Raw genomic sequence first — 56297 nt, forward strand, 5'->3', positions numbered from 1 at the left:
CATCTCCGGCAGTTTGTCGGTGTAGGTGCTGCGCAGCTTCGCGAGGCCGCGATAGTCGAGGATGATCCGCGGCAGTTCGTGCTGGTCGGCGATCGCCTCCAGCGCTTCCTCGTTCGTCGACGGCTGGCCGGTCGGTGTTTTCACCAGCGCCGGCAGCTTCAGTTCGTCGAACAGCAGCGCCTGCAGCTGCTTCGGCGAATCGAGATTGAAGGTGCGTCCGGCAAGTTCAGTCGCCTTCTGCTGCGCGGCGAGCATGCGCCGCGACAGGTCGGCGCTTTGCCGGCGCAGTTCGTCGGCATCGATCAGGATGCCGTTGGCTTCCATCCGCGCCAGCACCGGCACCAGAGGAATTTCGATCTCGCGATAGACTTGCTCCAGGGCGGGAATCGTCGCCAGCTTCGCCGACAGCACGCGATGCAGACGCAGGGTGATGTCGGCGTCCTCGGCGGCATAGCCGGTGGCGTCGTCGATCGCGACTTCCGAGAACGGAATCTGCTTCGCTCCCTTGCCGGCCACATCCTCGAACTTGATGGTGTCGTAGCCGAGATAGCGCTTGGCCAACGAATCCATGTCGTGACGGGTGGCGCTGGAATTCCAGATGAAACTTTCCAGCATGGTGTCGTCGGCGTAGCCGTCGACGTTCACGCCATGGCGGCGCAGCACGTGGATATCGTATTTGCCGTGCTGGCCGAGCTTGCGGTGTTTGTCGCTCTCCAGCAACGGCCGCAGCGCTTCGATCGTTTCGCGCAGATCCAACTGCGCGGGTGCGCCCGGATACGTGTGGCCCACCGGGATGTAGCAGCCGCTCCCCGGTTCGGTGCAGAAACTCAGGCCCACCAGATTCGCCTGCATCGCATCGAGCGCATCGGTCTCGGTGTCGAACGCGAATTCTTCGGCGGCCGTGAGCGTCGCGATCCACGCATCCAGCTGTTCGCGGGTCTGTACGGTGTCGTAGCTGCCTTTCGCGGCCAGCGCGGGATCCGGCGCCTCCTCTTCGGCCGTCGCGGTGCGCGCATAGCCAGCGGCGGTGTTGCGCATGCCCGCGCGTTCGGCGGATGCGGTCGCGGCGGCATCTCCGCCGCCGAGTTCCTTCAGCGCCTGATTGAAGCCGTAGCGCGCGTACAGCACGCGCAGGTCGTCGACATGCGGTTCGCGCAGCGCCAGCGTGGTCGGGCCGCCGTCCAGCGCGACATCGAGCTTGATCGTCGCCAACTGCCGGTTCAGCGGCAGTCGCGGCAAGGCGGTGCGCAGGTTCTCGCCGATCTTGCCCTTGATCGCATCGGCATGGGCGATGACGTTCTCCAGCGTGCCGTATTCGGCCAGCCATTTCGCGGCGGTCTTCGGCCCGCATTTGTCGACGCCGGGGATGTTGTCGACGCTGTCGCCCATCAGCGACAGCAGATCGACGATCTGGTCCGCGCGCACGCCGAACTTCGCCATCACCGCGTCGTCGCTGTCGAGCCGACTGCCGCTCATTGTGTTGACCAGCGCAAGACCCGGCCGGACCAGCTGCGCGAAATCCTTGTCGCCGGTGGAGATGGTTACCGCAAGCCCATCGGCAGCGCCCTGCACCGCCAGCGTGCCGATCACATCGTCGGCTTCCACGCCGGGCACGCGCAGGATCGGGAGGCCCAGGGCTTCGACGATCTTCATCATCGGTTCGATCTGCGCGCGCAGATCGTCGGGCATCGGCGGACGGTTGGCCTTGTACTGCGGATCCAGATCGTCGCGGAAGGTCGGCCCTGAGGCGTCGACCACGAAGGCGATGTAGTCGGGCCTTTCCTTGATATGTCCGCGCAGCATGTTGACGATGCCGAACAGCGCGCCGGTGGGCTCGCCCTGCGCGTTGCTCAGCGGCGGCAGCGCATGGAACGCGCGATACAGATAGGAGGAACCGTCGATCAGTACGAGTCGTGTCATGGACGGATTCTACTCCGCGCCTGCAGGCGCTCGAACCGCCACCGCCGGCACGCCGGGTTCACGCCCGGCGGCGCATACTCGATGCTCCCCCACCGCTGGAGAGCGCCATGCGCCAGATGAGTTCGTTCGCGCTGCCCCTGATGCTGGTGCTCGGTGGCTGCGCCACCGCCGGGGGTTCCCGGGCCACCGCCGAGATTCCGCCCGACGCGGTCGCCGCGACCAGCGTCCAGCCCAACGGCGACGAGGTCACCGAGTACCGCGTGGCCGGCCAGCTGCGGGTGGTGAAGGTGCAGCCCAAACGCGGCCCGGCGTTCTATCTCTACGACCGCAACGGCGATGGCCGCCCGGATCAGGACCAGAACATCTCGCCGGTGTATTTCAAATTGTTCGAGTGGTAATCGCCGCCGCTCGACTTGTCGGCCCCACGTCCCGGATGCCAGACTCGGAGCCCCGCGGGGAGCGGGTCTACGACAACAGGGGACATCATGAAATCGATCGGCGGATGGTTGTTCATTTTCGGGGCGGGCTCGTTCCTGCTCAACATGTTCGGCATGGAGTTCATGCTGCTGTCGTGGATCGACAACTGGGGCCCGACCGCGGGACTGGGGATTCGGGTCGGCCTGATCGTGGTCGGTGCGGCGCTGTGGCTGATCGGTCGCAAGCAGGAAGCGGCGTCGGCACCTGCCGGCGGCTGACGCGCCTGATCGTGAGATCGATTCCGGATCGACGGAATCCAACCGCGTAGTGACATGCGAGCGGGTCGTCATGATGTCACGCCACCCGCGCGCACACCCAGGCATCCACCCGCGTCACGCCCGCGCGCAACAAGGCATCGGCGGCGGCGTGCAGGGTCGCGCCGGTGGTCATCACGTCGTCGACCAGCGCGACATGCGCCGGCAGGGCGACCCGTTCGCGCACCGCGAACGCCCGCCGCAGGTTCCGCCGACGCGCTGCGGCGTCGAGTCGCGACTGCGGGGCGGTTTCGCGCATCCGGATCAGGATGTCGTCCATCAATGGCAGGCGCAGCGCGCGGGCCAGCGGCGTCGCCAGTTCAAGCGTCTGGTCGAATCCACGGCTGCGCAGGCGCCTGCGGTGCAGCGGCAGCGGGATCAGGGCGTCCGGACGTTCGGCCCCGGCCAGCGCTTCGGCCATCAGCCCGCCGAGAAGATGGCCGGCGGCGAGATCGTCGTGGAACTTCAGTCGCGGCAGCAGCCGGTCCAGCGGGATTTCGTAGCGGAATGCGGCATGGACGGCCGCCAGCGGCGGCGGCCTGCGCAGGCAGTGCCCGCAGGCGGCCACGGCAACCGGCAATGGCAGGGCGCAACGCTGGCAGGCGCTGCGGTTCCAGGGCAGGGCCCGGCGGCAGGCGGGACACAGGCCCTCGATCGGGCAGGCCTCGCCGCAGACCAGGCAATGCCTCGGCCACAGCCCGCCGAGCAGCCTGCCGAGGCGCTGGCGGACGCCGCCCGTAGGGATAAGGTTGACAGGGCTGAACATGCTTTCCAGACTGCCTGTCCCGCTGCGCCCTGTCTGTCAGGAAACCCCGATGCCCGCTGTCAGTTCTTCCGGCCCCCTGCGACACGACTGGAGCCGCGCCGAGATCGAAACGCTGCTTGCGCTGCCCTTGCCGGAATTGCTGCATCGGGCGGGCGACGCGCACCGGGCGAATTTCGACCCCAGCGAAGTCCAGGTCAGCACGCTGCTGTCGGTGAAGACCGGCGGCTGCCCGGAAGATTGCGCCTACTGCCCGCAGGCCCAGCGCTACCACACCGGGGTCGAGGCGACGAAGCTGATGGACACCGATGCGGTGGTCGAAAAGGCCAGGCAGGCCAAGGCCGCCGGTGCTTCGCGCTTCTGCATGGGCGCCGCGTGGCGTTCGCCGAAGGATCGCGATATTCCGAAAGTCGCCGAGATGATCCGCGAAGTGAAGGCGCTGGGGCTGGAAACCTGCGCCACGCTCGGCATGCTCAGCGGCGAACAGGCCACGGCGCTGAAGGACGCCGGCCTCGATTACTACAACCACAATCTGGACACCGCGCCGGAGTTCTACGGCGAGATCATCCAGACCCGCGAATTCCAGGATCGCCTCGACACCCTCGGCCATGTGCGCGACGCCGGCATGAAGACCTGCTGCGGCGGCATCGTCGGCATGGGCGAGTCGCGCTCGCAACGCGCAGGCCTGCTGCAGATGCTGGCCAACCTGCCGGCGCATCCGGATTCGGTGCCGATCAACCGGCTGGTGCAGGTCGAAGGCACGCCGCTGCACGGCACGACCGAGCTGGATCCGTTCGAGTTCGTACGCACCATTGCCGCAGCGCGGATCATGATGCCGAAGTCGATGGTGCGGCTGTCGGCCGGCCGCGAGAGCATGAGCGACGAACTGCAGGCGCTGTGTTTCCTCGCCGGCGCCAACTCGATCTTCTACGGCGAAAAACTGCTGACCACCGGCAACCCGGACACCGAGCGCGACCTCGCATTGTTCGCGCGTCTCGGCCTCAAACCGATGCCCGTGGTCGAAACCGCCAACACTGTACACGCCGATATCGTCGACACCTCTCCGCCCTGCTTTGAAGCAGCCTGACCGCGCTGCCTGACCGAGCCGCATCATGACCCGTCCGCGCCTGACCGAACGCATCCTCGCCGCCCGCCTGCAACGCACCATGCAGGGCCGCGTTCGCCAGCGACGCATCGTCACCCGGCGCGATGGCGTGCGTTACGAAGTCGATGGCCGCTGGCTGACCAATTTCGGCGGCAACGATTATCTCGGGCTCTCGCAGCATTTCGCGGTGGTCGATGCGCTGCAGGCCAGCGCCGCGCGCGATGGTGCCGGCAGCGGCGCCTCGCATCTGGTCTGCGGCCATCACGCCAACCACGACGCGCTGGAACGCGAACTCGCCGATTGGCTCGGCGCGCCGCGAGCGCTGCTGTTCGGCAGCGGCTTCCTCGCCAATCTCGCGGTGCTGCAGTCGTTGCTCACCGAAGACGATGTCTGCGTGCAGGATCGCCTCAACCACGCCAGCCTGATCGACGCCGCGCGGCTCGCTGGCTGCAAACTGCGCCGCTATCCGCACGCCGATCCCGAAGGCGCGCTGCGCCAGCTGCGCACCGTGCCCGACGGCGTGGCGATGCTCGCCACCGACGGCGTGTTCAGCATGGACGGCGATGTCGCGCCGCTGCGCGAACTGTCGCTGGTCGCACGCGTGCAGCAGGCGATGATGTATGTCGACGACGCGCACGGCGTCGGCGTGGTCGGCCCGGACGGACGCGGCTGCGTCGCCGAAGCGGGCCTGGATGCCTCGGGTCTGCTGCAACTCGCGACGCTGGGCAAGGCGCTCGGCGGCTACGGTGCGGTCGTGCTCGGCAGCGAAGAGATGATCGGCCACCTCGCCGAAACCGCGCGTCCCTACATCTTCACCACCGCGATTCCGCCGGCGCAGGCCGCGTCGACGCTGGCCGCAGTGAAACTGGCGCGACGCGATCACTGGCGCCGCGAGAAATTGCAGAGTCTGATCGCGCACTTCCGCCACACCGCGCTGTTCCGCGATCTGCCGCTGCTGCCGTCGACCACGCCGATCCAACCGCTGATGTGCGGCGACGACAAACGCGCCACCGCGCTGGCCACCGCCCTCGAAGCGCAGGGGTTCTGGGTGCCGGCGATCCGTCCGCCGACCGTGCCCGACGGCCGCTCGCGGCTGCGCATCACGCTGTCGTCGCTGCACACCCAGGCCGAAGTGGATGCGCTGGTCGATGCCCTGAGCTGGGCGCGGGATGCGGTGGAGATGGGTTACGGCAACGCTGGGGCTGCGGTGGCGTGAGGCCGATGCCGGCCGCATCCGACGCCATCGACGCGCGCATTCCGGTCTGGGTGGCGCTGTCGGACCTGTATCTCGATACCGATGTCGCGCTGTTGCACGGGCACATCGCAGACACGCTCGCCGCGTCGCCGTACCCGATCGATGCGCTGCACGACATGCTGATGTACGACGTGCATCCGGCGCTGTACATGAATCTGATGTCGGTGGCCGGCGAATGGGCCGGCTTCGACGAAGCTTGGCTGGTCGAACGCATCGCCGCAGTCCACCGGCAGCCGCGCTGGCGTCGCCGCATCAGCCACTGGTTCGTGCGCGATATCGGCGTGCAGTGGCGCGCGCTCGTACCGATGATCGTCGCCGCACGGAGCGCCGCCGCACAGCCATGAGCGCATCGCTGCACATGACCGTCAGCGGCGAGGGCCCGCCGCTGGTGTTGATCCACGGCTGGGCGATGCACGGCGGCGTGTTCGCGACGCTGGTCGAACGCCTGCGCGATCAGCGCACTCTGTACCTCGTCGATCTGCCGGGCCACGGCCTGAGCCGCGACGACGCCACGCCGCTCGAGTTCGACGCGGTCTGCGATGCGATCCTCTCGCAGGTGCCGGCGGCGCCATGGCTCGGCTGGTCGCTGGGCGGCATGTTCGCGCTGCACGCGGCGGTGCGCGACCCCGCGCGGGTGCCGGCGCTGATCGCACTGTGCAGCAGCCCGTGCTTCGTGCGCGGCCCCGACTGGCGCTACGGCGTGTCGGCGGAGATCTTCCGCGAATTCGCCAAAGGTCTGGGCGACGATTATCGCGCCACGCTCGACCGCTTCGTCGCGCTGGAAGCCTTCGGCTCCGATCATGCCAAAGAAGAGATGCGCGAACTGCGCGCCGAACTGTTCGCGCGCGGCGAACCTGCGGCGCGCGTACTCGTCGATGGCCTGCGCATCCTCGAAATCGCCGATCAGCGTCCGATGCTCAGCGAACTGCGCGTGCCGAGCCTGTGGATCGCCGGCCGTCGCGATCGGCTGGTCGATCCGCGCGCGATGCGCGATGCCGTCGCGCTGATCGAACAAGCCGGCCAGGCCCATGCAGGCTTCGCGCAGATCGAGCATGCAGGCCATGCGCCGTTCCTGACCCATGTCGATGAAGTCGTCGGACATCTCATGGCATTCCTGACCGGAGCGGTCGATGGCGGCCGTGACGCGAAATGAAAATGGACGAAATGAAGAACCACCAGGAATCGTCGTTCCCGCGTGCGCGGGAATGACGAAAAAAAGCAGCGTTGTCGGGCGATCCGATGAACACGCTCTTCGACCCGCGCCAGGTCCGCCGCGCGTTCTCGCGCGCATCCGCCAGCTACGCCTCCGCCGCAAAGTTGCAGGTCGAGGTCGAAGCACGTCTGCTTGAATCGCTCGACTACTATGCCGAAGGCCGCGAAGGCGATGCACAGACGCCTGCGCTCGTCGTCGACCTCGGCTGCGGCCCCGGGCATGCCTCGCGCGCGATCCAGCAACGCTGGCCGAAAGCGCAGGTGCTCGCGCTGGATCTCGCCATGCCGATGCTGCGCCAGCACGACGCCGAAACGTCGGCTTTCGCGCGCGCGCTCCCGGACGTGCTCGCGCGGCTGCTTGCGCGCGCACCCGAACGCGTCTGCGCCGACGCGCGCGCGCTGCCGCTGGCCGACCACAGCGTGGATCTGCTGTTCTCGAACCTCTGCCTGCAGTGGATCGAAGATCTTCCGGCGGTGTTCGCCGGCTTCCGCCGTGTGCTCAAACCCGGCGGCATGCTGGTGGTCTCCACGTTCGGCCCCGATACGCTGTACGAACTGCGCAGCGCCTTCGCCGAAGCCGATGCGGTCCCGCACGTCAGCCCGTTCGCCTCGATCGCGCAGTTCGGCGACGCCCTGATCGCCAGCGGCTTCCGCAATCCCGTGCTCGACCGCGACGATCTCGTCACCCGCTACGATGACCTGCCCGCACTGATGCGCGAACTGCGCGCCATCGGCGCCACCAATGCGCTGCACGCGCGCCGCCACACGCTCACCGGCAAAACCCGCTTCGCTACCGCCGCGAATGCTTATGAAGATTTTCGCGATGCCGGCCGCCTGCCCGCGACCTGGGAAATCATCTCCGCGCTGGCGTGGGCACCGGAACACGGTGCGCCGATCCGAGAAGGCGGCGAAGATGTGGCGCGGTTTCCGGCGAGCGGGATTCCGGTGCGGCGGCGCTGAGGCGTCACGGTAGAGCGGGCGAGCAGTACTCCAACCGTTGAAAGTCCGCCCCGCGACACTACTCACTGCACGGCTACGGAATTGGATCGTACGGTAGCGGTGGAATAGACCTTGCCGGACGAATGCGGAAAATGTGCATGGAACAGGAGTCTGCGATGTAGTCTGATTCTGTCTGTTTCGTGGATCAGCATGATTCGGACGCTTGGTTTCATGGACAAGGTGAACACAATGCGATATGTCGTAATGTTTCGCTCGCCGATCGCGTTTCTCTGTGGTGTGGGCTCGGTCTTCCTGACGCTGACACTTGGGGCGTTGTTTCAAGAACCCCCAGATACCACAAAACTCTCTGTCATCATCGTACGCTGGTTGACCGTGCTCGCAATCTATCCTCTGGCCGGAGTGGTCGGTTGCCTGCTGTTCCCACGACACCCTTTGCGGGCTGCGTGCAGGCTGACATTTGGTGTGTTTGTGGGAATCATCCTTCACATCGTGCTGTTTCCAAGTATTGGCGGCTACGAGCGCAATCTGTTTCCATTCGAGATCGCGATACATACGATATGGGCCGGCGTTCTCTGCTTTCTGATTGCAGTCTTCTGGAAGGTCAAATGAGGCAGCAGGCAGGCTCAGTCATTGACCTGAGGTCATCCCCCATTTTTTTCTGAACGCTTCAAGAGGCTCCGTCATCTCCGCGAAAGCGGGGATCCAGTGACTTTTTGAAGCTGTCCGTAAAATGCAAAGACACTGGGTTCCCGCTTTCGCGGGAATGACGGGCAAAAGAGCAATTTCTGCCGAGCAGTCGAACTGTGTGGATTTCTACACTAAAAAGTACGGTGAACGCAGGTCATCGACATCCACGGAATGCTGCTTCAACCCACCTGCGCAATCCAATCCTCGAGATTGTAGTAATTCGTTACCCGCGCGATTTTTCCGTCGCGGATATCGAAGAACGCGCCGCCCGGCAACACGTAACGCTGCCCATGCGCAGGCGGCAGGCCTTCATCGGCAATCAGGTATTCGCCGTGCACCACGTATTCGGCGGCGGCGCGCGCGCCGTCGGGAGACGCCATGACCACGATGTCGCGCAGCTGTTCGCGATAGCTGCGATCCATGCGCGCGAGGAACGCGGCGAAGGCGTCGCGGCCGGTTTCGCGCGCGCCCTGGTTGAGATCGTGGGCGACGTCGTCGGTGAGCAACACCAGCATCGCGGCCCAGTCGCTGCGATTGAAGGCGGCGTAGTAGTCGAGGATGAGGGTGGTGGCGCGGTCGTGGGCGCGGGTGCCGTCGATGATCATGCAAAGCTCCTTCGGGTGCGCGTCAGGTTTGGCGTACGAACAGGTCGCGATGGAAGAAATAGACTTCGTTGAGCAGGAAGCGCCAACGCGTGTCGAAGCTGCGGAAGCGGCTGGTCGGCGTGGGCGAGCCGAGGCAGACGATGCCGACTTCGCGGCAGATCCGCAGCGCGCGCGACATGTGCAGCGGGTCGCTGACCACGATCGCGCGGCGGAGTTTGCGCTTGCCCATGAGCCGCGCGGCTTCGCTGAGATTCTCGCGGGTATTGCGCGAGATGGTTTCGATCAGGATCGCGCGCTCGGCCACGCCATCGCGCAATGCGTAACGACGCCCGACCTGCGATTCCGAAAAACGCGCGCCGTTGCCGCCGAAGCCACCGGTGAAGATCAGGACCGGCGCGCGTTCGCGCTTGTAGAGATCGACGCCGTGGCGGATGCGCTCCTCGAACACCGGCGAGGGCCGCGCGTCGTAGGCGGCGGCGCCGAGGACGATGATCGCGTCGGCGCGCACCTTGTCGCTGGCGGCGTCGTCGCGCGTACCGACATGCACGATGTACGCCGCAACGCCGCACAGCCACAGCACCGCGAGCAGCAGCAGGCGTCGCAGCCAGCGGAACACGCCGCGACGCTTGCGACGCTTTCCGGTCGCGCGTTGGATCAGCGGCGGCGGCGCATGGCGGGTCATGATCCGCGCGCCTGCCAGGGCAGGGTGTCGAGATCGACATTGCCGCCGGAAATCACGACGCCGACGCGCCGCCCCGCGAAGCGTTCGCGATTGCGCAGCACCGCCGCGAAACCGATCGCCCCGGAGGGCTCGACCACCAGTTTCAACCGTTCCCACAGCAGCCGCATCGCTTCGATCACCGCGTTGTCGTCGACGATGAGAATGCCATCGATGTGGCGCTGCAACAGCGCCAGCGTACGCGGCGCGAGTTGCCCGCGCAGACCGTCGCAGATCGTGTTCGCGATCATGTCGGTGATGCAGCGGCCTTCGCGCAGCGAAGCATGCGCATCCGCCGCGCCTGCGGGTTCCGCGCCGAGGATTTCCAGTTCTGGTCGCAGCGTGCGCGCGGCCAGCGCGCAGCCCGAGAGCAGGCCGCCGCCGCCGACCGGCGTCAGCAATGCATCGAGTCCGGGTTCGCTGCGCAGGAACTCCAACGCGACCGTCCCCTGGCCGGCGATGACGTGCGGATCGTCGAAGGGATGCACCAGGTGCGCGCCGGTTTCTTCGGCCAGCGCGGCAGCGGCGGCGTTGCGCGCCGCCATCGTTGGCGCACAGCGCACGATGCGGGCGCCGTAGTCGGCGATCGCCGCCAACTTCACCGCCGGTGCGCCTTCCGGTACGACGACGGTGGCGGACGTGCCGCGCAGGCGGCTGGCCAACGCGACTGCGGCGCCATGGTTGCCGGAGCTTTGGGTGAGAACGCCACGCGATGCGGTGGAGTCGTCCAGCGCGAAGATCGCGTTGCAGGCGCCGCGGAATTTGAACGCGCCGACGCGCTGCAGGTTCTCGCATTTGAAGTGCAGCCTGCAGCCGGCGATCCCGTCGAGCGACTGCGAACGCAGGACCGGCGTCCGCTGCGCGTGCGGCGCGATCCGGGCGGCGGCGGAAAGCACGTCGGCGAAAGCGGGCAACGTCGGCACAGCGGCGGTCATGCCGGTATCGTATCAGGCGGGGTACGCGCGTCAGGGTGTCGTTCGTATCGCCGCTTGCGATGCGCGCCAAGCAGGCGGAGCGTCGCCGTGGCGAAGGCAACATGCGCTGCGTCCGTACGGCCTGCGACGGGAATCCGTTCCGCAACCGGCAACCTCGGTGGCTGCATCCAAATTACCGTCTGCGGTGCGGTCGGTCGGGGACACGGTCGTGACTGCGCGTGCTGCAGAGACGGTGTCGCAGCAGCAGGAATCGCCTGCAGGTCCGCATCGCCCCGAAACCACCGATGATGAGGCGCGGCCATGCGTTCGCTGCCACGGCGAAAGTCATCGGCGGCCACCAGATACGATTTGTCCCGGTCCCGCCGCTCGGGCAGGGCGGTGAAATGCCATGATGCTGAATCGGGCCGGTCTTCTTAAGGACGGGTTCAACGCGGCGGCCGGATGCTGCAACGGTAGGACGGGCCTATCCCGTCATCAGAATTCGACAGGGGGTTCCCGATGTTCCGTCTTGGTCTGCTTGCGACACTCTTCGCAACGATTCTGACCGGCTGCGTCAGTACTTACGGTTACCGCACCGATCAGGGCGGCGATTACTACTACGCCGAGCCCTCCGTCGATTACTACGACGCCTATGGCGGGCCCTACAGTTCAATAGGTTATGGCTATCCGGGCGGCTGGTACGGCAGCTTCGGCTATGGTTTCGGTTTCGGCTATACCCCGTATTCGCGGTATGGATTTCCGTATGGCTACGACGGCTACCGTTATGGCTATCCCTATTCCTACTCCCCCTATCCGTACCGTCGACCGCATCGCCATCGCCCGCCGAACACGGTGCCGCCGGGTACGCCACCACCGGGAGTGATCACGGAACCGCCCGGCGGCAGCGGGCCGCGTCTGGGCGACCGCAACCGTGACGGCGGACCGTGGCGTCACCTCGATCGGCGGCGCCCGCCTGTCGCGACTCCGCAGCCGGCGGTTCCCGGCGTCGCCATCCGCGTAGGCGAGCCCACCCGTCGCCGGATCATGGTGCAACAGCCCGGTTTGTCGGGCGGCGGCGCACAGCCTGGCATGAGGGTGCATTCCCGGCCTGCGCCGGTCTCGACGCCGCAGAGCTCGGGCCAGCCGCGCCCGCGCCACGAAACGCAGCGGGCAGCACCTGCCCCTCAGCGTCGCATCGAACGTTCAGAACGAGAATCCCGTCGCGATCCAACGCCCTGAAAAGGCTTGCCAACGACCAGATTTGGCCGCAAGCTAAACAAGCTTGACCGGTTACGTCGTATTCCGACGTAACTCGGTACTGAATCGCCGACCCCGGCGGGGAAATCCGGATCCCCCCTGTTCCGCTCCCCGTCGGGCGTCGGCACCTTCTTACGGCGTATCGCCGAACTCCCCGAATCGCAGACAAAAAAAGGGGCCGAATGTCCCCCGACATTCGGCCCCTGGCTTCCTCAGCGCGCACGTGGCCAGCCCTGTTCCACCCCGGCCTGCGCTTTCGCGCTTGCCGCGCTGAGTGCCACCAGAGATAAGCAGAATGCGTGCCAACTTTGGCGCCAGCGCCTCCGGGTAACGGCCTCCCCGAAACCGCATTCGCTAGAATGCGGAGCAGCAACGTCGGAATTCACGCCCACGCCGCGAAGCACGTCTCGAAACCAGAGTCAGGTCGATGAACAATCATTTCTATCGCTTCGATGTCATCGTCATCGGCGGCGGCCACGCCGGCACCGAAGCCGCGCTCGCGTCCGCACGCAGCGGTGCGCGCACCCTGCTGTTGACGCACAACATCGAGACCGTTGGTGCGATGAGCTGCAACCCGGCCATCGGCGGCATCGGCAAGGGCCATCTGGTACGCGAGATCGACGCGCTTGGCGGCATCATGGCGCGCGCCGCCGACGCCGCCGGCATCCAGTGGCGTCGCTTGAATGCATCGAAGGGCCCCGCAGTACGCGCCACGCGCTGCCAGGCCGATCGCGCGCTGTACCGCAGCTTCATCCGCCGTGCGGTGGAATCGCAGCCCAACCTCAGCGTATTCCAGTCGGCGGTCGACGACCTGATCATCGACGCCGATGTCGTACGCGGCGCGATCACCCAGACCGGCCTGCACTTCACGGCGCCGGCGGTCGTCCTCACCGCCGGCACCTTCCTCGCCGGCAAGGTGCACATCGGCGAAACCCAGTTCGCTGCCGGCCGCGCCGGCGATCCGCCCGCGACCACGCTCGCCGCGAAGCTGCGCGAGCGGCCGTTCGTCGTCGATCGCCTGAAGACCGGCACGCCGCCGCGCATCGATGGCCGCAGTCTCGATTACAGCGTCATGGAAGAGCAGCCCGGCGACGATCCTCGCCCGGTGTTCTCGTTCATGGGCAGCACCGCCGACCATCCTCCGCAGATATCGTGCTGGATCACCCATACCTCCGAGCGCACCCACGAGATCATCCGCAGCGCGCTGCACCGTTCGCCGCTGTACAGCGGCCAGATCGAAGGCATCGGCCCGCGTTATTGCCCGTCGATCGAAGACAAGGTCGTGCGTTTCGCCGAGAAGGCCTCGCACCAGATCTTCGTCGAACCCGAAGGCCTCGGCGTGACCGAAATCTATCCGAACGGCATTTCCACGTCGCTGCCGTTCGATGTGCAGTTGGATCTGGTGCGGAGCATCCGTGGCTTCGAGCAGGCGCACATCACCCGTGCCGGTTACGCCATCGAATACGATTTCTTCGATCCGCGCGGGCTGAAGAATTCGCTGGAAACCAAAATCGTTTCCGGCCTGTTCTTCGCAGGCCAGATCAACGGCACCACCGGCTACGAAGAAGCGGCGGCGCAGGGCCTGATCGCCGGGCTCAACGCCGCGCGTTTCGTGCGCGCGCTCGATGCATGGTCGCCGCGTCGCGACGAGGCCTATGTCGGCGTCATGATCGACGACCTGATCACCCACGGTACCAACGAGCCCTACCGCATGTTCACCAGCCGCGCCGAATACCGGCTGCAGTTGCGCGAGGACAATGCCGATCTGCGCCTCACCGAAACCGGCCGCGCCCTGGGTCTCGTCGACGATGCGCGCTGGGAGCGTTTCACGCGCAAGCGCGACGCCGTCGTGGCCGAGACCGCGCGTCTGGGCGCGCTGTGGGCTTCGCCCAACAATGCACTCGGACGCGAAGCGGTGGCGACGCTGGGCATCGATCTCAGTCGCGAAACCCATGCGCTGGATCTGCTGCGCCGACCGGAACTGGATTACACCAGGCTTGCCAGCGTGCCGATGCTCGGCCCGGCGGTCGCCGACCCGGCGGTCGCCGAACAGGTCGAGATCGAAGCGAAATATTCCGGCTATCTCGCGCGTCAGCGCGAGGAGATCGCGCGCCAGCAGCGTCATGAGCACACCGAGATTCCGCAGGCGTTCGACTACGCCACCGTACGCGGGCTGTCGATCGAAGTGCAGCAGAAACTCGAACGCGTGCGTCCGCACACCGTCGGTCAGGCGCAGCGCATCCCGGGCATGACCCCGGCGGCGATCTCGCTGCTGCTGGTGCATCTGACGAAACGGCGCGGCGCGGCGTGACGCAGATGCTGCCGTCGTCCGGCGTTCGCGGCCTCGCTGTTCCCGAGCCATCGATGACGTACCCTAATCGCATGCGTACACCATTTCGCCCCCTCGTTTTCGTCGCCCTCGCACTGCTCGCCGCCTGCAGCGGGGAATCCGAGGTTCCGCAACCGGTCGTCACCGGCGATCTCACGATCGAAGCCTGGCCGTTGCCGGCGATGCCCGGTTCGGCGCAGCCGGACCTGGCGATGGCGCCCGATGGCCGCGTGCTGCTCAGCTGGATCAACAGCGGGGGCGGTCGTCGGCCGGCGCTGCAGATCGCCGAGTTCTATCCCGACCAGCATTGGGAAGGGCCGCGCACGGTGGCGGTCGGGAATTCGATGTTCACCAACTGGGCCGACACCCCGCACATCGTCGCGACCGCCGATCACGCGCTGTGGACGCACTGGCTGCAGAAATCGGCAGACGCGCCCTATGCCTACGACGTGATGCTGGTGCGCTCGCTCGATCACGGCATGAACTGGAGCGCGCAGCGCACCGTCCACGACGACGGCACGAAGACCGAGCACGGTTTCGTCTCGATGTGGGCGCAGGGCGAGGGCAGTCTCGGTATCGCGTGGCTCGATGGCCGCAACACCGGCGCTGCAGCAGCATCGGACCATGCCAGCCATGACGACGGCCACGCCGGCGCGATGAGCCTGCGCGCGGCGGTGTTCGACGCCAATCTGCGCGCGAGCGCCGAAACCGAAACCGAAATCGATGCGATGACCTGCGACTGTTGCCAGACCGATGTCGCCGCCACGGCCGACGGTGCGGTGCTGGTCTATCGCGACCGCAGCGCGCAGGAAATCCGCGACATCTACGCCACGCGCTTCGACGGCAAGGCGTGGTCGAAGCCGGCGCGCGTGCATGCCGACGATTGGAACATGCCCGCATGCCCGGTCAATGGCCCATCGGTCGCGGCACGCGGCAACGACGTCGCGGTCGCGTGGTACACCGCTGCGGGCGACAAGCCCGCAGTGAAACTCGCGCGTTCCGTCGATGGCGGCGCAACGTTCGCCGATCCGGTCGCATTGGACACCGGTGCCGCCGCCCAGGGCCGCGTCGCGGTCGCGATCGACGCGCAGCAGGTCTGGATCCTCTGGCTGCGCGAAGAGGCCGGCGCGCAATCGCTGTGGCTCGCGCGCTACGCGCCCGATCTGTCGAAGGAACTGCAGCGCATCAAACTCGCCGATCTGCAGGGCAAAGGCCGCGCGACCGGCTTTCCGAAACTGCTGCTCAACGGTACCGCCGCGCACGTGGTGTGGACCGATGTGGTGGACGGCGTGCCGCAGCTGCGGGGCGTGCGGATGCGGGGTGTGTCCGCCGGCACGTCCGGCTGAGGGCCGGCATCCGAGCAACGGTGCCGATGTCCCGGGATTTTTGTCGGCCGGGACTGCGGTCGCCCTGTGTCCTTGGCCGGAACGACATTCCCATCGCGTTACTCCAATAGCCCCCGGACTTCCGGGCGCGTGTCGCCCGGATTCATGGAATGCCCGCGAGTTGCCCCGGGCGCACCGTTCTGGTGTGATCGGGGCACCGTTCCCGCATTGGCCCAAGGCAGGACGTCACATGGCTCGATCCTTCCGTCAATCGCCATACCGCACCTGTCGCCGGTCGTCGGATGCACAGACGCCCGGTGTTGCGCCGGCACGCGCCGGATCGCCTCGAAACCGCGCTGCCGCGACCGTACTGGCCGGTCTGTGCGCCGCGGCCATCGGATGCGCGATGTCCGGTTGCGCCGCGACGCCGTCTTCCCGAACACCTTCTCCCGGCTCTCAGGAGTTTCCGATGACTGCCACCGTGCCTCCAATCACCGCCGAAGACATCGGCCGTCGCGTGCTCAAGTTGATCGACAGTCTCCACAGCGCGCAGGACCTCGCTCCCGAGCATGTCGAGCAAGCCACCGGCCTTCGCGTGGAGCTCAACGACGACGATCCCAACATCTACGGTTTCGGCGGCAAGCTGACCGAGCAATGGTCCTACAGCCTGGTGTCCACGCCCGACAAGCTCGGCGAGAAACCGAGCAGCCTGCGGTTTTCGTTCGACGACACGAGCCGCGGGCAGGCCGACCGGGCACCGATCTGCACGCCGGATTTCGATGGCTACTCGAAGGCGTTGACCGCCGCTGGATTCGCGGCCACCCCGATGCAGACGTATCCCGGAAGCGACGCCTGGTATTTCAAACGCGGCGATATCGGGGTGATGGCCTACGCGCAGGGCAAAGCCGATCCGCAGGTCGGTCCGGTCTGCCTGTCCAGGCTCGTCATCAGCGCGTACGCGTAACGGAGGGCACATGTCCAAGGCCGACGAAAAAAAGCTGGAACAGATGCTCGTCGATTTCGAGAAGGCGCATCCTGACGCGGGCAAGAATTTCCGCACCCTGCTCGGCGAGACGCCCGCGCTGAAAGCCAACCTGCTGGAGGCGATCGGCAAAGGCAATCTGGAAAAGATCGGACCGATGCCGGCCGGCGCGCCGGCAGGAGCACTCGGCGTATACAACGCCAACGACAAATCGATGGGATTGCCGACCGCGCTGCTCGACGTGGCCGACAAGGACAAGAAGCTCGGCAACACCATGCGCATGGTGTTGACCCACGAATCGGAGCATGCGGTCAACAAGCAGGCGATCGAGAAAGCGGGCGCCGATTTCAAGGCCAAGCTCGAAGCGGTCGCCAAGGGCCCATCGCCGCACGATTACACCAATGTCCTGAAGGAGCGCGGCGACAGCCTGCGCCTGCGCGAAGCGACCGACCAGATCGGAGGTTTCAATGCGGTCGCGGCGCATGTGCGCAAGGAAAACCCCACCGCGACGCCCGCCCAGCTGTACGAAAAACTGCACAACTCCAGCCCGGAAATGGCGCCCTATTTCGATGTCGGCGGCACGCCGCCGAAACAGACCTATACGCCCAAGGCCGGACTGACCCTCGGCAAGGACGGCCTGCTTGCCGAAACCCCGGCGAACATCGAGGCGATGGGCAAGCATTTCTACGATGCGCGGCCCTACCGGCAGATCTACGGCACGCAGGCGTTGCAGGCCGCGATCAACGTCGAATCCAAGGAGCAGGCCGCCGACCGCGCAGCCGACCCGAAGTACGTGCCGCCCGAAGTCCGGGTCAATCTCAAGGAGCTCGGGCTCGACGGTGTCGTGCGGTTCCCGCCCGGTGCCGGCATCACCGACACCAGCCCAAAACCGCCGCCGGTCGTGCCGCCCAAGAGCCCGATCGCGCCATCGGAAGAGTCGCATGCGCCCAGCCACGGCGAGCCGCGCGGAACGCGTCCCGCGGACACCGCGCCAGCGCTGTATCTGCAATCGGTCACTGCGCTCGAAAAGCTCGGTCCCGACGCCGGCATCAAGGGCCGCGACGAGCTGGGCAACGTCGCGGCGGCGATGGCGTCCAAAGCGCAGAGCGATGGCCTGCGCCAGATCGACACGGTCATCGCCAGCAACGACGGCAAAGGCCTGATCGCGATCCAGGGCGACCCCGGCTCCGCGCATGCGAAGAACAGCTACATCGATCGCGCCGACGCGGCGCAGCAGCCGATGGCGCAGAGTCTGTCGCAGTTGGAGAAGAACGTGCCCGCCCAGACCGGGCAGGAGATCGCTTCGCAGCAGCCGTCGCAGACAGGCGTGTCGCGCTGATCGGAGTCCGGCCGCACGGCGTGCCTGCAGCCGATGGCGACATGTCTCAGCCGCGATGCTCCAGCGCCAGATATTCGGCGGACTGCATTTCGATCAGCCGCGAGGCGGTGCGCTCGAAGGCGGCGGTCAGGCGCTCGCCGCGATACAGCGCCGCCGGTGCGGCGTCGGCGCTGCAGATCAGGTTGACGTGGCGGTCGTAGAGCTCGTCGATCAGGGTGATGAAGCGCCGCGACGCATCGTCGCGCTGCGCGTCGAAGACCGGCACGTCGCCGACCAGCACGGTGTGGAACTCGGTGCTGATCTCGATGTAGTCGGCGCTGCCGCGCGGACCTTCGCAGACCGCCGCGAAATCGAACCACGCCATGCCCTTGTCGCGTGCGCGCACCGCGATGCGACGGCCGTCGATATCGATGCCGGCATCGCGATGACTGTCGTCGCCGCCCAGTTCGCGCCAGCGCGATTCCAGCCACTCGTCGCTGGCGTCGTCGAGCGGCGCGCGATACACCGGCGAGCGGGTGAGCGCGCGCAAGCGATAATCGTGGGGACTGTCGAGATGCACCACGTTGCAGCGACGTTCGATCAGCGCGATCGCCGGCAGGAATCGCGCGCGCTGCAGGCCGTCCTTGTACAGTTCGGAGGGCGCGGCGTTGGAGCTGGTCACCAGGATCACGCCTTCCTCGAACAGGCGCGTCAGCAGGCGTCCCAGCAGCATCGCGTCGCCGATGTCGTTGACGAAGAATTCATCCAGCACCAGCACCCGCAGCTGCGCGCGCCACTCGCGGGCGATCGCGGCGAGCGGGTCGCGTTCGCCCGCATGCGCGCGCAGTCGCTCGTGCACCTCGCGCATGAAGCGATGGAAATGCGTGCGCCGTTTCTCGCGGATCGGCAGGCCGGCGTAGAACAGGTCGATCAGGAAGGTCTTGCCGCGGCCCACACCACCCCACACGTACAGGCCATTCGGCGAAGTCGTCACCGGTTTGCCGAACAGCGTATCGAGCAGGCCTTTGCGCATCGGCGGCGCGGACAGCGCCGCTTGCAGGCGATCGAGTTCGCGCAGCGCCGCGTGTTGCGCGGGGTCGTCGCTCCAGTCGCCGCGCGCCACGCCTTCGGCGTAGCGCACGGAGGGTGCCGCCGCGGATTCGCTCATGATCCGGCGCCGGGCTCCGGCAGATCGAACCGTCGAAGGTAAGGTTGAACGCCATGTTTGATCGCGCCGCGCAGATCCATCAATTTGCGATGGAAGAAGTGACTGGTGTCGGGCATGCGGATCAGTTCGGCGCTCGTCCCCGGCGGCTGTGCCTTCGACATCTGCTCAAACCAGTCGTAGACCGCCTGCGGGTCGACGACCTCGTCGTCCTCGCCCTGGATCACCAGCCAGGGCATCGTCGGCAACACGATCTTGTCGAAATCCCAGCGCCCCGCCGGCGGTGCGATCGAGATCAGGACCGACGGCCCCAGTTCCGCCGCGCCGCGCAGGCTGACGTACGCGCCGAAGCTGAAACCGCCGAGCCACAGCGCCGCATCGGGCCGACTGTCGCGCACCCAGGCGACGATGGTGCGCAGATCATCGAGCTCGCCCTCGCCGTGATCGAACGTGCCGTCCGACGCGCCGGTGCCGCGGAAATTGAAGCGCACCGTGGTCACGCCCAGCTCGCGCAGGCTGCGCGCGGCCATCGTCACCACTTTGTTGTGCATGGTGCCGCCTTCGGTCGGCAGCGGATGGCACAACACCGCGATCACGGGCCGCACGGGAACATCGGCCTCAGGCGGTTCGGCAGCGACTTCCAGGGTGCCCGCCGGACCCTGCAGGGTCAGCGCGGCGGCAACGGCAGGGAAAGCGGGAGACGGCATATGCGGATGATAACGGGCCGGGCGATCAGGGTTTCCGCAGCCGGAAACCGACCACCAGCGGATCGTGGTCCGAGCTGCGCCACGGCGTTCGCGCGTCGGGCCGCGTCTGGTAGCCGTGACTGTCGGGTTCGTCGGCATTGCTGTGCCATTCCGCCGCGCCCACCCGCCGCGCCGCCAGCGACGGGCTGAGCAGGGCGTGGTCGAGACGACCGATCTGGGCGTCGTAGACGTAACTGTACGGCGCGGGCCCGTGTTGCCCGGCGAAGGCATCGCGCCAGCCGGCGGCGGTCAACGCACGCACCGGGTCTTCCATGCTGTAGGCGTTCAGATCGCCGACGATCATCGCAAGATCGCTCCCCGATCGGGTCGGATCGGTACGCAGCCAAGCGTCGAGCCGGCGCGCGCTTTCGGTACGGGCGGCATTCCAGCAGCTCTGGCCGTCCTTCTGGTCGGCGTCGGCCCCGGTCGCTTCGCCGCAGCCTTTCGACTTGAAATGGTTGGCGACGACCGTGAAAGCGGGGCCCTGGGCCGCACCGCTTCCGGCGCGAAAGGTCTGCGCCAACGGCGGCCGGCTGCGGGTACCGAACAGGTCGTCGGTCAGCGTTGCCGCTGCGCCCACGGGCGTCACCCGCGAGGCGCGATAGATCAGGCCGACCCGGATCAGGTCGCCGCCTTGCGGTTGATCGGTCACCACGAAACGCCAGTCCTCGTTGCGACCGTCGGCGTTGAGCGCCCTCACCAGTGCAGCGATCGACGACTCGGGGCCGAAGCCGTCGTTTTCCAGTTCCATCAAAGCGGCGATGTCCGGGTTCAGGCCACGGATCGTCGCGACCAGCCTGGCAAGCTGGGTCTGCAGTTCGGCCGGCGTGCGTGCGCCGCGCGGGGTGGGAAAACCGCCGTCCTGGCCGTCGCCGTTGAAGAAATTCTCGAGGTTGAAGCTGGCGATCCGCATATCGCCGCCGACCGTCGGCGCCGAAGGCGGCGCTGCGCGCCGGAATGCCGGTTTCGCGGTCAGCTGCAGCCGGTACCCGCCGCCGCGCTGATCCAGAACGCCTTCCACCTTCGACAGCTGGCCACCGGTGCGCGACGGTCCGGTCTTCGGCAGATACCAGACCGAAGCGGGCCGTTCCGCATCGCTGCCGTCGTCCAGACGCAGCATGCGGCGTGCGTTCTCGGCCGCCAGTGCGCGCGCAGCATCGCCGGGCATGGCCGCATCGGCGGGCGTTCGCACGCGTTCGCCGAAGTTGACCAGTAATTCACCGTATTTGTCGACACGATGCGTGCCAGCGACCGTCAGTGTCGCGGTGATGCGCACGCGCATGTTTTCGTAACGCTCCCAATCGGCAGGTGGCACCGAAACCGATACCGGTCGTGGCAGTCTCGCCCGGCCCAGCGGCGCCACGCCGGTCGACTGCAGGGCCGTGCGGGTGCCACGGCCGGTGTCGAGTTCGACCACGGCGCCATGGACGCGGACGTGGGTGCCGACTGCCGGGCCGCCTTCACCGAGGACGAACAGCGCATCGGAGGTGGCCGGGTCGCGATCGCCGGTGTCCTGCAGGAACCAGCCTCCAAGGCTGTCGTCCGGGACTGCAGTCACGACGCCCTCGATCGAAACCGTTCGGCCCACGAGTGGGCTGCGCTCACCCGTGCCCTGGATCCGGCCGATGGTCGTTGGCGCGTCTTGCGCCGATACGGGCCCGGCGAACCCGCCGACAAGCGCGCACGGGAGCAGCAGGAACGGAAGCGGAAGGCGCATGCGGCGATTCTCCGGAGGCGGAATGGACAACGCCGCCCGGAGGCGGCGTTGCGGAAGGGCGATGACGGCAGTGAGGAAAGGTCAGACCTGTTCGAGCATCCAGTCGACCGTCGCCTTGACCTGATCTTCGGAGAGCGCCGGGTTGCCGCCCTTGGCCGGCATCACGCCAGCGCTGCCCTGGAAGCCTTCGATCGCGTGCTGATACAGCAGGTCCTTGCCCTGACTGGCGCGGGCTCCCATGCCTGCGGCGGTCATGGTGGGTGCGCCGCCGGCGCCGGACTTGTGGCAGCCCGCGCAGAGGTTGTCGAAGATCACCGCGCCGTCCAGCGTGCCGCCGTAGGCGACCTGGGATGCGGCGGCGGCTTTGGCGGCCTCGTCGGCCGCAGCCTGCTGGGCTGCGCCGGTGGCGCCGGCATAGACATCGCCTGCGGGAGCGATCCGCGCATCGGTGCGCTTCACTTCGACCGGGTTCGGCGTCTGCGGCTGACCGTTGTGCAGATGGATCGCGAACAGGATCAGGCCCAGGGTGACCGCCGCAAGGAAGGCGATCACCATCGAAAAACGCTTCAGAAAATCCAGATCGTAATTGCGCACGACTCACCCGGAAAACGACGTGTTGAGAAGCGGCCTGACTATGGCCGCAGAATCCGCGCAGTATAAAGGCTGTAGCGGTCCGGATTCGAGCCCATGGGCGTTTCCGGCCCGGATCGACAGCGGAACCGGATGCGCCCTCGGCCCAGACACGGCCTTGGACAGAAGTCGGGTTCGGCGATGCGCCGTTGCGTGGCACACTAGCGGCAATGAGCGATTCTTCTGTTCTCGACCTGATCCAGCTGCGCCGGGGCTGCACCTACTGCTCCGTGCGCCAGCTGTGCCTGCCGGGCGGAATCGGCGCGGAGGAACTGCATCGTCTCGACGAGATCGTCCAGCGCCGCCGGCCGGTCGCCCGCGGCGAACGGCTGTTCCGCCTCGGCGACCCGCTGACGGCGGTCTTCGTCGCCCGCGACGGCGCGTTCAAATCGGTCAGCATCAGCGAAGACGGGGAAGAGCAGGTGCTCGGCTTCCATCTGCCGGGCGAGCTGATCGGTCTCGATGCTCTGGGCACCGGCGAGCATCGCTGCGAAGGCGTCGCCCTCACCGCCGCCAACGTCTGCGAAGTGCCTTACGACCAGCTGTCGTTCGTCGCCGCGCAGGTGCCGAGCCTGCAGCAGCAGCTGTTCCGGGTGATCGGCCAGAGCGTCGATCGCGATCAGGATCATCTGGGCATCCTTGTCCGCCGCCAGGCCAACGAACGCATCGCCCTGTTCCTGCACAGCCTCGGCGAGCGTTATCGCAACGTCGGCCAGTCCGACCGCCTGTTCCAGCTGCCGATGAGCCGTGAGGACATCGCCCGCTTCCTCGGCCTCGCGCTGGAAACCGTCAGTCGCGGTTTCACCCGCTTGCAGGACGATGGCGTCATCGATGTGACCGGCCGCCGGGTCGAGATCGTCAACGTTGCGGAACTGCTGCGCCTCGCCCACGGGGCGGAGTCGGGCGACGGCAAGCAGCGTCGCGCCTGACGGCTTCGCGTCCGGTTACATCGCGTAGTACAGCGCCCCATCGCCGCGCGCGGCGGCTTCCCGGAAAAACGCCGAGAGCATGTCGAACTGCGCGAGCAGATCGTCTTCCTGGTCCTGATAGACCGCCTGGTGATACAGGCCCTCGTCCTCGTCGATCGCGCGCAGCGCTTCCAGCACGGTCGCGTGGGTCCATGTCGACAGCGCTTTCGCCTGCTCGCGCACCAGCGCCGGAGACACGAATTCGCAACCGTTGCTCAGCACGTCGCCGATCATGTCATCGCTGTGGAAGCCGGCATCGTCGAGGATGTGCTTCAACACGTCCCACGCGGTTTCCACATCGATCGAAGCGGTACAGCGCGATTCGCTCTCGACCCAGCCGTCGATCAGGGAAGGATCCTCGCGCATCGCTTCGAGATCCTTCGGAGCGAATGCCTGGAAGAACAGATTCATGCTCATGCTTGGAATGTCCTGATCGTGGGATGCGGCCAGTGTGCGCGAAATGGCGGGCCGGCGCCGCGGCCTTTCACTTGTCGCGCCCCGCGCTGCGCACCTGATCCCAGTCCAGATCGAAACGCGCGAGGTATTTGCGCAGCCGGTCGGCATCGTTGGTGCTGCTGCGCTGCGTACGCGATACCGCGAACAACGCGCGGCCCGCATCCGACAGCGATTTAGCCCGTGCGCAGACGCGGACGACCTCTTCCAACTGCACGCGATCGAAGCGATCGAGCGCATCGATGCGTTCGCCGAGCAGCGTGTCGAGCGGCGACTGGGTGCCGCTTTCGCGCCACAGCCCACGCAGGCGCGCGATCTCCTCGTCGACCGATTCGACCTGGATGCGCCCGGCGTTCGCCAGCGTCGCCATCCGCATCACCGATGCGCCGAGATCGCGGAAATTCCCGGTCCAGCGCGCTTCGGGCCTGGTCGCGAAAGCGAGAAACCGCGTCCGCGCTTCGCGATTGAAGGCGACGCGCTGGTGCTGGTCGCGGCTCCAGCGCTCGAGCTCGAAATCGAGATTGGGTTCGATGTCCTCGACGCGCTCCGACAGGCCGGGCAGGCGATACGTCCACAGATTGAGGCGCGCGAGGAGATCGTCGCGGAAGCGCCCTTGTGATACCGCAGTCTGCAGATCGCGGTTGGTGCCGGCGATCAACTGGAAATCGCTTTCGACCTCCTTGTCGCTGCCCACCGGCGGGAAACGCTTCTCTTCCAGCGCACGCAGCAGCAAGGCCTGTTCGTCGAGGCCGAGTTCGCCGATCTCGTCGAGAAACAACAGCCCCTGATGCGCCGAACGCAGGAAGCCGGCACGGTCGCTGCCGGCGCCGGTATACGCGCCTTTGACATGGCCGAACAGCGCGCTCATCGCGCCGTCGCCGCGCAGCGTGGCGCAGTTCACCTCGACGAAACGTCCGGGCAATTGATGCTTGAGCTTCTTCAACTCGAACACGCGTTTCGCGAGCTGGCTCTTGCCGGCGCCGGTCGGGCCCATCAGCAGCATCGGTGCTTTCGAGCGCGTCGCGACGGTTTCGATCTGCTCGATCATGCGGTTGAACGCCGCGTTGCGCGTGGCGATCCCGTTCTTCAGCAGCGCGCGGTCCTCCAGCTGCTGTTGCTGGAAACGCTGCGCGATCCGGTCGTAGCGCGAGAGGTCCAGATCGATCACCGCGTAACTGCCGGCTGCGCCGCGCTCCTGTTTGCGCGGCGGCGAGGTCTGCAGCAGGCGGCCGGGGAAATGCCGGCTTTCGGCGAGCAGGAACCAGCAGATCTGCGCGACATGCGAGCCGGTGGTGATGTGGATGTAGTAATCCTCGTCCTCGGGTCTGAACGCATAGCCGCGCAGGAAATCGTGGAGCGTCGCGTACACGCCCTCGAAGTCCCATGGATCGGCGAGATACGTGTCGCTGCGATGCACGGTGGTTTCCGGCGAGACCTGCACGACATCCTCGGTCACGACTTCGGCGAGCCGCAGGTAACGGCGTTCGTCCACCAGCAGTTCGAGCCGGTCGACGAGGAAGTCCTCGTGCATGCCGAGGGAGACCGTCGGCCGCCATTTTTCCCAGCGCCCGGGTCCTCTGCCGCTGTCGAGCGTGGTGCCGAGCATGCCGAAGACGACCTGTTGCCTGCGCATGATCCATCCAGATAAAAACTTAGATCCAATTATATCTTTATATCGAAAATCTGATCGATGAGAATCGTGAAATTCATAGAAAACACAATAAAAACAACAAGATAAACGAGTGCCAAGCAGGTTGGCACGGCCATTGCAATACACAGCTCGAACCCAACGGGCATTCCCCAAGGCATCGATCATGGCCAACACCACGCTCTTCGCATCCACCCGCGGCACGCTGCTGCCGGCCGCGACCACCCGCAACGAGGCCGGCGGCCTCGCCTATGCCCGCAAGCCGCAGGCGGCGCTGGCGCTGTACGCGGCGACGGGTTGCCTCAACGGCACCTACTACGCCAACGCCGAGCAGCAGTTGGCGACGGTGTTGAAGCTGTGCGCCGAAGTGGAACCGCGCTTCGTCGCGCAGACCGCGATCTACGCCCGGCAGTCCGCGCACATGAAGGACATGCCGGCGCTGTTGCTGGCCAGCCTGTCGCTGCGCGATCGCGACGTCTTCGCCGCTGCATTTCCGCGCGTGGTCGACAACGGTCGCCTGCTCCGCAATGTCGTGCAGATCCTGCGCAGCGGTTGCGTCGGCCGCAAGTCGCTGGGTTCGCTGCCGAAGCGCTTGGTGCGCGAGTGGTTGCAGCACGCATCGGTCGATCAACTCGTCAACGCCGCGATCGGCAACGATCCGTCGTTGGCGGACGTGATCAGGATGGTGCATCCGAAGCCGGCCGATGCCGAGCGCGAAGCGCTGTACGCATGGGTGATCGGAAAGCCGTACGACGAAGCGAAGCTGCCGGAGATGCTGCGTGCTTACGAAGCATTCAAGTGTGATGCACAGGGTGAGTTGCCGGCACTGCCGTTCCAGTACTTCACGTCGTTGTCGTTGAATGCGACGCAGTGGACGGCGCTGGCACGCCGCGCTTCGTGGCAGTCGCTGCGCATGAACCTCAACACGTTCGCGCGCAACGGCGTGTTCGAGGATGCCAAGGCGGTCGCCATGATCGCCGAGCGTCTGCGTCATCCCGAATCGATTCGCCGTGCCCGCGTGTTTCCGTATCAGCTTCTGACCGCATTCCAGGCGACCTCCAAGCTGCCGAACGCGATCGGTGCGGCGCTGCAGGATGCGATGGAAATCGCGACCCGCAACGTGCCGAAGTTGGAGGGCGAGGTCGTTGTGGCGGTGGACGTGTCGGGTTCGATGGCCTCGCCGGTGACCGGTCATCGCAAGGGCGCGACCACGACCACGCGCTGCGTGGATGTGGCGGCGCTGATCGCGGCCTGCATCCAGCGCACCCATCCGGATGCGCGCGTGCTGCCGTTCGATACCGAAGTGCGCGCGCTGCGACTCAATCCGCGCGACAGCGTGATGACGCAAGCGCGACAGCTGGCGGCATTGTGCGGCGGTGGTACCAGCGTCAGCGCGCCGCTTGCGGCGTTGAGCCGCGAGAAAGCAAAGGTCGATCTGCTGGTGCTGGTGTCCGACAACGAAAGTTGGCGCGATACCCGTAAAACCGGCGCCACCGAAACCATGCGCCAGTGGGAGACGATCAAAGCGCGCTGTCCGCAGGCGAAGCTGGTGTGCATCGATCTGCAGCCGGTGGCGACCGGTCAAACGGTCGAGCGCAACGATGTGCTCCATGTCGGCGGGTTCAGCGATGCGGTGTTCGATCTGATCGCGAATTTCGCGGCGGAAGGTTCCGGCGCGAAGCGCTGGGTCGAGAAGATCGCGAGCATCGAGTTCTAGACGTCGTTCAATGCCCGGCCGGCAATGGGGCCGGTCGGGCAAGGGGAGACGTGTTTGTTGTTGTGCTGTCGGTGGTTGCGAATGCAGGGAAAACTACACCCTGTCACGGTCCAGGTCGCGGGTTCGAGTCCCGCCCGCCGCGAATCCGTGCGGCGGTAGCTCAGTTGGTTAGAGCAGGATGTTTTCCCACTTTTGTCGCAATCACCGATGGCTTTGATTCGAATCGTCGCCATCTTGTCGGGAGTACACGATCATGCGCTGCAATGGAGGCAACAACGTGTCCGAAATCTGGGCCATCATCGTCATCGTGATGCTGGTGTTGATCGTCTACGGCATCGTTTCGTCGAAGCTGAGCGTGAAGCGGCAGCGCGAAGCGCGCGAAAAAATGCTGCCTTACCTCGATGAAACGATCGTTCCCGATCGCAGGCACAACCTGTTCATGTCCGACGGACGCAAGTTCATGGATGTCAGGATTCTGGGCACCACCGACCCCAAGCTCGGCCAGTCGCCGCTCGGGGACTGGGGGCTGATGCTCGTGATCCTGCTGGATTCCGGGAAGAAAGCGTTCATCCGTCCGTCCTCGGTGCGCTGCATCGAAGAAGCTTGATCTTTTCACCTTCGCCGGCTGCGAATGCCGATGGAACTACAGGATTTCACGGTCGCGGGTTCGAATCCCGCCCGTCGCAAGACGGTAGCTCAGTCTGGTAGAGCTTGAAAATCGTTCCATCATTTTTGTCGCGGTCGGCGATCCACACCGTTTCCACTGTTTCGCGGCGAATGCCGGCGGGAATACAGGTTCCTCCTTCGGGAGTTGGGTTCAAGTCCCACTGCGTTGCGGGGCGGAAGCGCCGTTTCGCAGAGTCCCGCCATCCTTGTCGTCGCACCACTTTCAGATGCATGTCCACATGCGAGAATTCACCATGACCACCCATCACTACGATGTCATCCAGGAACAGGGCGCAGTGCCGATCAAGCTCTGGACCCGCGGCGTGCCGCTGGAAGACGAGGCCCGCAAGCAGCTCCAGAACATCGCCAGGCTGCCCTTCATCCACCGCTGGATCGCGGTGATGCCCGACGTGCATCTGGGCAAGGGCGCGACCGTGGGTTCGGTGGTGCCGACCATTGGTGCGATCGTCCCGGCGGCGGTCGGCGTGGATATCGGCTGCGGCATGATCGCGACGCGCACCACGCTGGTCGCGAGCGACTTGCCGGACAATCTGTCCGAGATCCGCAGCGCGATCGAGCGCGCCGTCCCGCACGGTCGCACCGCCGAACGCCACGCCCGCGACAAGGGCGCATGGGAGAACGCGCCCGCGCTGGCCGTCGAAGGCTGGTCGCAGCTGGTCGCCGATTTCGAGAAGATCTGCGAACGCCATCCGCGCCTGAAGAACACCAACAACCTCAAGCATCTCGGCACGCTCGGTACCGGCAACCACTTCATCGAGATCTGTCTCGACGAAGACCAGCGCGTGTGGTTCATGCTGCACTCCGGATCGCGCGGCGTCGGCAACGCCATCGGTACGCATTTCATCACGCTGGCGAAGGAGGAAATGCGCCGCTGGATGATCAATCTGCCCGATCAGGATCTCGCGTATCTGCCGGAAGGCAGCCAGTATTACGGTGATTACGTGTTCGCGGTCGACTGGGCCCAGCGCTATGCGCGCATCAATCGCGAGATCATGATGCGTCACGTGGTGGAAGCGGTGCGCAAGATCATCGCCAAGCCGTTCGAGGCCCAGGCCGAGGCGGTGAACTGCCACCACAACTACGTCAACCGCGAGCACCACTTCGGCAAGAACGTGCTGGTGACCCGCAAGGGTGCGGTGAGCGCGCGCAAGGGCGAGCTGGGCATCATTCCGGGCAGCATGGGCGCGAAGAGTTTCATCGTGCGCGGCCTCGGCAACGAGGACAGCTTCTGCAGCTGCAGCCACGGTGCCGGCCGCGTGATGAGCCGCACCCAGGCGAAGAAGATGATCAGCCTGGACGATCACATCGCCGCCACCGCGCACGTGGAATGCCGCAAGGACGCGGATGTTGTCGACGAGTCTCCGGCTGCGTACAAGTCGATCGACGCGGTGATGGAGGCGCAGAAGGATCTGGTCGAGATCGTGCATACGCTGCGACAGGTGGTGTGCGTGAAGGGCTGAGTCCGATACACGCCGTTACGACAATCGAACCGGGCGGACAGCGATGTCCGCCCGAGCTTCATGAAAACGCCTCATGACAGAGCATCACGACAGAAGACAGACGATGGACATGATCGAGATCGACGGCTCAGCCGGTGGCGGCCAGCTGCTGCGCACCGCGCTGAGCCTCAGCCTGTGCACCGGGATCGGCTTCACGATGCAGCAGATCCGCGCGAAGCGTTCGCGGCCGGGGCTGATGCGCCAGCATCTGACTGCGGTCAACGCCGCAGCGCAGATCGGCGATGCCCGTACCCACGGCGCCGCGCTCGGCGCGACCACGCTGCGCTTCGAGCCGGGCGCGGTGTCGCCGGGCGATTACGCCTTCGCCACCGGCAGCGCCGGTTCGGCGATGCTGGTGCTGCAGACCTTGCTGCCGCCGCTGTGGCGCTGCACTGCGCCGTCGCGTCTGCGGCTGGAAGGCGGCACCCACAATCCGCTGGCGCCGAGCGCGGATTTCATCGCCGACGCCTATCTGCCGGCGTTGCAGCGGATCGGCATCGATGCCTCGATCGAACTCGAACGCCCGGGCTTCTTTCCCGCAGGCGGCGGCCTCCTGCATGCGACCGTGAACCCGGCCACGACGCTGCGACGCGCCGAATTCATCGAACGCGGCGCACTGCAGTCGATCGAAGCGGTCGCGTTGATGTCGGGGCTTTCGTCGAGCATCGGCCAGCGCGAGCTGCAAACCCTTGCCGCGCGTTTTGCGCTGCCCGTCACCGCGCTGCATCTGCGCCAGGTGCGGCCGTCGATCGGTCCCGGCAACGCATTGCTGCTGCGCGTGCGTCACGAACATCATGCCGAAACCTTCACCGGCCACGGCGAGCGTGGGGTGAGTTCGGAAAAAGTCGCGGAACGTCTGGCCGACGAGGCCGACGCCTATCTGCGCAGCGACGCCTGCGTCGACGAGCACCTGTCCGACCAGTTGCTGCTGCCGATGGCATTGGCCGGCGGCGGATGCTTCACGGTGCCCGCGATCAGCGACCACCTGCGCAGCAACGCGCGGCTGATCGAGACATTCCTGCCGGTGGAGATCGACTGGATGCAGACCGGCGCCGGCGCGTGGAAGGTGGTCGTTGCCGACTGACACGGCACGCGGGCAGGCATTTCCTGCCCGCGTTTTGCCGCAGGTCAAGGCGGCGGACGATCCGCATCCCTAGGCTGGCCGCTTCCGCAGATCGCCGCTGTCGAGGCCGCCCCGTGTCCGCAACCCTGCTTTCGTCTTCCGTGTTGGCCGCGCGTCTGTTGCCGTTGCTCGATCTGACCAGCCTCGGCGAGGACGACACCCCCGAAACGATCCGCGCGCTCTGCGCCCGCGCGCGGCTGCCGTCTGGTCTGCCGGCGGCGCTGTGCGTGTATCCAGAACACGTCACCACGGTGCGCGAAGCCCTCGGCGACACGTCTGCGAAGGTTGCGACAGTGGTGAATTTCCCCGATGGCGGCAGCGACGCCGCGCGGATCGCGCGCGAAACCCGGCGCGCGATCGCTGCCGGCGCCGACGAGATCGACATGGTGCTGCCGTACCGCGCGCTGCTCGCGGGCGATGCGGCGCTGGCGCGCATCTGCGTCGATGCCTGCCGCGCCTCCTGCGGCGATGGCGTGCTGCTGAAGCTGATCATCGAAAGCGGTGCACTGGCGACGCCCGAACGCATCCGCGAGGCCTGCCGCATCGGGCTCGATGCCGGCGTCGATTTCCTGAAGACCTCGACCGGCAAAGTCGGCGTCAACGCCACGCCGGAAGCGGCGGCGATCATGCTCGACGAGATCGCCGCGGCCGGTGGGCGCTGCGGATTCAAGGCCGCAGGCGGCATTCGCACGCTCGCGGCGGCGGCGGATTATCTCGCACTGGCCGATGCGCGCCTCGGTGCGGACTGGATATCGCCGCAGCGCTTCCGCATCGGCGCCAGCGCATTGTTCGACGAACTCGCCGCCTTACAGGCGGCAGCGCCATGACCCGGTGGATGTCGCCGTGAGTCGCGCGCTCTGGGTGGTGATGGATTCGCTGGGCCTGGGCGCGGCGCCCGATGCCGCCGCCTACGGCGATGCCGGCGCCGACACCTTCGGCCACATCGCCGCCGCCTGTGCGGAAGCGCCGCGCGGGCCGCTGCGGCTGCCGACGCTCACGCGCCTCGGTCTGCCGCAGGCGCATGCTCTGGCGCGCGGCCGTCCCGCTGCCGGGTTCAACGATCTGCCGCTCCCGGACAGCTGTTGGGGCTATGCCGTCGAGCGCGCCTGCGGCAAAGACACGCCGTCGGGACACTGGGAAACCGCAGGCGTCGTGCTCGACCGCGCGTTCGGGCTGTTCCCGGATCTCGAGCGCAGCTTTCCGCCCGAATTGCTGCGTGCATTGATCGATGACGCTGATCTGCCCGGCTTACTCGGCGACTGTCACGCCTCCGGCACCGAGATCATCGCAAGGCTCGGCGCGGAACACATGGCCAGCGGCAAACCGATCGTCTACACCTCGGCCGACTCGGTGCTGCAGATCGCCGCGCACGAGACGTCGTTCGGGCTGCAGCGGCTGTACGAGGTGTGCATCGTCGCGCGACGCCTGCTGGCGCCATACGACATCGGCCGGGTGATCGCGCGGCCTTTCATCGGTACGCCGGAGGTCGGCTTCGTCCGCACCGGACATCGCCGCGATTACGCCCTGCCGCCGCCCGCGCCGACCCTGTTCGACGCCGTGCAGGCCGCAGGCGGCGAGACCATCGCGGTCGGCAAGATCGGCGACATCTTCGCGCATCGCGGCGTGTCGCGGACGTTGCCCGCTTACGGTCACGACGCGCTGTTCGACGCGACCCTCGATGCGCTCGCGCAGGCCGGCGACGGCGCGTTGATCGCGACCAATTTCGTCGATTTCGACAGCGTCTACGGGCACCGTCGCGATGCGCTCGGCTATGGCGCGGCGCTGGAAGCCTTCGACGCGCGTCTGCCCGAATTGCTGCGCGCGCTGGGTCGCGACGATCTGCTGGTGCTCAGCGCCGATCACGGCTGCGACCCGACCTGGCCCGGCAACGACCACACCCGCGAAACCATACCGCTGCTCGCCTGGGGTCCGGCGCTGCGCGCGCGCTGCGTCGGCCGACGCGCGTCTTTCGCCGATATCGGCCAGGGCTTCGCCACCCATCTCGGACTGCCGCCGTTGGCGGCGGGCCGCTGTTTTCTCACCGACACAGTCCCGCACGGTTCCGAACGTCCATGAGTACACCGCATATCGAAGCCGAACCCGGCGCCATCGCCGACACCGTGCTCTTTCCCGGCGATCCTTTACGTGCGCGCCATATCGCCCGCACATTCCTGGACGATGCGGTGGAATTCAACGCGCGCCGCAACATGCTCGGCTATACCGGTCGTTATCGCGGGCAACGTATTTCGGTGATGGGCAGCGGCATGGGCATTCCGTCCAGCGCGATCTACGCCACCGAACTGGCGCGCGTCTACGGCGTGCGCCGGATCGTGCGCATCGGCACCTGCGGCGGCGTCGGCGAGGTCGGGTTGGGCGACCTGCTGCTGGCGCAATCGGCCAGCACCGACTCGCGCTTCAACCGCCTGCATTTCGGCGATCACGACCTTGCGGCCTGCGCCGATTTCGCGCTGATGAAAGCGATGGCCGACACCGCTGCGCGACAGAACGTCGCCGTTCGCGTCGCCCACGTCTTCAGCACCGACTGTTTCTACGATGGCGATGCCGATCTGCTCATGCATCTGCGCCGTCACAACATCGTCGGCATCGATATGGAATCCGCCGGACTCTATGGCCTGGCGATGCGCGAAGGCCTGCAGTGTCTGTCGGTGATGACCGTGAGCGACCATCTCGATCGCGACGAGCACATGCCTGCCGCCGAACGCGAACAGGGCTTGGCCCGAATGGTGACGCTGGCGTTGGAGAGTCTCGGCGACGTTCCTGCGGGTTGAACTTCGATCAGCCGCCCGCCAGCGGCGTGAGCAGACGCCGGCCACTGCCCGCCGCGTGGAACATGTTGGGCGTGAGCGCATCGGTATTGCCATCGGCCATCAATGACTCGTCCTGCCAAGGGATCACCGCTTTTGGCCCGGCGACATAGGTCTGCCATTGGCCATAGGCGGGCCGTTCCTGTCCTTTGATGGAATAGTCGAACGGCAGCGTGCCGATCCAAAAGGGTTTGTCCGCATCCGGCCCCGAGGTCGGCGTGATGAATGTCCAGCGTTTGGCGGCGGCAATGCTGTTCCGCGCGAACATGTTCCGCCACTGTTTCATCTCCGACTCGCTGCCGATCACGCGCAGATTGACGTGGCTGACGTCCAGATCGATGACCTTTCCGTCGCGGCCGATCTTCACGAGCAGGAACACCGCGCCCGAAATTTCCGCATCGGCGAGGCCGATCGGATAGATGGGCAGCCTGCGGCTCCTCGGATCGACGCGAATCGATTCGTTTGCCTGGTTGTCGCTGAACACTGCACTGCGCAACTCCACCGAATACCGACCATCGTCGAGTTTCCTGCCGACGAACAGCAGAGACATCTTCGAGCGGCTGAGGGCCTTGTCCTGCAATGCGACAGGCTCGAACTTCCATTGCGGCAACAGTCGGGCAGCCATGTCGACGATGCCTCTCGGCAATTTTTCCGGCTGATCGAGCGTATGGGCGACGACGTCGCCGGCCGGGGTGATGTCGATGGTGCCGGTGACGTAGAGGGCGGACTCGATCTGTTTGCGGACAGCGCCCGGACCATTTTCGGCGGAGACGGCGAAACTGCAGACAAGCAGCAAGCAGAGGATCAGCAGACGGCGCATGGAATGACCCGGGACGTGGAACATGCCGTCCAGAATATCGCGATTGCGGCATCCCCGCACTGCGGGTAAGGTCGAATGCGGAGGTGCGCATGCACGGCAATGGCTTGCAACTCGCGCTGGTCTTCCTGCTGGCCGCAGTGATCGCGGTGCCGCTGTTCAAGCGTTTCGGCTTGGGTGCGGTGCTGGGCTATCTCGCGGCGGGCGTGGTGCTGGGCCCGTTCGGTCTGCGCGTGATCCGCGATCCCGAGCCGGTGTTGGCCGCCAGCGAGATCGGCGTGGTCATGATGCTCTTCGTCATCGGCCTGGAGCTGTCGTTCGCGCGGTTGAAATTGATGCGCAAGCCGGTGTTCGGCGTCGGCGGACTGCAGGTCGCGCTGTCGGGCCTGATCCTGGGGGCATTGGCGCTCGCGCTGGGCCTGACGTGGAAAGCCGCGCTGGTGGTCGGGCTTGCGCTTGCGCTGTCGTCCACTGCGTTCGGTCTGCAGCTCTTGTCCGAGCGCAAGGCGATCAGCAGCCCGCATGGACGGCTCGCGTTCGCGATCCTGCTGTTCCAGGATCTGGCCGCCATTCCGCTGCTCGCGGCGATTCCGCTGCTCGGCGTCGCCGCCGCCAGCACCGGCCCGGTGTGGCAGGAGGTGCTGAAGGCGGCAGCGGCGATCGTCGCGGTGGTGATCGGCGGGCGCTATGTGCTGCGGCAGTTGTTCCGTCTTGCCGCGCGCATCGGTGTGCCGGAGATGCTCACCGCCAGCGCGCTGCTCGCGGTGCTCAGCGCGGGCTGGGCGATGCAGCTGGCCGGCCTGAGCATGGGGCTGGGCGCGTTCCTTGCCGGCGTGCTGCTGGCGGACTCCGAATTCCGCCATGAGGTCGAATCGCAGATCGAGCCGTTCAAGGGCCTGCTGTTGGGCCTGTTCTTCATGGCCGTGGGGATGAGCATCGACCTGAAGCTGATCGCGGCCGAACCGTGGGTCGTGGTGTTCGGCACGGTGGCGCTGCTCGCGATCAAATCGATCCTGCTTTTCGGTATCGGTCTGCGTCCCGGACGGCTGGATTGGCGCGAAGCGCTGCAGCTCGGCGTGGTGTTGGCGCTGGGCGGCGAATTCGCATTCGTGGTGTTGGCTGAAGCCACCCATGCAAAGCTCATCGATGCCGTGCTGCAGAACCGGCTGGTGGCGGTCGTCGGTCTGTCGATGGCGCTGACCCCGCTGTCGATGATCGCTGCGTCGCGTCTGCTGCGGGCCTATCCGGAGGCCGCGCCGAAGCGCGCGTTCGATCCGATCCCCGAGGGCCATCCGCAGGTGATCCTCGCCGGCTTCGGTCGTTTCGGCCAGATCGTCGCGCGCATGCTGGTGGCGCAGAAGATTCCGTTCGTCGCGGTGGAAACCGATGCGGTACAGGTGGATTTCGTACGCCGCTTCGGCAACATCGTGTACTACGGCGATCCGTCGCGCCCCGATCTGCTGCGTTCCGCAGGCGCCGCTCATGCGCGCATCTTCATCAATACCATCGACAACCCCGAGACGAATCTGCGCGTCACCCGCGTGGTCCGCCGGCTGTATCCCACGCTGAGAATCTTCGCCCGCGCGCACGACCGCCGGCACGCATGGCAGTTGATGGACATGGGCGCGGAGGTGACCCGCGAAACCTTCGCTTCCGGCCTGGAAATGGGTCGCGATGTGCTGGTCGCGCTGGGCATGTCGCCGGAACAGGCGACACAGCGCGCGCGGAAATTCCGTGAACACGACGAAGCGCTGCTGGCGAGCCAGCATCTGATCTACGACGACGAGGCGGCGCTGCTGGAAAGCGCGAAACAGGCGCGCAGTGAGCTGGAGCAGCTGTTCGAAGCGGATATCGAACCCGACGGCGACGCGCCGGACGACCCGCGTTGAGCGGAACGTCCGTGCGCGCCGCCCATGATCATTTCGATGGCGCGAAGGTCTCTCCGAAGAAATCCCCGACATTCCACTTCGGCCGCTCCGCCGCATCGCCGACCAGCTGGCCGATGCGCGCGTTGAGCTTCGCCAGCCGCAGCGCATCGCCGTAGGCGATCGGCAAGCTGGCTTCGTCGCTGGGCTGATGGTAGTGATCGCGCATGAATTTGCGCAGCGCCATGTTCGGGTCGCGCACGCCATCGGCGGACACCGTGCCGCCGCTGAGATACACCGCCGGAATCCCGGCGCGGATGAAGGCGTACTGGTCGCTGCGCACGAACACCACTTCTTCCGGAAATGGATCGGGCGACAGGCTCACGCCGATTGCTTTCGCGGCGGTGTCCAGCGTCGATTTCAGCGTGGAATGCTCGATACCGATCGGCACCACGTCCTTGCTCGGCGCCAGCAGCACCGGCATGTCCATGTTGATGTTGGCGATCAGCGATGCCGCCGGTACGGTCGGATGCGACGCGAACCATTCGGCGCCGAGCAGGCCTTTCTCCTCGGCGGTCAGCGCGACGAACAGCAGCGAGCGTTTCGGCGCGGGTTTCGTCGCATGCAGGATGCGCGCGGCTTCGAACAGGATCGAAACGCCCAGCGCGTTGTCGAGCGCGCCGTTGTAGATCCGGTCCTCGACGCCTTTTTCGTCCTTGACCGGCGCGCCGATGCCGATGTGGTCGAGATGCGCGGTGTAGACGATGTGCTCGGCGCCCAGCGTCGCGTCGCTGCCCGGTAGTCTCGCGACCACGTTGCGCGATTCGACCGGTTCGATCTTCGTGCGTGCGGCCAGCGTGAGCGTGCCCGGCAGATCGAAGCCTTTCAGCGTGCCTGCCTGCGCGGCCTTGAACAGCGCCGCCGCAGGCTGCGGACCATCGGCGAAGATCAGATCGGCCGCAGCGGCACTGACGTTCGCCACCGCGCGCAGCTCGGGAAACGTGTTCATGCCCTTGCCGTCGGCATCGCGCAGGCGCATGCCCGAGCGCTGCCAGTTGTCGGCGCTGCGCGACCACGGCGAACCGGCTTCGTCCTGCGGCGTGTTGACGAACACCGCGCCGATCGCGCCACGCTCGGCGAGCGCGCGCAGTTTTTCGCGGCTGGCGCTGTGGAACGCGCGACGATCGTTGTCGAAGCGCGATGGCGCACCGGAGAACAGCACCGCGATCTTGCCGTGCAGATCAAGCCCGGCGAAATCGTCGTGATTCAAGCCCGGCGCGTGCACGCCCTGACCGACGAACACCGCCGGTGCTTCGATCGCGTGGGCCGTGGCGTTGAAATCGAGCGCCGGCAGGAACTGCTCGCGGAAGCGCAGCGCGATCTCGCGACCGTTGCGCTTCACCGTGAGCGCGGCACCTTCGGCTTCGCGCGTCGCCTTCAGCAGGGGCACGCGCTGGAAATACGTGCCGTTGTCGCCGGCCGGCTGCAGCCCGATCTCGCGGAAGCGCTTCGCCGCGTATTCGGCGGCGAGATCGTAGCCGCGCGTACCGGTCTCGCGGCCTTCGAGCCTGTCGTCGGCGAGAAAGCCCACATCGTCGGCGATGCGCTGCTCGTCGGCATTCAGTGGCGCGCTTGCGACCGGCGGCGGTGCGGAGACGGTGAGCCCCGGCCCGACCGGTTCGGCATCTCGTTGGCAGGCGGCGAGGGTCGCGAACAGCAGCAACGCGGCAAAACGGGCCATCGGTCGGTTCCGGAACAGGGATGGCGGACGCTAGCACCGGCGCGCGGGACCGACAATGGACCCGGGGCATGTCGGCGCTGACGTAACATCGTGGCTTCGCCTTCGCCGGGAGCCGCCACATGTCAGCGAACACCATCGCCACGCCGCCGGTTCCGCCCGAGCGCAAGTTGCTGCTCGTCATCGTGACAGTGGCGTTGATCGCGTCCGGCATTGCGCCGAAGGACCGGTTGACCTGGTTTCTGGAAGTGGTCTGGGTGATCGTGGCGATTCCGATCATCGCCCTGAACTGGCGGCGCTTTCCGCTGACCCGATTGCTGTGCTGGCTGCTGGTCGCGCACGCGCTGGTGCTGATCCACGGCGGCGCCTATACCTATGCGGAAACGCCGCTCGGTTTCTGGCTGCGCGACACCTTCGGATTCGAGCGCAACCCATGGGACCGGGTTGGCCATCTGATGCAGGGGTTCGTACCGGCAATCCTCGCCCGCGAATTGATGCTGCGCTGCACGCCATTGCGCCGCGGCGGCTGGCTGTTCTATCTGGTGCTGGCCGCCTGCCTGAGTTTCAGCGCGTTCTTCGAGCTGATCGAATGGTGGTCGGCGTTGATCTACGGCGCGGACGCCGATGCGTTCCTCGCCACCCAGGGCGATGTCTGGGATACGCAGTGGGACATGTTCCTGTGCCTGGTCGGCGCGACGGCGTCGCTGTTGCTGTGGTCGCGGGTCCATGATCGGCAACTCGGCAACCGGAGTTGAGTCCAGCAGTACCCGGCGGATGAAAAGACGGGCATGAAAAAGGCGGGGTTGCCCCCGCCTTTTCCGGATCGTTTCGCGTTGTATCGGCTCAGAAGCCGATCGCGGCGGGATCCTTCGAGGCCGGAATCGCGCCGTTGTTGGCGGCGACCTTGGCGGCTGCGCTGCCGCCATCGACCCAATAACCACCTGCATATTGATAGATGGTGTTGCCTTCGTAGTCGGTGTAGCTGCTTTCCACGTACTTCTCGACGTAATACGGCTTGGTATTGTTGATGTCGGTGTATTCGTGGGTGAAGTACGCATCGCAATACGAGGGCATCTGGTTGCTGATCTCGTATTCGCCGTCGATACCCGTCCAGGTCCTGAGCGTCGCGTTCAGGGTGGCGGCATCGCAGCGACCGGCGCCATTGCCGATGGCCTCGACCAGTGTGCCCATCTGCGGGGTGTCGCTAGCGGTCGGGCAGAGCTTCAGGAAGTTGATGCGCGCCTGGATGGTTTTCCACGGCTTGCTCAGATTGATGCTGAAGTATTTGCGCAACGACGGCATGCATTCGCTGGGAGCGCTGCCGGTCGAGAGGCAGAGGATGGCTTCGCAGGCCGAGCCTTCGTCGCCTTCCAGCACCTGGCCCTGCTGCTGCTGGGTCAGATTGTCGACCACCGCCTGCATATCGTTCGGCAGGGTGGGTGCCGTGGTCGTGTTGACGGTCGTGTCGTAGCCGTCCGGCAACTGGCCGTTGGCGGTGTTCGAGTTGTTGCCGGCCGGGTCGTAGCCATCGGGCAGCTGACCACCGGTAGCATCCGGGTTGTAGCCGGCCGGGTCGTAGCCCTCGGGAAGCTGGAAGTTGCTGCTGCTCTGGGCGCTGACGGCGGCCGACGACGACGCAAGGGCCACCGCAAGTGCGAGCGCGGAAATCACGCGGTTGTTCATAAGACTTCTCTCCTGATAGTCAAATCGCATCGGCGAGAGTGACCGCCTTGGCGAACTCGAGTTTTCTCGTATCGCCCGGTGTTGCCGAGCCCCGACAGCTGAAAGCGCCCCTACGTCCCGACGGCTTGCAGCCCACCAATGACGCCATGAGTCTGCCGCAGAAGCTCCCACGTTCAGACTAACGGACTTCGGTGTCGTTTTCAAAGCATTCGCAGTCCATGGGACCTGAATACGATCGGGCCCACGCGAAGCATGCCGGTTTCGATTCAACCATATGTTTTCAAGGATGTTTTTGCTTTCTTCAGGACGATTCCACGCAGCCGGACCCCGGCTGGAGCGACGACCGTCTGTCGGAACGCACGGCCGCTCGGCCTGTTCAGTGCGATTCCGGCGCATCGGGCGGGCGGCGCGGCGGAAACTGCAGCACCACCCCACGCTCTTCCTGGGGGCGCTGCCACAGCACCGGCACGTCGGTCGGCGGGGGTAATTCAAGCTCCGCCTCGTCGGCAGGCGGGGCATCGCCATCCAGCTCCCAGCTGTACTGCTTGCGCGGTGGGATCGGGTCGAGGTAGCGGAACAGGATCGCCGAGAGCACGCCGCCAGCGGCCCCGCCCAGATGCGATTGCCAGGACACGCCCGGTTCCTGCGGCAGCACCGTCAGCAGCATGCCGCCATAAAGGAAGAACGCGATCATCGCCGCCGCGATCGAAGGCCGGTCGCGGCGCAGCAGGCCGAGCATGAACACCAGGAACATCAGGCCGTGGGTCAGGCCGCTGGCCCCGAGATGATGGCTGCCGGGCTCGCCCAGCAGCCACGCGCCCAGTCCCGAACCCAGCCACAGGATCGGCAGCGCACGGACCGTCGCCTTCGGATAGACGCTGCCGGCGAGGGTGCCGAGCAGCAGCAGCGATGCGGCATTCGCGGCGATGTGCTCGACCGAGCCGTGCAGCAGCGGTGCGGTCAGCAGGCCCCACAGGCCCTGGGCGCTCAGTGCGGTGACGGTGAGCGGGCGGTAGTCTTCGCCCTGCTGCAGGGCGAACACCGCCGCCAGCAACAGTACGAAGGCGAGACTGGCGTTCAACGCCCGCAGCAGGCGCCGCCGATCGGTGGCGCGCTGGGCGGGGGTGTCGGGCAGCTCTTCGGGCGTGTGCAGGTGCATCCGGATTCTGTGGTGCCGATGGCGGTACCGATCAAGCCCACCGGATGGCCCGGGGCGCCTTTGCTCTGGAACGCTGTGGAATGGCGCTGGCGGTAAACGGGGTCATCAGAGCGAGGACAGGATATCCAGAATCCCCCAAAACCAGTCCCAGAGCGACCCCGGATCGTCGCCGGTGAGCGTCATCGTCAGCCAACGCAGAAGTGCCGCGACTGCAAGCACCACGGCACCCACAGCCAGGCACAACAGGTTGATGTCGAGCGACATGACGGTCCGTCCGCTCAGGATGCCGCCGGCGGGCGTGCCGGTCGCATCAGGCTGAGCACGATCGTCGCTGCGATGGTCGCCGCGACCACGCCCAACGACCACAGGATCGGGATCTTGTAGACATCGATCAGCAGCATCTTCGCGCCGATGAACATCAGCACCAGCGCCAGACCGTAAGGCAGCAGATGGAAGCGATCGGCCATGCCCGCCAGCAGGAAGAACATCGCGCGCAGGCCCAGCACCGCGAACACGTTCGAGGTCAGCACGATGAAGGGGTCGGCGGTGATCGCGAAGATCGCCGGGATCGAGTCCACCGCGAAGATCAGATCGGTCACGCCGATCAGCACGATCACCACGAACAGCGGCGTGTACCAGCGCTTGCCGTCCTTCATCACGCTGAGCAGGTTGCCGTGATAGTCGGCGGTCAGCGGCAGGTGGCCGCGCATCCATTTCAGCACCGGATTCTTCTCCAGGTCCGGCGCCTTGCCTGCGGCGAGCATCATCTTGATGCCGGTCAGCAGCAGGAATGCGCCGAACACGTACAGGATCCAGTGGAATTTCGCGAGCAGGAACGCGCCGGCGAAGATCATGATCGCGCGCAGGACGATCGCGCCGAGCACGCCGATGATCAGCACTTTCTGGCGCTGTTCTTCCGGCACCGAAAAGAACGTGAACACCATCAGGAACACGAAGATGTTGTCGACCGCCAATGATTTCTCGACCAGATAGCCGGTGAGGAATTCCAGCGCGACGCGGTTGCCGACGACGTCGCCGGCCTGCTCGCCGATGTACCACCACAGCCCGGCGTTGAAGGCCAGCGCCAGACCGATCCAGCCGATGCTCCAGTACACCGCTTCCTTGAACGTCACCTTGTGCGGGCCGCCGTGGCGCATCAGCACCAGGTCGACCAGCAGGGCGACAACGACGAGCGCTGCGAACGCGCTCCACAACAAGGGACTACCGATAGTGGTCATGCATCACTCTCCAGTCGGAAACGAAAACGCCCAACCGCGAGGCTGGGCGTCTGTTTCTGACCGGGCATGGTGGACCATGCGGTCGGACGGGACGGACCTTCGCCAAGCGGCGAAGGTCTCGCTCGCAGCCGCTGGCAATGGATCCGCCGTTTGCGACTGCCGCCGGGCCGGAGCCGGGAAGACCCGAACTCGTAATGACGACCGCGACGAATGGGAGCTACTCCCCTTCAGAACGGGCGATGCTCCGTGAAAGCCAAGGGCCTGTCAATCGCCACTACAATACGAACATGAACGAAAACAACACCCAGACCAGCCTTCCGCAGATCCATCTCAAGAACAGCTGGACCTCCCGGCATCCGTGGATTTTCCAGAAACTGGTCGAGAAGCCCGTGCAGCGCCCGAAGCCGGGCAGTCTGGTCGATGTGATCGGCAACGACGGCGTCTGGACCGCGCGCGGCTTCTACAACGGCCATTCGCGGATCTCGCTGCGCCTGTTGGAGCGCGATCCGGATATCGCGGTCGATGCGGCGTGGTTCTCGCGCAAGATCGCCGAGGCGGTGAGCCTGCGTCGCGATGTGCTGAAGCTGGATGCGGTGAGCAACGCCTGGCGCGTGGTGCACAGCGAGGGCGACGGCTTGAGCGGGCTGGTCGTGGATCGCTACGACGATCTGCTGGTCGTCGAATACTTCAGTGCCGGCATGTTCCGCTACCGCGAATGGATCTACGCCGCGCTGCGCGAACAGTTCCCCGGCTGCCGCTTCCATGCCTTCGCCGACGAGCATGTGCAGAAGCAGGAAAGCTTCGACTTTCGCGGTTCGGAGCCCGCAGCGCCGGCGATCATCACCGAATACGGCATCAAGTTCCGCGCCGATCCCGCCGGTGCGCACAAGACCGGCTTCTTCGCCGACCAGCGCGAGAACCGCGAATGGTTGTCGCACCAGTGCGCCGGCAAACGCGTCCTCGATCTGTGCTGCAACACCGGCGGTTTCGGGGTCTATGCCGCCGCGCGCGGCGCGACGGAAGTGGTCGGCATCGACATCGACGATGCGGTGCTGGAGATCGCCAAGGCCAACGGCAAATTGAACCATGTCCGCCCGCGTTTCGTGCAGGCCGACATCTTCCCCTGGCTGCGTGATGCGGCGAACAGCGGCGAACAGTTCGATGTCGTCATTCTCGATCCGGCGAAGATGACCCGCGACCGCGAACAGGTGATTCCGGCGCTGAAGAAATACCTCGACATGAACAAGCTGGCGATGGGCGTCGTGAAGCCCGGCGGCCTGTTCGCGACGTTCTCGTGCACCGGTCTGGTCAGCGAGGAACAGTTCCTCGACGCGATACGCCGCGCTGCTTACTACGCAGGCCGGACCGTGCAGGTGCTGAAAGTCGCCGGCGCCGGCGCCGACCATCCGTGGCTGACCGATGTGCAGGAAAGCCGCTATCTGAAGGCGGTGTTTTGCCGCGTGGTGGACTGAGCGGCACGCAAGCGGTCAATCCCCACCACATCCGCCGCCACAGCCGTCGCCTCCACCGTCACCGCCATCCCCACCGCCGCTGTCGCCGAAACCATCGGTGGTGCCGTCGAACGACGAGTCGCGCATGTCGGTGGCGCACTGCGAACCGCAGCCACCGCCACCGCTGTCGTTCCTGTCGCGCAGGCCGTGACAATCCAGCGAATAGCGATAGCCATCGGCCAGCCCGAGTTTCGCGTCCAGCCCGAACAGCAGCGGCAGTCGTGCCGGGTTGCGCGGGTCGATGCCTTCGAGCTTGCAGGCATGCCACCAGACCCGGCGCAAACCGACATTGCGGTCGTAGTTCCGCGACAGCACCACCGCTGGCGTGTGATGCAGGAACTTGCCGAATGCCTGGCGGCAGAAGCGGTCGTAGTTGCGGGTGTAGAGGATGAATTCGTGCCACAGCTCGTCGGCGGCCTGCGAGGGCATCGACACCGGTTTGCAGCCGCCGAGCAGATAGGCGGCGAAGAAATCGCGCAGCGCACGGTTGATGAACAGGTAGTGCTCCGGGGCGATGTCCGGGCGTTTCTTGCGTAGTTTGTCGTACAGACCCGGCGGCAGCGGCGTCTCGCGGAGGTAGCGCAGGCGTTGCGCGCGCCGTTGCCGGGACCAGAATGCCAACGTGCCCAGCGCACCGGCGAAGACCAACAGACCCGTTCCGATCGAAGCCATCCAGTGGTTCCCTTGGGAAGTCGCGATCACGCTAGCGCCGCAAGATGACAGTTCAATGACGCTGGTCATGGGAGCGTCATATCGGCGTCATCCCAACGGGCGTGGCGGGTACACTGACGCCATGCCCGATACCGATCTCCTGCTGATCCTGTTGCTGGTCGCGACCGCGATCGTTCTTGTCCTGCTCATCATCCTGCTGCTGCGAAAACCCGACGCCGCACTCGATCGCCTGCGTGGGCGGGTCGAGGAAGCGCTGCGCGAGGAGCAGCGCGCGGGGCGCGGTGAACTGCGCCAGCAACTGGACAGTCTCGCGCTGGCGCAGGCGCAGCGGATCGAGGGCTTCGGCCGCAGTCTGGCCGATCTGACCCTGCGCACCGACGCGCGACTGGACGAACTGCGCGCCGCGCTGAACGACGATGCACAGAAAGCCCGCAGCGAACTGGCCGGCGGGCAGAAACAGTTCGCCGATGGCCTCGGCGCGCAGCTGCGTGAACTCACCGACCGCAACGAACAGCGGTTCACCGAACTGCGCGTCACCCTCGAACAGAAACTGGGCGAGCTGCAGCGCGGCAACGAAGCCAAGCTCGAGCAGATGCGCGCGACCGTCGACGAGAAACTGCAGTCGACGCTGGAAACGCGACTCACCGAAAGCTTCGGCAATGTCGCGCAGATGCTGGTGCAGGTGCATCAGGGGCTGGGCGACATGAACAAACTCGCGTCGGATGTCGGTGGCCTGCAGCGGGTGCTGAACAACGTGAAATCGCGCGGCATCTTCGGCGAAGTGCAGCTGGCCGCGCTGCTGGAGCAGGTGTTCGCGCCGGACCAGTACGCGGCCAACGTGAAGACCGTGCCCGGCAGCGATGCCAGCGTCGAATTCGCGGTGCGGTTTCCCGGCTCCGAGCGCGATGCGCCGGTGTGGCTGCCGATCGACGCCAAATTCCCGCGCGAAGATTACGAACGCCTGCTGGATGCGCAGGAACTGGGCGACGTGGACGCCGCACGGCTGGCCGGCGACGCGCTGGAGCGCCAGGTGCGCAAGCAGGCGCGCGAGATCCACGACAAATACGTGTCGCCGCCGCACACCACCGAGTTCGCGATCCTGTTCCTGCCGACCGAAGGCCTGTACGCGGAAGTCCTGCGTCGCCCCGGGCTGGTCGAAGCGCTGCAGCGCGACCAGCGCATCGCGGTGGCCGGCCCGACCACGCTGCTGGCGCTGATGACCAGCTTCCAGATGGGTTTCCGCACGCTCGCGATCCAGGAACGTTCCAGCGAAGTGTGGCGCACGCTGGGCGCGGTGAAGACCGAGTTCGCGAAGTTCGGCACGGTGCTGGACGGCGTCAAGAAGAAACTGGACGAAGCCAGCAACAAGATCGAGGAAACCAGCGTGCGTTCGCGCGCCCTCGGCCGCAAGCTGCGTGAAGTGGAAGCGCTGCCTGCGGGCGAAGCGCAGAAACTGCTGGGCGATGTCTCAGCGGACGCCTTGGCCGATGACAGTGTTGACGATGGTTGAAAAACCGCGGGTGTTCATACGTGCGGGACGAACGGATGGCCCGCAATGTCGGGCCAGGGCCCGACCTACGGCGACCCGGGAATCACCGGAATCGCATTGATCGGCACGGTCGGGTTGTCGTCGCCGTTGTCCAGATAGTCCGGCAGCGATTCGTCTGTTTCGTTCTTGCTCCCGCCGAAGATCTGGTATTGCCGGCGCTGCATCCATGCGTCGCGCACCAGAGCGTAGTCGTCGGTCGCGCCTTCGCGCATCCGGTCCACGGCAAGCAACTGGGTGCGCACGTCGACCAGCTGCAGACCCTGCAGGAAGACGCGGAGCTTGTCTTCCTCGATCGAGCGGATCGGCGACAACGGCGAATCGCCGGCCATGCCGAGCGCGTCGCGGATGGTGCGCGGGCCGAACAGCGGCAGTTCGACGTAGCGCGATTTCTTCCAGCCCCAGACGCCGAGCGTCTGCCCGAAATCCTCGCTCTTGTTCGGGAGATTCGCCGAAGAGGCGGGGTCGAACACGCCGCCGATGCCGAGGGTGCTGTTGAGCAGGAATCGCCCCAGCGCCTGTCCGGCCTGCTTGGGCTTGCCCTGCAGCAGCGCATTGAGCGCGCTCACCGGCTGGCTGAGGTTGTTGAAGAAATTGCCGACGCCCAGCCGCACCGGACGCGGCGTCACCTTCACGTACACGCTCGCCAGGGGTTTGGCGATGCGTCGATCGACGACCTCGTTGAAACGGTGCACGCGGCGGTTGAGCTTTTCCAGCGGGTCGTAACTCACCGGTTGCGCTGCGGGCGCAGGCAGGGTCGGGTCGGCGATCGGGTCGTACTCCTCGGGAACTTCGCCGTTGCCGTAGATCGCGGCGAAATCCTGTTCGGCTGCGGTCGGTGCCTGCGCGGCCGGTTCCGGGATTGCGGCGACTTCTGCGATGGTGCCCGCATCGTCGCCAACGCTCATCGCCTCGGTTGCGGACGCGGCGGCTCCCGCATCGTCAGGCGATGGCCCGATGTCGGTGTTGGCGATGCCAGCGTCCGTGGCCGGTGCTTCGACGACGGTCGTCGACGGCGGTGCGTCTTGCGAAGCAGCCCTGTGCGCGCAGCCGCTGGCGAGCAGCGCGGCGAGGACAAAAGCGGCCCGGGGGAGGAGGCGCGAAGTCGTCATGGGTCGAGTGTAGCCGTTGCGATAGCGGTAGGTCGTGGGCCGGAAGTCGCGTCAATCGCGGACGAAGGCGAGGCCATGACCGAGCCGATAGGCCGCACGCAACTCCGCGAAACCATCCGGGCGGCCTTCGATTTCGACCGGACCGCAGCGCGCCGCGAGCAGGGAAACCAAGGCCAGGCCGGCGCTGTCGATGGAAGCGACGGCGCCCAGATCGAAGCGCCGCACGCCCTTCAGGTCGTCGGGAATCCGCGGCCAGAGGGCGGCGATGGCGTCGCGGTGCAGCGGTCCCTCGAAACGCAGTGTTTCGTCGGCACGCACGATGTTGCAGTGGGTGCTCACTCGCCCGCGTCCGCCTTGATCTGACCGTTGCGCAGTTCGGTGGCGACCTGGCGGATGGTCTTGCGCTGCAGTTCGGCGTCGAACTGGTTGCGGAAGGTCTGCACGTAGGACACGCCTTCGACCATCACATCGAACACCTTCCACTGCGTGCCGGTCTTGCGCATCAGATAGTCCACCGGAATGGCCGCGCCGCCCTGGCGCAGGAATTCGCTGGACACTTTCACGCCCAATCCGCGCGGCAGCGGGGTTTCGGATTTCACCCGCACCCGCAGTTGGGTGTTGAAGTCGAGCAGCGACGAGCCGTAACGCTGCATCAGATTGTCGGCCAGCGCATCGGCGAACAGTTTTACGTCCTCGTCCGAGGCGCCGCGACCGTGGCGGCCCAGCACCTGGCGCGCGGCGTAGTCGCGATCGAACATCGCATTGAATTCGGTGCTGATGAACTGGCGCAGCACGGCCCGATTCTTGCTGAATTCGGCGCGGCGCTTCTCCAGCGTGCTCAGCACGCGCTGGCTGTTGTTGAGCACGAGCTGGCTGGGCGTGCCCTGCATCGAGGCCGATACGGGCGCTGCGGCGCGCGCGGTCTGGGCGAGCGCCGGAACCGTCGCGGCGAACAGCGCGGCGCCGATCAGCACGGGCATAAGACGGAGAGTCATGGTCATGGGCTCGGGGCCTGTTCGGTGGGGGAGGCGTCGGACGGCGCATTGGAGTGTCCGGCGTCCGGTTTGGTTCCGCTGTCGGGGCTGGTGCCGGTGCCGCCGAAGATGTATTTGCCGGCCATCTGGATCAGGTCGACCGCAGGCGTGGTGAACGCGATCTCCTCGCCCGGCTTGAGTATTTCCATGTCGCCGCCCGGCTGCAGGCCGACGTAGCTTTCGCCGAGCAGGCCGCCGGTGAGGATGCTGGCCGAAGTATCGATCGGCAGATCCTTGTAGCGGCTGTCGATGCTGAGCGTCACCACGGCGTCGAGCTTCTTCGGGTCGAGTTCGATCGTGGCGACCTTGCCGATGGGAACGCCGCCGATCTTCACCGGCGCCATCGGTCGCAGCTGGCCGAGGTTGGTGAAGCGCGCTTTGAGATCGTAGGTGTCTTCGCCGAAACCGAAGCGGCCATTGGTGGACGCGATGGCCAGCACCAGCAGCGAGGCCAGGGCCAACAGCAGAAAGGCGCCGACGGCGAATTCGAGGCGTGGGCCGCGTGCACTCATGGAGAAACCTCTGTGGAGAACATGTCTTTGAAACGCAGATCGGTGGAAAACAGTGCAGTCATCGCGATCACCGGAACAGGAATGCGGACAGCACGAAGTTGAACATCAGCACCAGCAGCGACGCGTTGACCACCGCGCGGGTGGTCGCGACCGAGGTGCCCTCGATGGTCGGCTCGGCGTGGAAACCCACGTACGACGCGACCAGTGCGGCAGTGCCGCCGAAGATCGCGGATTTCAGGAACGCGGGCAGGAAATCCTTCTGGAAATCGACCGCATCCTTCATCACCTGCCAGAACGCGCCGTTGTCGATGCCCAGGATCTGCACGCCCTCGAACCAGCTCGCGGCGAAGGCGAGGCTGCAGAAGAATGCGGTGAGCAGCGGCACCGTCAGCACCGCCGCCCAGAATCGCGGCGCCACCGCCTTGCCGACCGGGTCGATGCCCATCAGCCCGAGTGCGGTGATCTGGTCGGTGGCGCGCATCAGGCCCAGCTCCGCAGCGATCGAGCTGCCGGCGCGGCCGATGAACAGCAGCGCGGTCAGCACCGGCCCCAGTTCGCGGTACATGCCCAGGCCGATCAGGAAGCTGATCTGGTTGCCGGCGCCGTAGGTCTGCAGCGAGCGGTAGCCCAGCAGGGTGATCGAGAGGCCGACGAAGGCGCCGCCGACCGCGATGATCGGCAGGGTGCGTGCACCGATCTTGTAGATCTCGCGGATGAGTTCCCGCCAGAAATCCGCCGTGGGTTTGGTGGCGCGGAACACCGACAGCGAAAACATGCCGGCGCGACCGATGCCGCGTACCGTCTCGGCGAAGGCCATCACGCGGCCTCCGTACGGTCGGGGGCGTCGAAAGGAATCGGGCCGTCGGGCTCGCCTTTCAGGAACTGCTTCACCAGCGGATCGCCGCTGGTTTCGAGTTCGGACGGCGTGCCGTCGAACACGATGCCGCCGTTGGCGATGACCACCGCGCGATCGGCGATGGGCAGGGTTTCGTGGACATGATGGGTGACGATGATGCTGGTCAAACCGAGGCTGTCGTTGAGCCGCGAGATCAGGCTCATGATCACCCCGCTGGCGATCGGGTCCAGTCCGGTCAGCGGCTCGTCGTAGATCATCAGCGGCGGGTCCAGCGCCAGCGCGCGCGCCAGCGCGACGCGGCGTGCCATGCCGCCGGACAGCTCGCGCGGATACAGGTCGGCGGCGGCGCGCAGGCCCACGGCGTGCAGCTTCATCTCGACCAGATGGCGGATGACCGCTTTGGGCAGATTGGTATGGGTGCGCAGCGGCAGTGCGACGTTTTCGGCGGCGGTCAGGTCGGTCAACAGGCCATTGCCCTGCAGCAGCACGCCGATGCTCTTGCGCAGTTCCAGCAGCTCGCGCTTGCGCTGCGGTACCGGCTGGCCGAGCACTTCGACCGCGCCGGCGGCGGGTTCCAGTTCGCCGGTCAGCGCCGAGAGCAGGGTGGACTTGCCGCAGCCCGAAGGCCCGAGGATGGCGGTGACGCTGCCGCGCGGCACGCTCAGATCGATGTCGCGCAGGATCGTGCGCGCCCCGCGATCGAGGCGGAGACCGGTGACACGGACGGCGGCGGAAGCGTTGGGCATCGGATCTTCGAGGGGGTGGGCGGCGGCGGTAGGCCGAAACCTGTTCAGGATGGCGGCTGCAGGCTGAATCCACCGGGAGTGATCGGCTCCGGACTGCGCTAGGGGCGCCATTGTCCCCAGCCCGGACAGGCTTGTCTGCGTCGCGCAACCGTCGGCAGTGTTCCATCGACGTCGCCGATGGACTTGTGCCCATGCCCGGCAGCGGCGAGGATGTGGCCCGCTGCCGGATCGCGCAGCGGCGCACGACAGGGGAGCCGCACTTCATGGAATTGCTGACGCTGGAACACTTCGCAGGCTGCGTGAACGAAACGTTCACCGCCGCGCTCAACGACATGGACGTGGAGTTCGTGCTGGTCGAAGCCCGCCCATTGCCGACCAAGGCCGACAACGCGATGCGCGCGCCGTTCTCGCTGCTGTTCCGGAATACCGCCGCCTTCCTGTTCCCGCAGCAGATCTATGCGATGCGCCATCCACGCATCGGCGAAGCCGGGATATTCCTGGTGCCGATCGCGCAGGAGCGCGCGGGCTTTCTGTATCAGGCGGTGTTCAATTGATTCGTGGATGCCATAGGGCGTGCTCAAGCACGCCGTTATCGATGTACCGATAACGTTCAAACCGCAATCGGCGACTGCCAGCGCATCCGCCGATGCGTGCCTTCGCCGCCATCCGCGGCGAATCCCAGCCGCGTGTACAAACGGTGCGCGCCGGCATTGGTGTGCAGGACATGCAAATACATGCCGCGACCGAGTGCCGCCGCTTCGGTCTGGCTCTGCCGGATCAGTGCGCTGCCCACGCCGCTGCCGCGCAGCCCGGGAAACAGGCTGATATCGACGAGCAGATGCTCGGGCGCCGCGCGCTGCAGGTAATAACGACCGACCGGGCCGCGTTGGCCATGTTCGATCGCGAGGAAGTCGGCGTCGCCGAAATGCCGCATGTAGTGCTGGTGCTGCAATCCGAACTGCTGGTCGAGAAAACTGCGCTTGGCGATCTCCGGCCACGGCACCGGCGCCATTTCCTCGGCGCGCGTCGATGCGTACAGGTCGCGCAACCACGGCAGATCGTCGTCGCATGCGGCACGCAAAGAAAACCCGCGCTCGGCAAGCAGCGCGGGTGTTTGCATGCGGTCGGCGCGTTCCGCTGGGAACGGCGCCAACCGTTGTGATGCTGCCATCTCCGCCTCAGGGGAACGAGGGGAAGATGCCCTGCAGCGCGATGCAGAAGTTCACGCCGAGATACGGTTGCTGGTTCTGGTGGGGCTGCCCGCCGCCCGCACTGGGTTGGATCATGTTCGGCGCTAGCTGCGTATTCAGAGGTGTCGCGATGTAGGTCTTCGACGAGGTGCTGATCGCGAGAAAGGACAACCCGCCATTGGCGGTCGGCGCTGCCGATCCGCTGCCGGCTGCCGTTTGCGAATAGGCGTTCACGCCGTGATTGTGTTGCGGGATCTGCTGACTGGTGAGGGTGACGGTGTTGACGCCGAAACTTTGTCCCAAGACGCGTGGGCTCAGTCCCGGCCCATTGCCCTGTTCGCAGCCGGCGCGGCCGGCGAAGTTGGGCAATTGGAAGGTGGTCTGGCCGTTGCCGCCGTAGGTCACGCCGATCAGTGCGAACAGCGCGGTGTTCTGCGAGATCGGCAGGGTGGCGCCGTTCGCGAACGCCCATCCGCGCGGATTGAAATTGAAGCCGAACAACTGGATTTCGCCGATGAAGGGTTGAGTCATGACATGGTTCCTCCGATGAGGTGTGCCGCATGTGTCCAAGCGTGGACCGCCGCGGCCGCGCCTGCATGGCGCGATGGAAAGGGGGGCGGGCTCAGGCCTGGCTCGGGAAGATGCCCTGGGTGGCGATGCAGTACTGCACCGTGAGCGTGGGCATGGTGTTGTCGTGCGGCTGGCTGCCGCCGGCCAGGGTCAGCATCTGCGCCGACATTGGCGCGGCGGTGTTGCCGGTGATGGTGTTGACGTAGAAAGAGTCGCCGCTGACTGCGCCGGGCAACAAATTGTTCGCTGGCGTCACGGCGGTTGCCAACGCGGTTGTCGCCACCATGGTGTGGGTATGCGCGGGCATCTGGGTCGGCAGCACGGTGACGTTTTCGGTGCCGGCCACTTGGCCGATGACATAGGTACCCAGACCAGGCCCGGTGCCCTGATGGATCGGCAATCGGCCGCGCAGATCGGGCACGCCGAAGGTGGTCTGGCCGTCGCCGCCGTAGGTGGTGCCGATCAGGGCGAACAGGGCGTCGTATTCGGAAATGGGCAGCAGGCTTCCGTCGCAGCCCTGCCAACCGATGGGCGCGCCGCGAGTGCCGAAGCCGAACATGCGGATCTCGCCGATATAGGGTGTACTCATACGTGTGTACTCCGAAATTTCGAGGGACGTACGCGCAGTGGCGCGACACATCCGGGGTCCATGGCGCGCGCGCTCAGTTGCGCGACGGGAAAATGCCGCTGAGCGCGACGCAGAAATTGATCACGCTGTAGGGCTGCAGGTTCGAATGCGGCTGGTTGCCGCCGGCCGGCGCGACCGTGGCCGGATTCAGCGGCACCGCAGGTCCGGTCGATGCCGAGTAGATCGAAATCGCCGTTCCGCTGGCAATGTTGCTGGTGGCGAAAGCGCGGTTCGACGGAATGCGGTTGTCGCCATTGCTGCTCGATGCGTTCACCGCATGGGTGTGCGCCGGCATGTTGGTGCTGAGCAGGGTAACGTTCTCGACGCCTGCGGACTGACCGATCTGCACCGCCGGCGGTTGCCAGCTCGGGTCCACCGACGAGGCATAGCCGATCGGCGTGCGACTGCGCAGGTCGGGAAGGGCGAAGTTGGTGGTGCCGTTGCCCCCGTACTGTGTCCCCAGCAGCGAGAACAAGGCCTGATTCTGGTTGATTGGCAGCAACTGGCCGTTGCATTGCGCCCAGAATTTCGGCGCGAAATTGAAGCCGGTCATCATGATCTGACCGATGAAGAATTCGCTCATCGCTATCCTCCCCTTGGATGGTTGATGCGACGCTCCATGCGCCGCGTCGACTTACTCTGAACCTGAACCAGCGATCCCACAAGGGCCACGGCGACCGGACTTCGGCGTATGTGCGCGAGCGCAGTTCGCCGGCGGCCTCATGCCACTTTCGCTGCCGCGCCAATCCTGTTCCAATGGCGTTCAGCCGTTCCTAAGGACCCGGGGTGGCCCCCGGCGACCGGAAACGACGTTCGACAGATAAGCGCGCGGATCGCCACCGGCCTGACCGCTCGTGGCCGCCATCAGGGGAAACAGGGACATGGAAACGCTTTCGATGCAGTCCGGCCGCCGTTGTGGCCGCTTCACGACTTTCAACCTGATGGCCTGGCTTCTGTGCCTGGGTCTGCTGTGGCCCACGCTGGCCTCGGCGCAGACATCGGTATATTGCCCGACCCCGTTGACCGCCACTGTCTCCTGGGGCGCAACGGTCGCGGTGAACGTCAGTACCTGCGACGGCCCCTTCGACGGCGGCATGAGCGGCCCGATCGCACCCTTCGCCGCGCACGGTACCGTGACCATCGGTGCGAACGGCGGCGGTACCCAGTTCATCAACTATGCGCACAACAGCACCACGCCGGGCGGTGGCGGAAGCGACACGATCTGGCTCGAAGACAACGATCTGGGCACGGTGCGTATCAACATCACCATCAGTCCGCCGAGCTCGCCGATCACGGTCCTTCCGGCGACTTTGCCGACGCTGACTGCCGGCACCCCGTTCTCGCAAACCCTGACGTCGAGCGGCGGCCTTGCCCCCTATACCTACACCCTCCAGAGCGGCGCATTGCCGGTCGGCCTCAGTCTGAGTAGCGCCGGCGTGCTCAGCGGTACGCCCACACAGCGTGGCGGCTATACCTTCACCGTCCGCTCGACCGATGCCACCACGCCCACCGCACAATTCGTCGACAAGGGTTATACGGGCACGGTCCAGAATCCGAGCCTTGCGCTTTCGCCCAATACGTTTTCGGCGATTCAGGGCGTTCCGACATCGTTCTCGCTCGCGACCGCCGGCGGCGTTGCGCCGCACACTTACCAGACCGAGCCGGTCCCCGGTGCGGCGCCTGCGCCCGGCCTGACGATGACCTCCGCAGGTGTCGTCAGCGGAACACCCACCACCATCGGATCGACCACCACCACGCTGCGCGTGACGGATGCCAGCACGCCTTCCGCCGCGCCTTATTCCGAATTGGAACCGCTGACCATCAACGTCGTTGCGCCGCCGAGCGTTTCGATCGCGGTCGCTCCTGCAAGCGTCAGTGAAGACGGCGCGACCAATCTGGTCTACACCGTCACCCGCAGCGCAAGTCTGGCAACGGCGACGCTGGTCAACATCGCCACCAGCGGCACCGCGACGTCGGGCATCGACTACGGCGGCGGCGTTGCGACGGTCAACATCCCCAGCGGCGCCACCACCGCGACCATCACCATCAATCCTGCGGTCGACGGCCTCGTCGAAGCCGATGAAACCGTGACCCTCACCGTCGCTGCCGGCACCGGTTACACGGTCGGCGCGCCGGCCAGCGCCACCGGCACCATCCTCAACGACGATGTGCCCACGGCTACGATCACCGTGTCTCCGGCCGCCGTTGCCGAAGACGGCGCACCCAATCTGGTCTACACGGTCAATCTGAACCAGGCGTCGTTCACCGCGTTGTCGATCAGCTACACCGTCGGCGGCACCGCCATCAACGGAACCGACTACGTGACGATCACCTCGCCGCTGGTCATCCCGGCCGGCAATACCACCGGCACGGTCACCGTCAACCCGAACGCCGATGCCACCATCGAAGCCGACGAGACGGTCATCCTGACCCTCGCCGCCGGTGCCGGTTACACGGTCGGCGTTCCGGCCAGCGCCACCGGCACGATCCTCAACGACGACCTGCCGAACCTGACGATCAACGATGTCACCGCATCGGAAGGCAACGCCGGCATCACCAACTTCACCTTTACCGTCAGCCTGAGTGCGCCGGCGGGTCCGGGCGGTGTCGGCTTCGACATCGCCACCGCCAACGGCAGCGCCACGGCGGGCGTCGATTACGTCGCCAGCACGCTCACCGGTCAGACCATCCCGGCCGGCAGCAGCACCTACACGTTCACCGTGCTGGTGAACGGCGATACGCTCAACGAGCCGACCGAAACCTTCTTCGTCAACGTCACCAACGTGGTCAACGCGATCGTGGTCGATGGCCAGGGCGTGGGCACCATCACCAACGACGACCCGCTGCCATCGCTCAGCATCAACGATGTCACCGTGGTCGAGGGCAATGCCGGCACCGTCAACGCGGTGTTCACCGTCACCCTCAGTGCGGCCAGCGGCCAGACCGTCGGCGTGAACTACGCCACGGCCGACGGCACCGCGACCCAGCCGGCCGACTACACCAGCACCACCGGCGCGCTGACCTTCACCCCGGGACAGACCACCCGCACCATCACCGTGCCGGTGATCGGCGAAGTGGTTCCCGAGGCGAACGAAACGTTCTTCGTGAATCTCAGCGGCGCGACCAACGCGACGATCGCCGACAATCAGGGTCTGGGCGCCATCACCAACGACGATGTGCCGGTGACGGTCAATCCCGCGACGCTGCCGAACGGCACGATCGGCTTCGTCTACAACCAGACGCTCTCCGCCAGCGGTGGAGCGGCTCCTTATACCTTCGCGCTGACCGCCGGCTCGGTGCCGGCAGGCGTCGTCGTGCAGGCAAACGGCATCGTGGCCGGCATACCGACGGCAGGCGGCACCTTCAACTTCACCGTCACCGCGACCGACAGCAGCCCGTTCCCGGGGCCCTTCGCGGGCAGTCGCGCATACACCGTCGTCATCGCAGCGCCGACGATCGTGCTGCCGGCGACCCCGCTGGCGGACGGCACCTTGGGCGCGGCGTATTCGGCCGCAATCACGCCGGCCTCCGGCGGTACATCGCCGTATGCCTATGCGGTTTCCGCCGGGGCATTGCCGGCCGGGTTGAACCTCAACGCCGCGACCGGCGCCATCACCGGCACGCCGGGCGCAGTGGGCACGTTCAACTTCGATATCACCGCGACCGACAGCAGCACCGGTACCGGGCCGTACACCGCGACCCAGAGCTACAGCATCGTGGTCATCGATGTCCCGCCGGTCGCCAATCCGGTTTCGATCACCGTCGCCTACAACAGCGGCGCGAATCCGGTGCCGCTGAACATCACCGGCGGCGCAGCGACCTCGGTATCGATCGGCACGCCGTCGACCAACGGCACCGAGATCACCAGTGGCATCACGATCACCTATCAGCCGAATCCGGATTTCGCCGGCACCGACACGTTCACCTATCTCGCGACCAACAGCGGCGGCACGTCCGCGCCCGCCACGGTGACGGTGACGGTGAGCAACCCGGTCATCACCATCACCCCCAGCGGCGGCTTCGCGGCCACCGTGGGCACGCCGTACACCCAGACCTTCACCTGGAACGGCGGCGCGCAGCCGTACAGCGGCTATCAGGTCACCAACCTGCCGGCCGGGCTGTCGATCACCGGTTCCACCGCGAACAGCGTGACCGTCTCCG

General features: G+C 66.1%; 55 protein-coding genes (2 of these 55 cut by a window edge). 27 read left to right on the forward strand and 28 right to left on the reverse strand.

Features of this window, described 5'->3' with window-relative positions; genetic code table 11:
* Positions 1-1920 carry the 5' portion of a DNA polymerase I gene (gene polA, locus HOP03_08230; protein NOT88156.1) on the reverse strand. It extends 846 nt beyond the left edge of the window, so 1920 of the gene's 2766 nt are visible here — the first part of the coding sequence; its start codon is at positions 1918-1920; its stop codon lies off the left edge, out of view.
* 116 nt (positions 1921-2036) lie between these two features.
* On the opposite strand from polA, the gene HOP03_08235 reads away from it, so the two are divergent.
* Positions 2037-2318: a DUF2782 domain-containing protein gene (locus HOP03_08235; protein NOT88157.1), complete on the forward strand. Its 282-nt coding sequence runs from the start codon at positions 2037-2039 to the stop codon at positions 2316-2318.
* A gap of 87 nt (positions 2319-2405) precedes the next feature.
* Entirely contained in the window at positions 2406-2615 is a 210-nt protein-coding gene (locus HOP03_08240) for a hypothetical protein (GenBank protein NOT88158.1), read from the forward strand.
* 76 nt (positions 2616-2691) lie between these two features.
* On the opposite strand, the gene HOP03_08245 is transcribed toward HOP03_08240, so the two are convergent.
* Positions 2692-3417, reverse strand: a complete 726-nt coding sequence (locus HOP03_08245) for a ComF family protein (GenBank protein NOT88159.1) — start codon at positions 3415-3417, stop codon at positions 2692-2694.
* Between the two features lie 49 nt (positions 3418-3466).
* Between HOP03_08245 and bioB the strand changes: the two genes are divergently transcribed.
* The 6 genes from bioB (at position 3467) to HOP03_08275 (ending at position 8555) form a co-directional block, all read left to right on the forward strand.
* Positions 3467-4501: a biotin synthase BioB gene (gene bioB / locus HOP03_08250; protein ID NOT88160.1), complete on the forward strand. Its 1035-nt coding sequence runs from the start codon at positions 3467-3469 to the stop codon at positions 4499-4501.
* Between the two features lie 25 nt (positions 4502-4526).
* Positions 4527-5735 (forward strand): 8-amino-7-oxononanoate synthase, encoded by a 1209-nt coding sequence (gene bioF, locus HOP03_08255; protein ID NOT88161.1) that lies wholly within the window; start codon positions 4527-4529, stop codon positions 5733-5735.
* A gap of 5 nt (positions 5736-5740) precedes the next feature.
* Complete coding sequence (locus HOP03_08260) at positions 5741-6118, forward strand: hypothetical protein (GenBank protein ID NOT88162.1); 378 nt, start codon at positions 5741-5743, stop codon at positions 6116-6118.
* Between the two features lie 8 nt (positions 6119-6126).
* The gene (gene bioH, locus HOP03_08265; GenBank protein NOT88163.1) at positions 6127-6927 is read left to right on the forward strand and encodes a pimeloyl-ACP methyl ester esterase BioH; all 801 of its coding nucleotides are present in this window, start codon (positions 6127-6129) and stop codon (positions 6925-6927) included.
* An 86-nt stretch (positions 6928-7013) separates the two neighbouring features.
* A complete protein-coding gene (gene bioC / locus HOP03_08270; protein ID NOT88164.1) occupies positions 7014-7946 on the forward strand; it encodes a malonyl-ACP O-methyltransferase BioC in 933 nt (310 codons plus the stop codon).
* Between the two features lie 210 nt (positions 7947-8156).
* A complete protein-coding gene (locus HOP03_08275) occupies positions 8157-8555 on the forward strand; it encodes a hypothetical protein (protein NOT88165.1) in 399 nt (132 codons plus the stop codon).
* Between the two features lie 257 nt (positions 8556-8812).
* Here HOP03_08275 and HOP03_08280 read toward each other — a convergent pair whose 3' ends face one another.
* The 3 genes from HOP03_08280 to HOP03_08290 are packed head-to-tail and all read right to left on the reverse strand — an operon-like array spanning position 8813 to position 10891.
* Complete coding sequence (locus tag HOP03_08280; GenBank protein NOT88166.1) at positions 8813-9238, reverse strand: SnoaL-like domain-containing protein; 426 nt, start codon at positions 9236-9238, stop codon at positions 8813-8815.
* A 22-nt stretch (positions 9239-9260) separates the two neighbouring features.
* Entirely contained in the window at positions 9261-9920 is a 660-nt protein-coding gene (locus tag HOP03_08285) for a YdcF family protein (protein NOT88167.1), read from the reverse strand.
* Entirely contained in the window at positions 9917-10891 is a 975-nt protein-coding gene (locus HOP03_08290; GenBank protein NOT88168.1) for a pyridoxal-phosphate dependent enzyme, read from the reverse strand. Before HOP03_08290 ends, HOP03_08285 begins: the two co-directional genes overlap by 4 nt.
* Before the next feature lie 498 nt (positions 10892-11389).
* Between HOP03_08290 and HOP03_08295 the strand changes: the two genes are divergently transcribed.
* The 5 genes from HOP03_08295 (at position 11390) to HOP03_08315 (ending at position 18102) form a co-directional block, all read left to right on the forward strand.
* Positions 11390-12109, forward strand: a complete 720-nt coding sequence (locus HOP03_08295; protein NOT88169.1) for a hypothetical protein — start codon at positions 11390-11392, stop codon at positions 12107-12109.
* Between the two features lie 445 nt (positions 12110-12554).
* Positions 12555-14438: a tRNA uridine-5-carboxymethylaminomethyl(34) synthesis enzyme MnmG gene (gene mnmG / locus HOP03_08300; protein NOT88170.1), complete on the forward strand. Its 1884-nt coding sequence runs from the start codon at positions 12555-12557 to the stop codon at positions 14436-14438.
* Positions 14439-14509: 71 nt separating this feature from the next.
* Complete coding sequence (locus tag HOP03_08305) at positions 14510-15802, forward strand: exo-alpha-sialidase (protein NOT88171.1); 1293 nt, start codon at positions 14510-14512, stop codon at positions 15800-15802.
* Positions 15803-16250: 448 nt separating this feature from the next.
* A complete protein-coding gene (locus tag HOP03_08310; GenBank protein ID NOT88172.1) occupies positions 16251-16745 on the forward strand; it encodes a hypothetical protein in 495 nt (164 codons plus the stop codon).
* A 10-nt stretch (positions 16746-16755) separates the two neighbouring features.
* Positions 16756-18102 carry a hypothetical protein gene (locus tag HOP03_08315; protein NOT88173.1) on the forward strand — a complete coding sequence of 449 codons (1347 nt, stop codon included), beginning with the start codon at positions 16756-16758 and terminating at the stop codon, positions 18100-18102.
* 46 nt (positions 18103-18148) lie between these two features.
* Here the strand turns inward: HOP03_08315 and HOP03_08320 are convergent, their stop codons facing one another.
* From HOP03_08320 to HOP03_08335, 4 genes are all read right to left on the reverse strand, one after another.
* Complete coding sequence (locus HOP03_08320) at positions 18149-19249, reverse strand: cell division protein ZapE (protein NOT88174.1); 1101 nt, start codon at positions 19247-19249, stop codon at positions 18149-18151.
* Complete coding sequence (locus tag HOP03_08325) at positions 19246-19953, reverse strand: alpha/beta hydrolase (protein ID NOT88175.1); 708 nt, start codon at positions 19951-19953, stop codon at positions 19246-19248. The genes HOP03_08320 and HOP03_08325 overlap by 4 nt, the downstream gene beginning before the upstream one ends.
* A gap of 25 nt (positions 19954-19978) precedes the next feature.
* On the reverse strand, positions 19979-21709 hold the full coding sequence (locus HOP03_08330) for an ExeM/NucH family extracellular endonuclease (GenBank protein NOT88176.1): 1731 nt from the start codon (positions 21707-21709) through the stop codon (positions 19979-19981).
* 81 nt (positions 21710-21790) lie between these two features.
* Positions 21791-22303 carry a cytochrome c5 family protein gene (locus tag HOP03_08335; protein NOT88177.1) on the reverse strand — a complete coding sequence of 171 codons (513 nt, stop codon included), beginning with the start codon at positions 22301-22303 and terminating at the stop codon, positions 21791-21793.
* Positions 22304-22509: 206 nt separating this feature from the next.
* Between HOP03_08335 and HOP03_08340 the strand changes: the two genes are divergently transcribed.
* The gene (locus HOP03_08340) at positions 22510-23268 is read left to right on the forward strand and encodes a helix-turn-helix domain-containing protein (GenBank protein ID NOT88178.1); all 759 of its coding nucleotides are present in this window, start codon (positions 22510-22512) and stop codon (positions 23266-23268) included.
* Between the two features lie 15 nt (positions 23269-23283).
* Here the strand turns inward: HOP03_08340 and HOP03_08345 are convergent, their stop codons facing one another.
* Together HOP03_08345 and HOP03_08350 are read right to left on the reverse strand one after the other, a co-directional pair.
* Complete coding sequence (locus HOP03_08345; protein ID NOT88179.1) at positions 23284-23724, reverse strand: DUF1877 family protein; 441 nt, start codon at positions 23722-23724, stop codon at positions 23284-23286.
* 67 nt (positions 23725-23791) lie between these two features.
* Positions 23792-25393, reverse strand: coding sequence for a sigma 54-interacting transcriptional regulator (locus tag HOP03_08350; GenBank protein ID NOT88180.1), 1602 nt, complete (start codon positions 25391-25393; stop codon positions 23792-23794).
* A 181-nt stretch (positions 25394-25574) separates the two neighbouring features.
* On the opposite strand from HOP03_08350, the gene HOP03_08355 reads away from it, so the two are divergent.
* From HOP03_08355 to deoD, 7 genes are all read left to right on the forward strand, one after another.
* On the forward strand, positions 25575-27125 hold the full coding sequence (locus HOP03_08355; protein ID NOT88181.1) for a TROVE domain-containing protein: 1551 nt from the start codon (positions 25575-25577) through the stop codon (positions 27123-27125).
* 277 nt (positions 27126-27402) lie between these two features.
* On the forward strand, positions 27403-27732 hold the full coding sequence (locus HOP03_08360; protein ID NOT88182.1) for a hypothetical protein: 330 nt from the start codon (positions 27403-27405) through the stop codon (positions 27730-27732).
* A 313-nt stretch (positions 27733-28045) separates the two neighbouring features.
* Positions 28046-29272: an RtcB family protein gene (locus HOP03_08365; protein ID NOT88183.1), complete on the forward strand. Its 1227-nt coding sequence runs from the start codon at positions 28046-28048 to the stop codon at positions 29270-29272.
* Between the two features lie 103 nt (positions 29273-29375).
* Positions 29376-30395, forward strand: a complete 1020-nt coding sequence (locus tag HOP03_08370; GenBank protein ID NOT88184.1) for an RNA 3'-terminal phosphate cyclase — start codon at positions 29376-29378, stop codon at positions 30393-30395.
* 113 nt (positions 30396-30508) lie between these two features.
* On the forward strand, positions 30509-31261 hold the full coding sequence (deoC, locus tag HOP03_08375; protein ID NOT88185.1) for a deoxyribose-phosphate aldolase: 753 nt from the start codon (positions 30509-30511) through the stop codon (positions 31259-31261).
* A gap of 16 nt (positions 31262-31277) precedes the next feature.
* Entirely contained in the window at positions 31278-32510 is a 1233-nt protein-coding gene (locus HOP03_08380) for a phosphopentomutase (protein NOT88186.1), read from the forward strand.
* Positions 32507-33223 carry a purine-nucleoside phosphorylase gene (gene deoD, locus HOP03_08385; protein NOT88187.1) on the forward strand — a complete coding sequence of 239 codons (717 nt, stop codon included), beginning with the start codon at positions 32507-32509 and terminating at the stop codon, positions 33221-33223. Before HOP03_08380 ends, deoD begins: the two co-directional genes overlap by 4 nt.
* A gap of 7 nt (positions 33224-33230) precedes the next feature.
* Here deoD and HOP03_08390 read toward each other — a convergent pair whose 3' ends face one another.
* Entirely contained in the window at positions 33231-34079 is an 849-nt protein-coding gene (locus HOP03_08390; protein ID NOT88188.1) for a protein tonB, read from the reverse strand.
* 89 nt (positions 34080-34168) lie between these two features.
* Between HOP03_08390 and HOP03_08395 the strand changes: the two genes are divergently transcribed.
* Complete coding sequence (locus tag HOP03_08395; GenBank protein NOT88189.1) at positions 34169-35965, forward strand: glutathione-regulated potassium-efflux system protein KefB; 1797 nt, start codon at positions 34169-34171, stop codon at positions 35963-35965.
* Between the two features lie 28 nt (positions 35966-35993).
* On the opposite strand, the gene HOP03_08400 is transcribed toward HOP03_08395, so the two are convergent.
* Positions 35994-37682: a M28 family peptidase gene (locus HOP03_08400; protein ID NOT88190.1), complete on the reverse strand. Its 1689-nt coding sequence runs from the start codon at positions 37680-37682 to the stop codon at positions 35994-35996.
* A gap of 119 nt (positions 37683-37801) precedes the next feature.
* On the opposite strand from HOP03_08400, the gene HOP03_08405 reads away from it, so the two are divergent.
* Positions 37802-38434 carry a DUF2238 domain-containing protein gene (locus HOP03_08405; GenBank protein ID NOT88191.1) on the forward strand — a complete coding sequence of 211 codons (633 nt, stop codon included), beginning with the start codon at positions 37802-37804 and terminating at the stop codon, positions 38432-38434.
* 88 nt (positions 38435-38522) lie between these two features.
* Here HOP03_08405 and HOP03_08410 read toward each other — a convergent pair whose 3' ends face one another.
* The 4 genes from HOP03_08410 to HOP03_08425 form a co-directional block, all read right to left on the reverse strand.
* Positions 38523-39101 (reverse strand): conjugal transfer protein TrbM, encoded by a 579-nt coding sequence (locus HOP03_08410; GenBank protein NOT88192.1) that lies wholly within the window; start codon positions 39099-39101, stop codon positions 38523-38525.
* A gap of 637 nt (positions 39102-39738) precedes the next feature.
* The gene (locus tag HOP03_08415) at positions 39739-40521 is read right to left on the reverse strand and encodes a rhomboid family intramembrane serine protease (protein ID NOT88193.1); all 783 of its coding nucleotides are present in this window, start codon (positions 40519-40521) and stop codon (positions 39739-39741) included.
* A 105-nt stretch (positions 40522-40626) separates the two neighbouring features.
* Positions 40627-40785, reverse strand: a complete 159-nt coding sequence (locus HOP03_08420; GenBank protein ID NOT88194.1) for a hypothetical protein — start codon at positions 40783-40785, stop codon at positions 40627-40629.
* Positions 40786-40799: 14 nt separating this feature from the next.
* Positions 40800-41759, reverse strand: a complete 960-nt coding sequence (locus HOP03_08425) for a TerC family protein (GenBank protein NOT88195.1) — start codon at positions 41757-41759, stop codon at positions 40800-40802.
* Positions 41760-42046: 287 nt separating this feature from the next.
* Here HOP03_08425 and HOP03_08430 point away from each other — a divergent pair, with 287 nt between their 5' ends.
* On the forward strand, positions 42047-43231 hold the full coding sequence (locus HOP03_08430) for a class I SAM-dependent rRNA methyltransferase (protein ID NOT88196.1): 1185 nt from the start codon (positions 42047-42049) through the stop codon (positions 43229-43231).
* A 15-nt stretch (positions 43232-43246) separates the two neighbouring features.
* Here HOP03_08430 and HOP03_08435 read toward each other — a convergent pair whose 3' ends face one another.
* The gene (locus tag HOP03_08435) at positions 43247-43942 is read right to left on the reverse strand and encodes a hypothetical protein (protein ID NOT88197.1); all 696 of its coding nucleotides are present in this window, start codon (positions 43940-43942) and stop codon (positions 43247-43249) included.
* A 121-nt stretch (positions 43943-44063) separates the two neighbouring features.
* On the opposite strand from HOP03_08435, the gene rmuC reads away from it, so the two are divergent.
* Positions 44064-45452 (forward strand): DNA recombination protein RmuC, encoded by a 1389-nt coding sequence (gene rmuC, locus HOP03_08440; protein ID NOT88198.1) that lies wholly within the window; start codon positions 44064-44066, stop codon positions 45450-45452.
* 65 nt (positions 45453-45517) lie between these two features.
* On the opposite strand, the gene HOP03_08445 is transcribed toward rmuC, so the two are convergent.
* The 6 genes from HOP03_08445 to HOP03_08470 all read right to left on the reverse strand — a co-directional run bounded on the left by HOP03_08445 (position 45518) and on the right by HOP03_08470 (position 49748).
* Positions 45518-46600 (reverse strand): VacJ family lipoprotein, encoded by a 1083-nt coding sequence (locus HOP03_08445; protein ID NOT88199.1) that lies wholly within the window; start codon positions 46598-46600, stop codon positions 45518-45520.
* Positions 46601-46651: 51 nt separating this feature from the next.
* Complete coding sequence (locus HOP03_08450) at positions 46652-46939, reverse strand: anti-sigma B factor antagonist (protein ID NOT88200.1); 288 nt, start codon at positions 46937-46939, stop codon at positions 46652-46654.
* Positions 46936-47595, reverse strand: coding sequence for an ABC transporter substrate-binding protein (locus tag HOP03_08455; GenBank protein NOT88201.1), 660 nt, complete (start codon positions 47593-47595; stop codon positions 46936-46938). Before HOP03_08455 ends, HOP03_08450 begins: the two co-directional genes overlap by 4 nt.
* 2 nt (positions 47596-47597) lie before the next feature.
* Positions 47598-48146 carry an outer membrane lipid asymmetry maintenance protein MlaD gene (gene mlaD / locus HOP03_08460; GenBank protein ID NOT88202.1) on the reverse strand — a complete coding sequence of 183 codons (549 nt, stop codon included), beginning with the start codon at positions 48144-48146 and terminating at the stop codon, positions 47598-47600.
* A gap of 67 nt (positions 48147-48213) precedes the next feature.
* Positions 48214-48963, reverse strand: coding sequence for an ABC transporter permease (locus HOP03_08465; GenBank protein NOT88203.1), 750 nt, complete (start codon positions 48961-48963; stop codon positions 48214-48216).
* Positions 48963-49748 carry an ABC transporter ATP-binding protein gene (locus HOP03_08470; GenBank protein ID NOT88204.1) on the reverse strand — a complete coding sequence of 262 codons (786 nt, stop codon included), beginning with the start codon at positions 49746-49748 and terminating at the stop codon, positions 48963-48965. Before HOP03_08470 ends, HOP03_08465 begins: the two co-directional genes overlap by 1 nt.
* A 263-nt stretch (positions 49749-50011) precedes the next feature.
* Here HOP03_08470 and HOP03_08475 point away from each other — a divergent pair, with 263 nt between their 5' ends.
* Complete coding sequence (locus HOP03_08475) at positions 50012-50302, forward strand: hypothetical protein (GenBank protein NOT88205.1); 291 nt, start codon at positions 50012-50014, stop codon at positions 50300-50302.
* Positions 50303-50358: 56 nt separating this feature from the next.
* Here the strand turns inward: HOP03_08475 and HOP03_08480 are convergent, their stop codons facing one another.
* From HOP03_08480 to HOP03_08495, 4 genes are all read right to left on the reverse strand, one after another.
* A complete protein-coding gene (locus HOP03_08480) occupies positions 50359-50919 on the reverse strand; it encodes a GNAT family N-acetyltransferase (protein ID NOT88206.1) in 561 nt (186 codons plus the stop codon).
* A gap of 7 nt (positions 50920-50926) precedes the next feature.
* Positions 50927-51469, reverse strand: a complete 543-nt coding sequence (locus HOP03_08485) for a phage tail protein (GenBank protein ID NOT88207.1) — start codon at positions 51467-51469, stop codon at positions 50927-50929.
* Positions 51470-51560: 91 nt separating this feature from the next.
* Positions 51561-52097 (reverse strand): phage tail protein, encoded by a 537-nt coding sequence (locus HOP03_08490; protein NOT88208.1) that lies wholly within the window; start codon positions 52095-52097, stop codon positions 51561-51563.
* Positions 52098-52170: 73 nt separating this feature from the next.
* Positions 52171-52719: a phage tail protein gene (locus tag HOP03_08495; protein NOT88209.1), complete on the reverse strand. Its 549-nt coding sequence runs from the start codon at positions 52717-52719 to the stop codon at positions 52171-52173.
* A gap of 358 nt (positions 52720-53077) precedes the next feature.
* Between HOP03_08495 and HOP03_08500 the strand changes: the two genes are divergently transcribed.
* Positions 53078-56297, forward strand: partial view of an autotransporter domain-containing protein gene (locus HOP03_08500; protein NOT88210.1) — the 5' end (the start) only. 3650 nt of this gene lie beyond the right edge of the window; the window shows 3220 of its 6870 coding nt (coding positions 1-3220); it begins with the start codon at positions 53078-53080; its stop codon lies beyond the right edge, outside the window.

Source organism: Lysobacter sp. (assembly GCA_013141175.1).
Lineage (GTDB): Bacteria > Pseudomonadota > Gammaproteobacteria > Xanthomonadales > Xanthomonadaceae > Lysobacter_I.

Bases quoted from the DNA above. Each gene is read 5' to 3' on its own strand.
- HOP03_08470 (NOT88204.1), bottom strand. From the start codon at position 49,748: ATGCCCAACGCTTCCGCCGCCGTCCGTGTCACCGGTCTCCGCCTCGAT.
- HOP03_08475 (NOT88205.1), top strand. From the start codon at position 50,012: ATGGAATTGCTGACGCTGGAACACTTCGCAGGCTGCGTGAACGAAACG.
- HOP03_08305 (NOT88171.1), top strand. From the start codon at position 14,510: ATGCGTACACCATTTCGCCCCCTCGTTTTCGTCGCCCTCGCACTGCTC.
- HOP03_08485 (NOT88207.1), bottom strand. From the start codon at position 51,469: ATGACTCAACCCTTCATCGGCGAAATCCAGTTGTTCGGCTTCAATTTC.
- HOP03_08310 (NOT88172.1), top strand. From the start codon at position 16,251: ATGACTGCCACCGTGCCTCCAATCACCGCCGAAGACATCGGCCGTCGC.
- HOP03_08480 (NOT88206.1), bottom strand. From the start codon at position 50,919: ATGGCAGCATCACAACGGTTGGCGCCGTTCCCAGCGGAACGCGCCGAC.
- rmuC (NOT88198.1), top strand. From the start codon at position 44,064: ATGCCCGATACCGATCTCCTGCTGATCCTGTTGCTGGTCGCGACCGCG.
- HOP03_08490 (NOT88208.1), bottom strand. From the start codon at position 52,097: ATGAGTACACCCTATATCGGCGAGATCCGCATGTTCGGCTTCGGCACT.
- HOP03_08455 (NOT88201.1), bottom strand. From the start codon at position 47,595: ATGACTCTCCGTCTTATGCCCGTGCTGATCGGCGCCGCGCTGTTCGCC.
- bioF (NOT88161.1), top strand. From the start codon at position 4,527: ATGACCCGTCCGCGCCTGACCGAACGCATCCTCGCCGCCCGCCTGCAA.
- HOP03_08325 (NOT88175.1), bottom strand. From the start codon at position 19,953: ATGCCGTCTCCCGCTTTCCCTGCCGTTGCCGCCGCGCTGACCCTGCAG.
- HOP03_08420 (NOT88194.1), bottom strand. From the start codon at position 40,785: ATGTCGCTCGACATCAACCTGTTGTGCCTGGCTGTGGGTGCCGTGGTG.
- HOP03_08415 (NOT88193.1), bottom strand. From the start codon at position 40,521: ATGCACCTGCACACGCCCGAAGAGCTGCCCGACACCCCCGCCCAGCGC.
- HOP03_08405 (NOT88191.1), top strand. From the start codon at position 37,802: ATGTCAGCGAACACCATCGCCACGCCGCCGGTTCCGCCCGAGCGCAAG.
- HOP03_08365 (NOT88183.1), top strand. From the start codon at position 28,046: ATGACCACCCATCACTACGATGTCATCCAGGAACAGGGCGCAGTGCCG.
- HOP03_08295 (NOT88169.1), top strand. From the start codon at position 11,390: ATGTTCCGTCTTGGTCTGCTTGCGACACTCTTCGCAACGATTCTGACC.
- HOP03_08390 (NOT88188.1), bottom strand. From the start codon at position 34,079: ATGCGCCGTCTGCTGATCCTCTGCTTGCTGCTTGTCTGCAGTTTCGCC.
- HOP03_08260 (NOT88162.1), top strand. From the start codon at position 5,741: ATGCCGGCCGCATCCGACGCCATCGACGCGCGCATTCCGGTCTGGGTG.
- HOP03_08245 (NOT88159.1), bottom strand. From the start codon at position 3,417: ATGTTCAGCCCTGTCAACCTTATCCCTACGGGCGGCGTCCGCCAGCGC.
- HOP03_08275 (NOT88165.1), top strand. From the start codon at position 8,157: ATGGACAAGGTGAACACAATGCGATATGTCGTAATGTTTCGCTCGCCG.
- HOP03_08330 (NOT88176.1), bottom strand. From the start codon at position 21,709: ATGCGCCTTCCGCTTCCGTTCCTGCTGCTCCCGTGCGCGCTTGTCGGC.
- mnmG (NOT88170.1), top strand. From the start codon at position 12,555: ATGAACAATCATTTCTATCGCTTCGATGTCATCGTCATCGGCGGCGGC.
- bioC (NOT88164.1), top strand. From the start codon at position 7,014: ATGAACACGCTCTTCGACCCGCGCCAGGTCCGCCGCGCGTTCTCGCGC.
- HOP03_08290 (NOT88168.1), bottom strand. From the start codon at position 10,891: ATGACCGCCGCTGTGCCGACGTTGCCCGCTTTCGCCGACGTGCTTTCC.
- HOP03_08445 (NOT88199.1), bottom strand. From the start codon at position 46,600: ATGACGACTTCGCGCCTCCTCCCCCGGGCCGCTTTTGTCCTCGCCGCG.
- HOP03_08355 (NOT88181.1), top strand. From the start codon at position 25,575: ATGGCCAACACCACGCTCTTCGCATCCACCCGCGGCACGCTGCTGCCG.
- HOP03_08495 (NOT88209.1), bottom strand. From the start codon at position 52,719: ATGAGCGAATTCTTCATCGGTCAGATCATGATGACCGGCTTCAATTTC.
- HOP03_08235 (NOT88157.1), top strand. From the start codon at position 2,037: ATGAGTTCGTTCGCGCTGCCCCTGATGCTGGTGCTCGGTGGCTGCGCC.
- HOP03_08370 (NOT88184.1), top strand. From the start codon at position 29,376: ATGGACATGATCGAGATCGACGGCTCAGCCGGTGGCGGCCAGCTGCTG.
- HOP03_08430 (NOT88196.1), top strand. From the start codon at position 42,047: ATGAACGAAAACAACACCCAGACCAGCCTTCCGCAGATCCATCTCAAG.
- HOP03_08240 (NOT88158.1), top strand. From the start codon at position 2,406: ATGAAATCGATCGGCGGATGGTTGTTCATTTTCGGGGCGGGCTCGTTC.
- mlaD (NOT88202.1), bottom strand. From the start codon at position 48,146: ATGAGTGCACGCGGCCCACGCCTCGAATTCGCCGTCGGCGCCTTTCTG.
- HOP03_08320 (NOT88174.1), bottom strand. From the start codon at position 19,249: ATGAGCGAATCCGCGGCGGCACCCTCCGTGCGCTACGCCGAAGGCGTG.
- HOP03_08345 (NOT88179.1), bottom strand. From the start codon at position 23,724: ATGAGCATGAATCTGTTCTTCCAGGCATTCGCTCCGAAGGATCTCGAA.
- HOP03_08285 (NOT88167.1), bottom strand. From the start codon at position 9,920: ATGACCCGCCATGCGCCGCCGCCGCTGATCCAACGCGCGACCGGAAAG.
- HOP03_08435 (NOT88197.1), bottom strand. From the start codon at position 43,942: ATGGCTTCGATCGGAACGGGTCTGTTGGTCTTCGCCGGTGCGCTGGGC.
- HOP03_08350 (NOT88180.1), bottom strand. From the start codon at position 25,393: ATGCGCAGGCAACAGGTCGTCTTCGGCATGCTCGGCACCACGCTCGAC.
- HOP03_08395 (NOT88189.1), top strand. From the start codon at position 34,169: ATGCACGGCAATGGCTTGCAACTCGCGCTGGTCTTCCTGCTGGCCGCA.
- bioB (NOT88160.1), top strand. From the start codon at position 3,467: ATGCCCGCTGTCAGTTCTTCCGGCCCCCTGCGACACGACTGGAGCCGC.
- HOP03_08400 (NOT88190.1), bottom strand. From the start codon at position 37,682: ATGGCCCGTTTTGCCGCGTTGCTGCTGTTCGCGACCCTCGCCGCCTGC.
- HOP03_08280 (NOT88166.1), bottom strand. From the start codon at position 9,238: ATGATCATCGACGGCACCCGCGCCCACGACCGCGCCACCACCCTCATC.
- HOP03_08425 (NOT88195.1), bottom strand. From the start codon at position 41,759: ATGACCACTATCGGTAGTCCCTTGTTGTGGAGCGCGTTCGCAGCGCTC.
- HOP03_08410 (NOT88192.1), bottom strand. From the start codon at position 39,101: ATGCAGGCGGTGGTCGACAATCTGACCCAGCAGCAGCAGGGCCAGGTG.
- HOP03_08315 (NOT88173.1), top strand. From the start codon at position 16,756: ATGTCCAAGGCCGACGAAAAAAAGCTGGAACAGATGCTCGTCGATTTC.
- HOP03_08465 (NOT88203.1), bottom strand. From the start codon at position 48,963: ATGGCCTTCGCCGAGACGGTACGCGGCATCGGTCGCGCCGGCATGTTT.
- HOP03_08340 (NOT88178.1), top strand. From the start codon at position 22,510: ATGAGCGATTCTTCTGTTCTCGACCTGATCCAGCTGCGCCGGGGCTGC.
- deoD (NOT88187.1), top strand. From the start codon at position 32,507: ATGAGTACACCGCATATCGAAGCCGAACCCGGCGCCATCGCCGACACC.